This window comes from Microbacterium sp. (assembly GCF_026393345.1).
Taxonomy (GTDB): Bacteria; Actinomycetota; Actinomycetes; order Actinomycetales; family Microbacteriaceae; genus Microbacterium.
In genome coordinates, this window is record NZ_JAPLAI010000032.1 from 1 (window position 1) to 57671 (window position 57671).

The window sequence follows — 57671 nt, forward strand, 5'->3', positions numbered from 1 at the left end:
ATGTCGTCGTAGTCGGGCAGTTGCATGTCCTCGTCGCCGCGCGCGTGCAGATATGCCTGTGCGGTCGACGCGAACGCGACCGGTGACGAGAAGAAACGCTTCTTCAGAATGATCGTCGCGAGGTCCGACGCACGCTTGCCCCGTTCCTGCTTGATGGCGGTGCTCCTCCGCCTGGTGAACGCGATGAGTTTGTCGTATGCGTCCGACTCATCATGCGTCGGGTCGAACCACAACGCCTTCACGGATCTGGGAAGGAAGCCCTCGTCGGGTAGGTCGCGCTTCAGGCGACGAACCGCGACCTGCTGCAGTGCCTTCTCGTCGAGGTCGGCGCCACGCGCGAACCGCTGCGGGTCGACCATCTCAAGAAGTGCCGTGAACGACTCGGTGTACCCGTTGTGCGGAGTCGCACTCAGGAACAGACGGTGCTCGCAGAGTTCCGCGAGCCGGCGCACCGCCGTCGTGCGCTGGCTGTCGATCGCGTACCGTGGTCTATCCGACGAGGAACGGGTCGGGGCCGAAGGTGCGACATGGTGCGCCTCGTCGACGACGAGGATGTCGAATGCGCGGCGCTCTGCGGTGCGGGCATCCTTCACGCTCGCGTAGAGCTCTTCGAGCATCCGCTCGGCGCGCGGGGAGGGCAGCCACGACATCGAGACGATGACGCGGGGGTACACGCGGAACGGGTTGGCGTGCACGCCGAAGGTGCGGCGGAACGCCTTCATCGTCTCGGAGTTGACGATCTCGAAGTGGAGGCCGAACTTGTCGCGCATTTCCTCCTGCCACTTGATCACGAGGCCCGCGGGGCAGACGACGATGACCGAGCGTGCGCGATGCCGCAGAAGGAGCTCCTGGATGACCAGGCCCGCCTCGATCGTCTTTCCGAGGCCGACGTCGTCTGCGAGGAGCATGTTCGCCCGCGGGGAGTCGATCGCGCGACGAAGCGGCTCGAGCTGGTAGGCCTCGACGGACGCGCTGCTGCGGAACGGGGCCTGAAGCGTCCTCGGGTCGGCGCTCGTGAGTGCTCCCCATCGGAGCGCGTCGACGTATGCGGCGAAGGTCGTCGGGTCGTCGAACTGGTCAGGCTGGACCGTGGTCGGCAGACCCTGCTCATGAACGACGCTCCGGCCGGGCTCGAGCTCCCAGATGACCGTGAGCTCGCGGCCGTAGTGATCTTCTTCGATCGACTGCATCGTCACGGCGTGCTGGAGCTCTGCGCGCCCGTCGTCTGCACTGCTACGCGGGAGCGACTGCGCGGTCACGTCGGTAACCGACCATCGCGCTCCACGCACATTCACCAGGCTGCCGATCTCCGGCACCTCTGCGCTCCCCGTCGCTGTGTCGTCAACCACGCTAAAGCTCATCCTCAAGTCCCCATTCGCATAAACCCAGAGCAAAGCCTTCCAGTATGGCGCGCCGGTCCGACACATCAAGCCGATTGCGGCGCTTCGGCGCGCACCGATTCTTCTGACTGCGCCGAGAGCGCCAGGAACGCGGTCAAGACGGCGGCGCCCAGCTGCGGCGGGACGGCATTGCCGATCATCGTAGCCAGGGCGCTCCGAGTGCGACATGCGGAGAAGTCGAAGTAGTCCGGAAAGCCCTGGATCCGCGCGGCTTCGTGTGCCGTGAGTGCTCGGGTGCGGTCCGGATGCATGTAGCGACCTTGACCGATGCTGCCGAAGCCGCTGGTGATCGTCTGCGCCGGCTCATCCCATCGCAAACGGCCGTACATCGATTTGTAAGAGTGCGAGCCCTGCTGGCAGTTCGGACGCAGCGCGTTCGGAAGATCGTAGAGGCCGTTGTCCAGGAGGAACTGCATCCGCTCAACGTTCTTCGCCATGGCCTGCGGCTCGCGGTCGAGCATCGAGGCCGACGTCGTGTCGGTCAAGTCGCCGATCGCCCAGCGCAGGTCATGCAGAGTGGCCGAAGCTTCGATCGCATCGAAGAGGCGCGCAGGGGCCGGCTCGCCCGGAGCGGTCGCCAGCATGACGTGTCTCTGTCGGGTCTGCGCCACTCCCAAGCGGGCGAGGACGACGACTCGGTGCTCGGTTCGATAGCCGATTCCCTCAAGGTGCTCGACTGCCCGCGCGACGACGCCTACACCGTTGTGACGGTCGCGAAGGACCGATGGCACGTTCTCGATCAGCAGCAGGCGCGGACGGAGGATCTCCGCCGCTCGAACCATCCGCAGATACAGAGCGTTCTTCTCATCGACTCGACGGGTGTGGTTGTTCAGGTTGCTGTGTCCCTGGCAGGGTGGTCCGCCCACCAGAACATCGACATCCGCCACCGATACCGCGATGCGCTGCTCCACGAATGTCGGCGCATCGCCCAGCACTCCGTCGAAGAACGCCTCGACCGGAGCGGTCTCGATGCGCTCTGCGAACGCGAAGTTCTGCTGGTAGACGGAGGTCGTGAGGGGCTCAGAGTCCACGGCGAGCGCGATCTCGAGCGCGCGACCGGCAGCCCGAGACGCCTGAGCGAGGCCGAGTGTGATACCGCCGCAGCCAGCGAACAAGTCGACGATCCTCACTGCTCCCCCACCCGAGTCAAACGCGGGTCGAGTTCGGGCACGGAGCGGGTGGTCAGACGGTCGCACCCGAATGCTCCTCGGTCGTGACGTCGTGGGTAGGAGTGTCTGCGTGCAACAAAGGGCTGGGAGATCCGCTCCACGTCACGGCGAGCGCATCTCGCGCACGGCTGGCCGCCACGTAGAGGAGGGATCGCTCATGGAGCATGACCTCGCCGCGCTCCTCGGGGGCTGCGCTATCCAGCATCCATGTGCTCGGGACCACTCCCTCGCTGACGTTGAAGAGAACGACCCGGCTGAATTCCATCCCCTTCGCCGTGTGCATCGTCAGCGTCAGGACACGGTCGCTGGTCCCCTGCGCGCTCTTGACGTGGTTCGCGGGGATGCCGTGACCGACGAGAGCGTCGCGCACGGCGAGTGCCCGATCGTTCGTACGAGCGAGGACAGCCACCGTTCCGGCATCGACGGTTTCATCGCCGACCCAGCTCTCGATGAGATCGCAGACACAGGCGAGTTGCTCTTGCTCGCTCCGCGCCCCGAAGACGACCGGAGTCGGGCCGCGACGTGCTGAGTGGTAACCCGCGATCTCGGTCGTGCCGCCTTCCGCATTGATGAAGTTGCCTTCCTCGAGCGAACGGATAGCGAATGCGAGATTCTCAGCGGTCGTTCGGTAGTTGAGCGTGAGCCGACGGGAGCGCCCGACGATCGCGATGCCGCAGCGCGAGAGGACGACGGGATGTCCGTAAATGCGCTGGTGCGCGTCCTCGGCGATGAACATGTCATTCCGTGCCGGGCGAGCGAGCGCGCGCAGCAGCTTCCATTGCGGGGGCGAGAGATCCTGCCCCTCGTCGATGAGCACGTGATCCGCGAGGACGCCTGCTTCCTCCCCATACAGGTCGAGCCAGGCGGCGCTGATCTCCGCGACTTCGGCGTAGGACAGCGAAGACGTGGACCGCGCGTTCTCCCGATAGCGCTCGATGATCGACCACACGGAGTCGCGCTTCTTGCGATCGAGCGCGACTCCGCGCCCCGGTCGTCGAATGGCGAAGTACTCCTCGCGCGACGTCACGCGGGCTGGTAGAACGACGTGGAGATACTCGCCCTCCAGGAATGTGTCCGTCGTCACTGCGGCAGGGAGGTCGTCGGTGGAGCCGACGGCGGCAGACGACCAGCGCTCGCGGCTGCCAGTGATCTGCCCGACGCGGCCGCGAACCTCCCCGAGGATGATGCCCGCGGTCTGCCCGAACGATTGGCCAGCCTTCTGCCTCACCGCCGCACCCAGCTGGTCGACCCCTCGGATCAGCACGCCAGGCTCGCCGAGTGCGGACGCGATGCGGATCTCGGGGTCCAGTTCGAGGAGGTCTCGTTTGAGGTTCTCGGCGAGCGCGCGTGTGTAGGTTGTGAGGACGACCCGGGCATTCGGGTTGTGCATCATAAGGTGCCGGGCGCGGTGCAGGAGGACCACCGTCTTACCGGTGCCGGCACCACCGCTGAGCCGGAACGGTCCTGCGTAGTCGCCTTTCGAGTACCGTGCCTGCTCGGGGTGGAGGAACACCCGCCACGCCGCGAAGTCGCCTTCCTCGATGATCTTCCGCAGTTCCACGTTGTCATCGACGAAGGTGAACTGCATCTTCGACACGTCGCTTTCGAGTGCTCGAAGGATCTTCTCGTCCTCACTTGCGTCAGCGTCGAGAACCGGGGCCTGGAGGCGGAGCTCATCCTTGATGGCCTCTATCGATGCTCCCGTCGCGAGACTGACCGCCGCATCCTGCTCCCACGCGTTCTCCAGACTCTGCGCGAGAGTAAGGATCTCGTCTTCGGTGGCGGCATCCAGGAGCCTATGTGCGACGGACCGCGCGAAGCCCAGCTCGTCGACGAGATCGGACAGCGAGTAATTGAACTGATGAAGGTGCCCCGGTGCGGTCGGCGCGCTCGTGGTGGGAGCCGCACCGGCGACGAATGGCGGATAGGTGGGAGGCATGGTTTCAGCGATGAGCTCCACCGCGCCGTTGATCTCGTTGAGGTTCACCTTGAGAGTCCGCGCACGCTCGATCGCAACGTCGTGTTCCCACGCGCCGGCGAACACCCAGGTGTGCTCCTGATACTTGTCCTCAAGGAGGTAGAGCACAGCGCGCCAGCTCTTGTCGATCCGGGCCGTGCGCGCACGCGGGTCCACAGACTGGTTCATCTTCTTCACGCGCAGGCCGTACGTGGAGTCGTCCTCGGCCAGCTTCTCCAGGAAGTCGAAGATCTTCAGGCGGACGGTCTTGTCCTTCGGCTGATTCTTCAGCTTCGTCATCACGATGTTTGGCATGCACGTCTCCGAGGTTCGGGGTACAGGCTACCGGCGGCTTCGGCGCGAACGACGGCACGACATTTGACTGGGTTTCGCTGCCAGTGGCGCCACCACGGTTCTCCGTACAAGGTCATCGGCCTAACGACGCAGCGCGTCCGGCAACTGCTTCGTGTGGATGATGGAGAGCTCACGGTTGGCCCGAGTTAGTGAGGTGTACAGCGGGCCTTGACGCCCAAGGTTCCTCGGAAACTCGGTCGGCTCAACGACCACTACCGCGTCGTACTCAAGACCGCGTGCTGCATTCGGTCCCACAACGCGAACCACCCGGCCGTTGAACTCCCACAGCTCGACGTTCCGGTCATGCATCGCCCAACCGAGACGGCGAAGCCACTGTCGCACGTCACTGAATCGAGGCGTGATCACCGCGTGGGTTCCGGACGGATACTCCCGCAGGAGCCGACGGACTTCAGCATCGACCGTCGAACCAAGTTCGGAGTCTCGAACCCGCGTGACACGTGGCGTCGGCCCACTGTCTTGGAACGCGAGTACAGCACGCTCGGCCCGCGGTAGGAGGCGGTTGGCGTACTCGAGAATCGGTCGGGTCGACCGGTAGCCGCGTTCGAGGCGACGTATCGGCATGTCCACTTCAGTGAGATCGAGCACCTCCAAGACCTGTTGCCAGCTGAAGAGGTTGTGATCGGACCGCCGCTGATTGAGGTCGCCGAGAAGCGTCCACGTGCCGTCATTTATCGCCTCAAGGAGGAACCACTCAAGTGGGGTGACGTCCTGTGCTTCGTCGATGATGACATGGGAGATGTCGCTCAGGGATCGGTGTCGTGCGAGCGTCGTTCCGATAACCGAGAGGAGTGCCGCGTGCGCGCGAAGTCCTCGCGCCTTCTCGAAGTCTGGTAGTTGTCGGAGGTAAGAGACCCAGTCAGAATCTCTGGTGAGGGGCGCATCAGAGCCGCCATTCGATCGCAAGTACTCATATACGGATTGGGCCGACGGTGATCTGTAGTTGGATTTCTTCAGTCGAGCTACTGCGGCGCGCGCGAAACTTCCCAGTTGCCAGTCTGCATCTTCCCACCTTGTCGACACGACTCCGCGAGGCGGTTCACTCGCACCGAGGATGAGCACCATGAGCTCGGGCAGGGACAAGACGTGAATCCGCTCGAAGTCATCCGTGAGGTCGTTTACCACGTCCCTGATGTGCTGCGAAGCGGGACCGCCGCGCCAGGTCGTGAACGGCGCGCGACAGCAGCTGGACGTCACTCGGAGATCCGGAGTGCACCACGATGCGCCTACCTACTTCCGGGGGTGACGGCGTCTTCGCCGCCTTCGTAGCGTCGAGGATAACACCGCCTGATCAGGCAGTGGCGTTCATCCCCTCGGGCGCGACGAAGCGTCCGAGGCATGAGGCGAGGAGGCCGCATGACTCACGTGAACCAGGATTCCGCTCCAACAGACGGGATCGACTACATCGCGGTGGAGCAATCTCCGCCTTTCCAGCAGCTCAAACGATCGCAGCGCAGTTTCGTCTTCCCCATGGCCGTGGCGTTCCTCGTCTGGTACTTCGCCTACGTGCTGCTGTCGTCGTTCGCCGTCGAGTTCATGTCGCAGAAGGTGTGGGGTGACATCACGGTGGGCCTGCTGTTCGGGCTCGGGCAGTTCGTGACCACCTTCGTCATCACGATGACCTACGTCTCCTATGCGAACCGCCGCCTCGACCCGCAGTCGAAGGCGATCCGTGACCAGCTCGAGCAGAAGCACGGGGTGCAGCCGTGAACGACGTCTTCGGTGCCATCCACGCCGCCGTGCAGACGGTCGAGAACAACCCCATCCTGAACATCTCCATCTTCGCGGCGTTCGTCGCGGTGACCCTCTTCATCGTCATCCGGGCCAGCCGCAACAACAAGACCGCCGCCGACTACTACGCGGCCGGTCGCTCGTTCACAGGGCCGCAGAACGGCTTCGCGATCGCGGGCGACTACCTCTCGGCTGCATCCTTCCTCGGCATCTGCGGTGCCATCGCGATCAACGGTTACGACGGGTTCCTCTATTCGATCGGGTTCCTCGTGGCATGGCTGGTCGCCCTGCTGCTGGTGGCGGAGCTCATGCGCAACACCGGCCGGTTCACCATGGCAGATGTGCTCTCGTTCCGGCTGAAGCAGGCTCCGGTGCGGATGGCTGCGGCCATCACGACACTCGCAGTGTGCTTCTTCTACCTGCTGGCTCAGATGGCGGGCGCCGGCGGGCTCGTGTCGCTGCTCCTCGGAATCGGCGACCAGATCGGGCAGTCGATCGTGGTGGCGGTGGTCGGCGTCCTCATGATCGTTTACGTGCTGATCGGCGGGATGAAGGGCACCACCTGGGTGCAGATCGTCAAGGCTGGCCTGCTCATCGCGGGGGCGATCGTCATGACGATCTGGGTGCTCGTCATCAACGGGTTTAGCCTGAACACGCTGCTCGAAGGCGCCGTCGCCGCGTCGCCCCAGGGCGACAAGGTGCTCGGTCCGGGTCTGCAGTACGGCAAGAACCCGTGGGACTTCATCTCCCTCGCCATCGCGCTGGTGCTCGGTACCGCGGGACTCCCGCATGTGCTGATGCGCTTCTACACGGTGCCGACGGCGAAGGAAGCCCGCCGGTCGGTGGTCTGGGCCATCTGGCTCATCGGCCTCTTCTATCTGCTCACCCTCGTGCTCGGCTACGGTGCCGGTGCGCTGGTCGGGCCGGAGACGATCGCTGCCGCCCCCGGCGGGGTGAACTCCGCGGCACCGCTGCTGGCGCTGACGCTGGGCGGGCCCATCCTGCTCGGCTTCATCTCGGCTGTCGCGTTCGCCACGATCCTCGCCGTGGTGGCGGGGCTCACGATCACGGCAGCCGCGTCGTTCGCGCACGACATCTACGCGAACGTGGTGAAGAAGGGACAGGTGCCGCCGGACGGCGAGGTGAAGGTCGCCCGCCGCACGGTCGTGGTGATCGGCATCCTCGCGATCATCGGCGGTATCGGGGTGCAGGGTCAGAACGTGGCGTTCCTCGTGGCGCTCGCGTTCGCGGTCGCTGCCTCGGCGAATCTGCCGACCATCCTGTACTCGCTGTTCTGGCGCGGATTCACCACCCGCGGTGCGGTGTGGAGCATGTACGGCGGGCTCGCCGCCGCGGTGATCCTGATCGTGCTGTCACCGGTCTTCTGGGGAACCGAGACGAGCGTGTTCAAGAACACCGGCGTCGCGATCTGGCCGCTGAACAATCCCGGCATCGTGTCGATCCCGCTCGGGTTCCTGCTCGGCTGGCTCGGTTCGATCACGTCCCGCACACAGGAGGACCCGCGGAAGGCGGCCGAGATGGAGGTGCGCTCCCTCACCGGCTTCGGCGCCGAGAAGGCCACGGAGCACTGACCGCACCGTCTGCATGAACAGGACGGAGCCGCCCCGGATCCGGGTTGTCCGGGGCGGCTCCGTCGGTCGCCGGCGGCCTACTCGCCGGCGACCGTTTCGGCCTCGAGGTCGAGCAGGAACCGCTTGACCTCGGGATGTCCGCCGTATTCGCCCATCGACCCGTCGGCGCGCACCACACGGTGCACCGGCACCACAAGCGAGAACGGCGTGGTGGCGCAGGCGGTGCCGACCGCCCGCGATGCCCGGGGGCTGCCGGCGTGCAGGGCCACCTCGCCGTAGCTCGCCGTCTCGCCGTAGGGGATGTCGGCCACGGCCTGCAGCGCGGCGCGGGTGAACCCATGCACGAGCTGCCAGTCCAGGGTGTCGGCGAAGGGCGTGCGCTCGCCGGTGAAGTAGCCGTCGAGCCATCTGATCACCGGCTCGAATCCCTCGTCGTCGGGTTCGGATGCGGCCTGCAGCCGCCGCGCCCATCGCTCCAGCGCCGCACCGAAGGGCTCATGGAGCAGGTCGAGGGCGAGCAGGCCCTGGTCGGAGTGGAGGAGGAGAGCGTCGCCCACCGGCGTGGGGTGGACGGCGAAGCGGGTTCGGATCATGGTCCCCATCTTGGCGGGCGGGTGTGCGGGGGCCTCCCTGCCGGCGACGACCTGTGTACGGGAGGGGGTGTTCGGAGGCTTGGGGAGGAACAGCCGATCACGCAGCGTGTCGGCCGATCCCGCGAAACTCGGCTCGTGTTGCCGGGATTGCGGCCTACCCGCGCCTAGGGTGACTGGTGTGTGGCGTGGAGAGGGAACGGCGGTGGCCGGAGCGGACGAGGCGGAGACGGCCGTGCGCCCCGGTGATCTGAGCGTCGCCGAGCCCGGACTCGACGTCGGGCACATCGCCGACACCGAGCGGACCCGCATCCGTGCGCAGGCCGCCCTGCTCGGCGGCCGGTCGACGCTCCTCTCTTATGAGGACACCCCCGAGCGCGGCATCGACATCAACAAGGCGCACCCGGGAAGCCTGCCGCAGTTCCTGACGGGCCGCTCCACGCTGCTGTCGAACCTGTACCGCGACGAGGTGGCCCTGCGCACCGCCCGCATCGCGGCGGAGCGCATCACCGCGAAGAATGTCGAGCTGCGCACCGCGCGCGGTCTCGAATCCGTCAACCTGGCCGTGGGCATGGCGTCGTGGAAGATCGGCGGCGTGCCGTTCACCGCGCCGGTGCTGCTGCGCCCGCTCGGCATCCGCCGTCACCACACCGACTTCGAGCTGAAGCTGCATGGCGGTTTCCGGGTCAACCCGGAACTCCTTCGCGCCCTCGGCACCCACTTCGGCATCAGCCTGGACAGTTCCGCTCTCGCGGGCCTCGCCTACGACGGCAATGTCTTCAAACCGCAGCCGGTCATCGATCACCTCCGCGCCCTGACCACGCACATCCCGACTTTCACCGTGGTGCCGCGGCTCGTCGTCTCGACCTTCGTCGACGTCGGCTCCGGCATGACACGCGACACCCAAGACCTCGACCGGCCGTTCCTCAACGCGCTCGCCGGTCACCCCGCCGACCGTGAGCGTGTCTCGCTCCGCCCCGCGCTTCCCACCGTCACGAGCCCCGACGACCGTACGCCCGCCGCCGACACGCTGCTGCTCGACGCGGATGCTGAGCAGGAGGCGGTGCTCGCGCGCATCGCCGCCGGGCACTCGCTCGCCGTGCAGACCCTTCCGGGTACCGGCGGCACGCAGACCGTGATCAACGCCGTCGGCGCCCTCGTCGGTGCCGGCAAGCGGGTGCTCGTGGTCAGCGCCCGACGCTCCACCCTCGACGGCATCCGGCACCGCCTCGCCGGCATCGGCCTCGATTCGCTCGCCGTGTCGCCCCGCCACCTGCGACGCGACCTCATCCGCGCGATCGGCCGCAACGAGAAGGCCACCGCGCCCAAGGTGTCCGACATCGACGATGCGCTCGTGCGCCTGCGTACGGTGCTCCGCGACTACCGCGGCGCACTCACCGTGCAGCATCCCACCCTCGGTGCCTCCGCGCTCGACGTGGTGCGCAAGCTCACGGAACTGAGCTCCCACACCCCGGCTCCCTCGACCAGCGCACGCTTCGACATCGCCACCCTCGAGGTGCTGCGCGATCGCCGCCCCGCCGCCGCCCGCCGGCTCGTGGATGCGGCCCGCCTGGGCGAATTCCGCTTCGGCCCGGACGACTCGCCCTGGTACGGCGTCGCCTTCGACACCACGGATGCGGCCCGAGAGGCGCACGCGCGCGCCGGCCGTCTCAACGGCCAGGACGTGCCGAGCCTTCTCGAGCGCGGCTACGAGCTGATCGCCCAGACCCGGATGCGGCCCTTCCGCACCATCGACGAACTGGGGGAGTACCTGCGCCTGCTGCAGGGCATCCGCGAAACGCTCGACAAGTTCAGCCCCACCGTCTTCGAGCGTCCCCTGGTGGAACTGATCCAGGCTCATGCGCCCAAGCGCGACGCCGGCACCATGTCGAGCGCGAACCGCCGTCGCCTCAAGCGCCTGTCGCGCGAGTACGTCCGCCCGGGCGTCCACGTCGCCGACATGTACGAGTCGCTCGTGCGCATCCACCAGCAGCGCGCCGACTGGCAGCGGCTGGTCGACGTGGGCGTCATCCCCGAACTCCCGGTCGGGCTCGCCGACGTGCTCGTCGCCTGGCAGCGCGTGCACGCGCAGCTCGGTGAGCTGACCACGATCCTGCGTCGCAGCGACAGCGCGCGCCTGTCGGCCATGCCGATCCAGCACCTGGTGCGGACGCTCGCCGCGCTCGCGGCGGAGTCCTCCTACTTCGACAACCTCGTCGAGCGCACGGCCCTCCGAGCGGAACTCGCCGGCCTCGGTCTGGAATCTCTCCTCACCGAGCTGTCGGTGCGGCACGTGCCGGAGTCGCAGGTCGCCGACGAGCTCGAATTCGCCTGGTGGCAGTCCGCGCTCGAGCATCTGCTGCGCACCGACCGGGCCCTGCTCGGCGCGAACACCGCCGTCCTTGACCGGCTGGAACGCGACTACCGACTCGTCGACGAGGCGCACGCTGCCGCATCCGGTCCCCTCCTCGCGCACCAGCTCGCCACTCGCTGGCGCATCGGCATCGTCGACCACGCCGACGAGTCAGACGCGCTGAAGCAGGCCATCCGCGGAGGGGTCGACAACCCCGAGCAGCTGCTGCGCGCCGCCCCGACGCTCCTCGGTGTGCTGGCCCCGGTGTGGATCGCGTCACCGTACGAGGTGCCCGACATCCCGGACTGGCCCGAATTCGACGTCGTCATCATCGCGGATGCGGGTTCCCTTTGCGTCGCCGAGGCCGCTCCCGCGCTCCGTCGTGCCCGCCAGATCGTGCTGTTCGGCGACCCCGTCACCCAGCGCCCCACGCCCTTCGCGGTCGCTGCGGGCGCCACGGCGGAGCACGACGAGTTCGACGAGCCGTTCGACCAGACGAGCGTCTTCGAGCGCGCCGGTGACCCCATCGACGTCGCCACCCTCCCCCGCAGCTACCGGGCCGGCGGCGAAGACTTGGCCGAACTCGTGAACGACGCGTTCTACGGCGGCGAGATCGTGTCGCTGCCGTGGGCCGGCTCGTATCTCGGGCGCGGCAGCCTCAGCGTCGACTACGTCGAGGGCGGCACCGGCAACCCCGATCCGGTCACCGGTGCGGTGGAGAGCCCGGATGCGGAGCTCGCCCGCGTCGTGACGCTCGTCATCGAGCACGCCGTGAACCGCGGCTCCGAATCCTTGATGGTGGTCACCGCGAGCCGCCGCCACGCCGAGCGCATCCGCGCGGCCGTCGGCGCCGCGTTCGCAGGCCGCTCGGACGTCGCCGACTTCGTGGCGCGCGACACCGCCGAGCCCTTCGCGGTGCTCACGCTGGAAGAGTCGGTCGCGGAGAGCCGCGACCGGGTCATCTTCTCCCTCGGTTTCGGCCTCACCAAGCACGGCCGCGTGCTCAGCGACTTCGGCGACCTGTCGACGCCCGACGGGGAGCGGCTGCTGACCGTGGGCATGACCCGGGCGCGCCGCTCCATGGTGATCGTCTCGTCGATCCGCCCCACGGCGTTCGAGGACGGCCGGCTAGAGCACGGCGCCGCGACCCTCATGGGCATCCTCGGCGGCGTGGCCGCCCGGAACCGTCACGCGCACCTGGAAGACCTGTCCGATCCGCTCACCCGCGCTCTCGCCCGGGAGCTGCGCCGCCACGGCGTCAGCGTCGAGCTCGACTACCGGGGCCTTCTCCCGCTCGTCGCCCGCCACGAGGGCAAGGCGATCGTCGTGGAGAGCGACCCCGAGACCCGTCACGAGTCGCTGCGGGAATCACTGCGGCTCCGCCCGCAGATTCTGCGACGCCTCGGCTGGCACTACCTGCGGGTGCACGCCTTCGACCTGTACAGCGACCCGGCGGCCGTCGCCGCCCGCGTGGCGGGGATGCTCGGTGTGGCCGGTGCCGCTCCGGGCGTCGACGCGACGACGCAGCCCCTCGATGTCGGCTGACCGCCAGCGGATCGAGAAGGTGCCGGGGTCGCGCCGGGCTCGGCTGACACCGGCTCCCGGCACGGCCGCGGAGCCTGATCCGCCCGCAGACGACGAACCCCCCGCATCCGTCTCGCCGGGCGCCGGGCCGAACGATGACCGCATGCAGCAGGACGTGCCGCCGCACTATTGAGGCGCGGTCAGACCCGCGGCGGAGTGGTCTGCGTCGGGGTAGCGGCGTTCTGCTGTTCGAGCAGGTCGCGGATCTGGATGAGCAGCTCGGCCTCGGTCGGGAGCTTCTCCTCCTTCTCCTCGGTGACGCCGGCCTTCGCGGCCTGACGCGCCTTCCAGGTGTTCATCGGCAGGACGAAGACGAAGTACACGACCACGGCGACCGCGAGGAAGCTGATGAGTGCACTGACGAGACCGCCGATGGGGAAGGTCACGGTGCCGCCGTACAGGTCGGGGACCGTGACACCGGGGATGCCGTTGGCATCGGCCTTCCAGAAGATCGCGATGAGCGGCGTGATGATGCTCTCCACCACGGCGGTGACGATCGCGGTGAACGCCGCGCCGATGACCACCGCGACGGCAAGGTCGATGACGTTGCCGCGCATGATGAAATCTTTGAAACCCTTGAGCATGTCTTTGTTTCCTGTTCTCATCGCGCGTCGGTCAGGAAGCGGCCGGCGTCGTCGAGCTCTTCGACTCTGACGTCAATGATGTCGAAGTCGTCGTCGCACCGCCACCACTTGACGAGTCGCTCGAGCCCGCCGCGGCCGTGCTCTTCGCGCCGCCGGAGCGCGAATCGGTGCGGTAGAAACCGGAGCCGTTGAAGGTCACGCCGATGGAGCCGTACTCCTTGCGGAGCGGGCCGCCGCACTCCGGGCACACCGTGAGGGTGGGGTCGGAGAAGGACTGCACCGTCTCGAAGCGGTGGTCGCACTGCTTGCAGGCATAGGCATAGGTGGGCATTGCTCTCCCGGGTGGTCAGCGCTTCGCGGAGGCGAGCGGAATCGTCTGGGTGGGGGTCACGACGCCGGACACCGGCTGGTCGTGCGGTTCGGAGGGGACTCGGTCCAGCAGTTCGCTGTCGAAGATCACGGCGTACACCGGCGGGCAGTTCTCCATGGATCCGATCGTCTTGTCGAAGTATCCGCGGCCCCAGCCGAGCCGCATCCCGTTCCGGTCGACGGCGGCGGCGGGGATGATCATGAGGTCGACGTCGTTGACGGCGATCGGGCCGAGCAGCTCGCCGGTCGGCTCGGGCAGACCGAAGAGACCCTCTTCGATGTCGCCGTCTTCGGTCGCCACCGACCAGTCGAGCAGGCCGTCGACCCGGGTCACCGGGAGGAGGACCCGGATGCCGCGGGCGACCGCCGCGCGGACGAAGTCGCGGGTGTTCGGCTCGCTCGAGGTGGAGAGGTAGCAGGACACCGCTCGGGCTCCGATCGAGGTGATCAGCGCGTCGAGCTGGGCGGTGATCCCGGCCGTCGCGGTTTCCCGTGCGGAACCGGACATCGTCGCGCGTCGTTCGCGCAGGTCGGCGCGCAGGGCGCGCTTCGCGTCATCTACGGGGTCCGGCATATGCATGATTGTAGTTTCCGCGCCGGATAAGATCGGCGCATGTCGCACAAGCCCTTTAAGGCCGTGATCCCTGCTGCGGGCCTCGGTACCAGATTCCTGCCCGCTACCAAGGCCATGCCGAAGGAAATGCTGCCGGTGGTCGACAAGCCCGCGATCCAGTATGTGGTCGAAGAGGCGGCCAAAGCGGGCATCCAGGACGTGCTGATCATCCTCGGGCGCAACAAGAACAACATCGCCAATCACTTCGACGCCATGCCCGAGCTGGAGCAGAAGCTGCGCGAGAAGGGCGACACCGACAAGCTGGCCAAGGTCGAGCAGGCCTCCGACCTCGCGGACGTGCACATGGTGCGTCAGGGCGAGCCGAAGGGCCTCGGGCATGCGGTGCTGCGTGCCAAAGCGCACGTCGGTGACCACCCCTTCGCGGTGCTCCTCGGTGACGACCTCATCGACGAGCGCGACCCGCTGCTGCCGCAGATGCTCGCCGAGTACGACAAGCGCGGCGCGGCGGTCATCGCGCTGATGGAGGTCGACCCGGAGCACATCCACCTCTACGGCGTCGCTGCCGTCGAAGCCACGGACACCGATGGGGTCGTGAAGGTCACCGGTCTCGTCGAGAAGCCGAGCAAAGAAGACGCGCCCTCGAACCTCGCCATCATCGGGCGCTACGTGCTCGGACCGGACGTGTTCGAGGTGCTCGAGCACACCGAGCCCGGCAAGGGCGGCGAGATCCAGCTCACGGATGCGCTGCAGGAGCTCGCGGCCGACCCGGAGAAGGGCGTCTACGGCGTCGTCTTCCGCGGCCGCCGTTACGACACCGGCGACAAGCTCGACTACATCAAGGCCATCGTGCAGCTCGCGAGCGACCGCGACGACCTCGGTCCGGACCTCCGGCCGTGGCTGAAGGACTTCGCCGCAGGCCTCTGAGCCGTCCCATCATGGATCTGAGCGTGCCGCGCGAGCACGGACCCGTCGGCATCCGGCTGGTCCGTAACCGCGACGCGCGTCCGCTGCAGGACCACCTGATGTCGAATCGGGCGTGGCTGGAGCCATGGGAGGCGACGAGTCCGGACGGCCCCGTCTCGCTCGACATGCGCCTCGGCATCCGTCGCCTGCTGCAGCAGTATCGTGACGGCGGCGGCGTGCCGCTCGTGATGGAGTACCAGGGCCTCGTCGTCGGGCAGCTGAACGTGTGGGGGATCGCGCGCGGCTCGTTGTCGTCCGCCACGATCGGCTACTGGATCTCGCGGGAGTTCGCGGGCCGTGACATCACGCCCACGGCCGTGGCCCTCGCCACGGACCTGTGCTTCACCGAGCTGCGGCTGCACCGGATGGAGATCTGCATCCGGCCGGAGAACCAGGCGAGCCTGCGGGTCGTGCAGAAGCTCGGCTTCCAGTACGAGGGACTGCGGCGCAAGTACATCCACATCGACGGCGACTGGCGTGACCACTACGCCTTCGCGCTCGTGAAGGAGGACGTGCCGCACGGCGTGCTCGACCGGTGGGTGAGCGGGCAGGCGCCGCGCCACGCCGCCGACATCCCCGAGGCCGACTGGCCGACCGCCGACTGAGGTCAGGCCGCTCGGACTTCGGGGCGGATTCGGGGTTCGGGCTTCGTCGGCGGGACTGGGTCGGCGGGGCGGGGTGGTGGCGGGCCTTCGTTCGGACCTCGGGCGCCGTGACTTGGAACGCCGGCGGGCCTTCGTTCGGAGTTTGCGGGCGTTGACCCGGGGCGCTGCGGGCCTTCGTTCGGACTTTGCGGGCGTTGAGCGTCCCGCGAGCACGCGATCACGGCGTGTCGGCGCGGAAGTCCGAACGACGGCGCGGGGCGCGGATGCGGGCACCTTCCCGGATCCGAACGACGGCGCGGCGCCGGGATGCGGGTCCGGTCCCGGATCCGAACGACGGCGCGGGGCGCGGATGCGGGTACCTTCCCGGATCCGAACGACGGCGCGGGATGTGGCGCGACGGCGCGGTCCCATCCTGCCTCGGAGGCGGTTTCGGGGTCCTTTACGCTGCATCCGTTCAGATCCACCCGCGACACGCGGGCGCCGGTGAGGGTGATCGCCCGCACGTCGCCTACCGTGGTCGACATGGGTGGGCAGATCTGGGGCGGCGGTGTGATCGTTCTGGTCGCCGTCGCGCTGTGGATGCTGTATCTGCTGCCGTCGTGGCACAGCCGTCACCTGTACAACTCCGCGGAACGCAACGCCGTCCGTCTCAACCAGGCGCTGCGCGTGCTGGCCGAGACCAGCGAGACGCCGGAAGAGGTGCGGCTCGAACTCAATGCCCGCACCGCCATGGCGCAGCAGCGGCTCGCCCGCCAGAGCCTCGCCGAACGCGAGCAGGTCGAACTGGCCGAAGCGCGTGCCGAACTGGCCGCCGCACGGGCCAAGGCCGCCGCAGACCGCGAGGCGGCCGAGCGCGCCGCCGCCGCCTCCCGCGCCGAACCGGCCGCCCGCCGCGCCCGCGTGCGCCGCCGGGTACGGCTCACGGCGACGACCGTCGTCGCCCTCGGACTCGCCACCGCCGGCGGAGGAACCTGGATGCTGCTCGTCACGGGCGCGCAGGCACTCGTGTGGATCGGCGGTTCGGTGACGCTCGCCGGGCTCGTCGTGCTCCACCGGATGTCGCGCGTCGCCGCACGCGCCGGCACCGTCGCCGTGGCGCAGGCCGCTCGCGTCGCCGAACTGCAGGACGTCGCGCTGCCCGCGACACCCGCTCCCGCAACCTGGCAGCCGCGCCGCCTGCCGCGCCCGCTGACGGCCTCGGCCGGGTCCCGCGCAGCCGCGGTGCTGGACGCCGCCGCAGCGCGTCAGGCGCTGCGTGAGGTGGCTTTGGAAGAGGCCATGCGCGAGCGTGTCGCCCAGACCGCACCGCCCTCGATCGCGGTCGCTCGCGCCGAGCGGGAGAGCGAGCAGCGGCCCGCCGCATCCGCTTCGCCGTTCGCCGCCATGGGGTACGTGGACGACGCCGAGATCGAGGCGCACGTGCGCCAGTTGCTCACGCAGCGCCGGGCCGCCGGGTGACAAAACCGCCTCAGCGAGCGTGCTAATCTAGCTGAGGTTCTTGGGCCTGTGGCGCAGTTGGTAGCGCGCTTCGTTCGCAATGAAGAGGTCAGGGGTTCGAATCCCCTCAGGTCCACCAAACGCTGAAAGCCCCCGCTTGTCGGGGGCTTTCCGCGTTTATCGGGTGCGGTGATTTGAAGCCCTGGGTGGGCCCAGGCGGCCGAGGCTCCGCACGCCGCGGAGCGGCGGGTGGAGGGGCGGTGGGGACGAATCCCCTCAGGTCCACCAAACGCTGAAAGCCCCCGCTTGTCGGGGGCTTTCAGCGTCTATCGGGGAGAGGGATTCGAAGCCCTAGGTGGGCCCAGGCGGCAGGATCGGCGGCGTCGACGCGCCCGGGTCCTAGGCCTGCGCGTTCAGCCCCCGGATGGCACCGTGTAGCTCGATGGTGTCGTCAGTGAGAGCGGCGGCGTTGCGCCGTACGCACGCAGAACGCCCCCGACGAATCGGGGGCGTTCTGTTTCACCGGCGTGTGCCGGCCGGTCCGGCCGGAGCCGGGAGCGACGTTCGGGCGAACCCGGTCGTCAGAAGCTTCAGAGCGGGCGAATGTTCGCAGCCTGCATGCCCTTGGGGCCACGCTCAGCGTCGAATTCGACCTTCTGCTCCTCGCGGAGCTCCTTGAAGCCCGAGCCGGTGATCGCGCTGAAGTGCGCGAACAGGTCGGCGGAGCCGTCGTCCGGGGCGATGAAGCCGTAGCCCTTTTCGGAGTTGAACCATTTCACGGTGCCAGTAGCCATCGTGGTTTTCCTTCTATCTTTCGGGCCGCGTGAGCGGCCAGGTGATCCGCCACGCAACGTGCGAGGCGGACGTAGGGGGAGACCGCGCGGGGCGCGGTCAAGGGCGGCCAGGGCGGCCGGGAGCGCGGTCGGTGCGGCGACAGCATCCTGGGCGAGGTCGAGCGCCGTGAAGACGCCGAGATCCTGGCCGGTGGCGCTGTGCGCGACGTAACCGTCGACGCTGCCGTGCACGAAGCCCGCGTACTCGCCGGAGCGGGTGGCGACGAGGACGTCGTCATCCGCCTGGCGCCAGTCGAGGGCCGGTCGCGCACAGGTGTGAGCGGAGGAGAGGTAAGACAAAACAACTTTCAGTGGACGAGATGTCCTGGGGGAAACGGTCCGGGATTCGGACGGGGGCCTATCGATACGCTCCGACGTTGGAGAATCGGTTGCCTGGGACGAAGGGACTCAGAACGAGTCGCAGATCACACTAGCAGCATCCGGCGGAAAAGGCACATCGAGTCTCGGCGTCATGTGACGACGGGCTGTTTCCGAGGCCCCGCAGACCTGTGGGATGTCACATTTCGGTGTGTGCGGACACCGATGCCTACAGTCATGGGTATGGCCGACAGCTACACCCACGGACACCATGCGAGCGTGCTGCGCACGCACAGTTGGCGCACCGTCGAGAACTCTGCCGCGTACCTTCTTCCGGAGCTCGTGCCGGGCTGTTCGGTGCTCGACGTGGGTGCAGGGCCGGGCACGATCACCGTCGACATCGCGCGGCTCGTGGCCCCTGCCCCGGTAATCGGCATCGACGCGTCCGACGACGCCGTCGCGGCCGCGGAGGCCGCCGCCCTCGGCATCGACAACGTTTCGTTCCAGGTGGGGGACGCCTATGCGCTCGCCTTCCCCGACGACGCGTTCGACGTGGTGCACGCCCATCAGGTGCTGCAGCACCTCGCGCGGCCGGTGGACGCGCTGCGGGAGTTCCGGCGCGTGTCGGCCGGGGTGGTCGCCGCCCGTGACGTCGATTACGAGGGCGCCATCTGGTACCCACAGGTCCCGGGTCTCGACGAGTGGCGCGACGTCTACCTGCGCGTGCACCGAGCGGTCGCGGGGGACCCCGCAGCGGGGCGACGCCTGAAAGCGTGGGCGCAGCAGGCCGGATTCGCCGAGGTGACCGCATCCGCGTCCGTCTGGCTCTTCGAGTCCGCCGAGGACCGGGTCTGGTGGGGCGGGGCGTGGGCAGAGCGTGCCGTCGCCTCGTCGTTCGCGACGCACGCGCTCGAGCACGGCTTCACCGACCGTGACGGTCTGCAGCGGATCGCCGCGGGCTGGGAGGAGTGGGCCGCCGCAGACGACGGTTGGCTGCTCATGCCGCACGCGGAGATTCTCGCCCGGGGGTGAGTGGCCGGATGAGTGTCGGAATTCAGGCTGTGAGGTCGAAATCTTCGCCTCTCAGGGCGTGAGCGCACGCTCAGCCTGAATTCCGACACGCGACCCGGGGTGCGGCTCTGGCGTCGCTTCACCTCGCCTCCCCAGCCGGTCTGAGAACGTCCGCCGTGCACAACCCGTCGGCTGTCGCGTGTGGCCTGGGTGGTGGCGCGTAGGACAGGCGCATGGCTCAGAACAGTCCGCACTCATCCATCCCGCGCATCTACCGGCGCACCGAGTTGCTCGCCGCCGGGTGGCACGGCTCCATGTTTACTGCCGCGGTGCGAAGTGGTCAGCTGGTCAGGGCGCGGGGTGGTTGCTATCTCGCTCCAGACACAGCCGCCGACGTCGTCACCGCCGTCCGGATCGGCGGGCGGCTGGCATGCGTGTCCGCGCTCGCAGCCCGTGGCGCCTTCGTCCGTGCCGTGGACATGCCGCATGTGCACCTCGAGCGATCGCAGTCGCGCCTTCGCTCCACCGCGGTTCCTGTCCGGATGCACTGGCGTGGGCTGGCGCGGCGGCCTCACCCCGCCGCGGCGTGTGTCGAGGCCTTCGACGCGGTCATCCAGGCCATCGAGTGTCAGGCACCGCGGGATGCGGTTGCGACCGTCGACTCCGCACTCCACCTCGGGCTGATCCGCGAGGACGAGCTGGACGAGCTCTTCGCTCACGTCAGCCAGCGCAAGAAGAGCCTGCGGAGCCTGGTGGACGGACGCGCCGAGGCAGGCACCGAAACTCTGGTGCGACTGATGCTCCGCGGGCTCGGTGCCGACACGGATATTCAGGTGAAGATCGGCGGTGTGGGGCGAGTGGACCTGGTCGTGAACGGATGGTTGGTCATCGAGTGCGACAGCCGCGAGTTCCACTCGTCGTGGGAGGCGCAGCGCGCCGACCGACGACGGGATCAGAAGCTCGCCGCGCTGGGATACGTCGTCTACCGGCCCATCGCCGAAGACATCCTGTTCCACCCAGAGGACGTCGTCGCCGCGCTCAAGGGCCTGCTGGGCTGCGCGAAGCGTCGGAATTCAGGCTCAGCGGCACTTTAAAGGTGCGGGAGGGTGGTTTCGACACTCTCAGCCTGAATTTCGACATGAAAGTCATCGGCAGAGACCCTTCCGCGGCCTCAGCGCGTGGGCAGACGCGCGCCGCCGAGGCGACGCAGCAGGGACATGGCCGAACCGCCGGGAAACCCGGGCTCGCTAGGCTGGCGCTGTGAGCGACGCCCCCGAGAACCTACGCACCCGAAGCCGCCTCGTGCACGATGCGATCCGCGCCGCAGGGATCACCGGTGACATCGTCGTGCTCCCGGATGCGGCTCACACCGCCGCGCTCGCCGCCGCGGCACTGGGGGTCGAGGTCGGGGCGATCGCCAACAGCCTCGTGTTCGACTGCGACGGCAGCCCGCTGCTCGTGATGACGAGCGGCGCACATCGGGTCGACACCGTCGCGCTCGCCGAGCGGCTCGGCCGCGGCAAGATCAGCCGCGCGAGCGCCGATGCGGTACGTGCCGCCACGGGCCAGGTCATCGGCGGGGTCGCGCCCACCGGGCATCCGGCGCCCCTTGAGACCATCGTCGACGAGGCGCTCGCCGCCTACCCGGAGATCTGGGCGGCCGGGGGCACACCTGACACCGTGTTCCCGATGACCTTCGACCAGCTCGTGGCCCTCACCGGCGGCACCGTCCAAAAAGTCGACTGAGCCGGAACGTCAACGGCGCCACAAGGTCGACTGAGTCGAAAGGTCAACGGCGCCCCAAGCTCGACGAGCACACAAGGCTCACGAGCCCACAAGGTCGGCGAGCCCACAAGGTCGTCGAGCCCACAAGGTCGTCGAGCCCACAAGGTCGTCGAGCCCACAAGGTCGTCGAGCCCACAAGGTCGGCGAGCCCACAGGCCCGCTAGACGGCACCGCCGCCGGCCACCTCCAGGCACACGATGGCGGCGGCCGCCGACCATGCCTGCGGGCGGCACGCGGCGGGATACGGCACCGGCCGCGAGGCCCAGGCCGCCGGGTCGCCGGCATGGAGCTCCGGCATCCGGTAGTCGAACGCGGATGCGGCGGCCAGGAGCCCCTCCACGAGCGGCCCCGCATCGAAACCCTCGGCCGCGAGACCGTGGATCGCAATGGCGGTGTCGTGCGTCCACACCGATCCCCGGTGGTAGCCGAGCGGCCAGTAGCCCGCCGCGTCGGTGGAGAGGGTGCGGAGGCCGAAGCCCGAGTCGAGTTCGGGGGACAGCAGGCGCCGGGCGACGAGCTCGGCCTGCGACGCATCGAGCAGGCCGGTGCCCAGCAGATGACCGAGGTTCGAGGTCACGCTGTCAACGGGGCGCTTGTCGGCGTCGAGCGCGATCGCCGGGTACGCGCCGGCCGGGTCGTCGATCCAGAATCGCGCATGGAATCGTTCGCGCAGCCGTGCCGCCCAGGAGCGCCAGGGCGTGCCGTCGCGACCGAAATGCTCCAGCAGATCGGCGCCGTGCATCGCCGCCTCGTACGCGTACGCCTGCACCTCGCACAGCGCGATCGGGCCGGTCGCGAGCGTCCCGTCGCGCCACTGCACGCTGTCGCCGGAATCCTTCCAGCCCTGGTTCGACAGCCCGTGCCCGGTCTCATCGACGTACTCGAGCAGCCCGTCGCCGTCGCTGTCGCCGAAGTCCCGCATCCACGCGAGCGCCGCCTCCAGGTTCGGCAGGAGCGCCGCGACCTCACCCTCCGGCATGCCCGCCCGCCATGCGTCGTGCAGCAGGCACGCCCACAACGGGGTCGCATCGACCGTGCCGTAGTACAGCGGCGGCAGCGCGATGGCCTCCCCGGGGATCTCCAGGGTGTCCCGCCGCAGCTCGTGCATGATCTTGCCCGGCTGCTCCGCCGTCTCGGGAACGGATGCGGTGCCCTGCAGGCGTGCGAGCACCCGCAGCGTCGACCCCGCCAGCTCGGGCCCGAGGGGGAGGAGCATCCGCGCCGCCCAGATCGAGTCGCGGCCGAACAGGGTGAAGAACCAGGGGCTGCCCGCGGCGAGGAACTGTTCGCCCGGCACCGCGGTGCTCTCGAGCCGCAGCGCGTCGAGGTCGTCGAGCGCGCGGGTGACCCAGCGGCGCATCCGGTCGTCGCCCGCCACCGCGGGCACCCGCCACGGCGCCGAGCCGGCGGCCGCACCCACGACCGCGAGGCTGTCGGACATCGACACCGCCCAGCCGACCTCGACCTCGCCGCCCGCCGGCACCGTGACCTCCCACGTAAGCACGAGCGCGTCCGAGTCGACGCTCACCCGCGCCTCGTCGGCCACCAGTCGCGCCTGCACCAACCCACGACCCCAGGTCGCGCTCCCGCCGTCGAGGGTGAAGGATGCGGCCTCACCGCGGCGGCCGGATTTCACCAGGTCCATCGCGGCGAGGTCGCTGCGCAGCAGCACCGTGATCGTCGTCACCAAGTTGGACCGAAGCGCGGAGGCCACCCGGACGCGCTCCCATGCGCCGTCGGCCGTGACCGCGCGGGTGTGCACCGCGCGCAGGTGTGGGTCGGCGTCGGTGTCATCGAGGTGTCGCAGCAGGTGGACGAAGCTCGCCCGGTCGACCGCATCCTCGAGCATCGCGACGTGCTCGCCGGGCGCCCCGCCGATCTCGACCTGCACCTCCGACAGCACCCGCGTGTCGCCGAGGTACAGCCCGTGGATCGGGGCCGTGCCGATGGTGCCATCGGGCGCCTGCCACGCCTGGACCGGGGCGCGGAGGATGACGTGCTGATCGTGGAGCAGGGGTTGCAGGTGCATGGATTCCCAGAGGCTCGGGGAGGGCCCGGTCACTCCTTGACCGCCCCCTCACTGGTGTTCATGATGCGGCGCTGGAAGATGAAGAACATCACCGCGACCGGGATGGTCATGATGAGCGCCGCCGCCAGCTTCAGCGGGTATTGGCGTCCCTGACTGAGCTGCCCGTTCGCGAGCTGCGCGACGCCCTTAGTGAGGGTCGTCAGCTCGGGCGACTGCGTCGACACGATGAAGTGCGCGAGTTCGTTCCAGGAGCCCTGGAACGACAGGATCACGATCGTCACGAGCGCGGGCCGGGCCATGGGCAGCACGACCGACCAGAACAGCCGGAAGGTTCCGGCGCCGTCGATACGAGCCTGCTCTTCGACGGCGACAGGGATCGACTCGAAGAAGTTCTTCATGATGAACACGCCGGCGGCGTCGACGAGCAGCGGCAGGATCATGCCGGCGTAGGAGTCGTAGATACCGAGAGTGTTGATGACGAGGAACTTCGGGATGAGCAGCACCACGGTGGGAACGCTCATGACCGCCACGAGCCCCGCGAACACCACGCCGCGCCCGCGGAAGTGCAGGCGCGCGAGCGCGTAACCCGCGAGGGAGACGAAGAACACGCGCCCGAGCGTCACGACGACCGTCACGATCACCGAGTTGGTGAACCAGGTCGGGAAGTCCGAGCGCAGGAACAGCTGCGTGTACGCCGCCGTGCTGAAGGTCTGCGGGATGAGCGAGAGCGGGCTGGATGCGGCATCCGGATCGGTCTTGAAGCTCGTGGCGACCTGCACCAGGAACGGATAGATGTAGACGATCGCGAGCGCCACCAGGAGCGCGTAGAACACCGAGGTGGTCGCGACGCGGGCGTTGCTGCGTCGGCGCGGGCGCGGCGGCGCGGTGGTCGCGGACTCGGTGGGCACCGTCTCGACGCTCATCGTGCGCCTCCCTGCTGGCCCGCGCGTTCCACGGCGAGCAGATACGGTCGCATCCGCCGGGCGGAGACCTTGCGATCACGCAGCACCCAGCGCTGGATCAGCGTGAACACGATGATGATGACGAAGAGAAGAAAGGCGATTGCGGCGCCCTGTCCCCACTCCTGGTTGACGAACGAGGACTGGTACGACTGGTACGCCGGGGTCAGCGTGGTCTTCGCTGGCTGACCGCGGGTGCCGGTATAGATCTGATCGAACACCTGCCAGCATCCGATGAGTCCCAGCGTCAGCACCGTGAACAGGGTGGGGCGCAGCTGCGGGAGGGTGATGCTCCAGAACCGCTGCCACCCGTTCGCGCCATCGACCATGGCGGCCTCCTGCACCTCGGCGGAGATGTTCTGCAGCGCCGCCACGAACAGGAGCATGAACGTTCCGCTCGTGGTGAAGATCGCCATGATGATGTACACGCACATCGCGACGGACGGTCCGCCGATCCAGTCCCAGAGCGGCACGCCCAGGATGCTGCCCTGCTCCAGAGCCGCCGGACCGCTCGTGGCACCGAAGTGGAAGATACCGCTCGGGTCGTTCAGCCAGTTGGGGCCGTTGATGCCGAACCAGCCGAGCGCCGCGTTGACGGCGCCGGTGGTGGAGAAGAGGAACAGGAAGAGGACGGTGATGGCCACCGAGCTCGTCACCGAGGGGAAGTAGAACGCGGTGCGGAAGAACCCCCGGCCCTTCAGGATCTGCCGGTTGACCAGCACCGCGAGGAACAGCGACAGCGCGGTCTGGCAGGGGACGACGAGGATCACGTACCAGGCGTTGTTCTTCAGGCTCATGCCGAAGTCCTGCTCGGCGAGGCCGCCGCCGAACAGGAGCGCGCCGTAGTTCTTCAGCCCCACGAAGTCGACGGAGCTGCCGAAGGGGGAGCCGCGGCCGCCCCAGTCGCTCACGCTCACCCACAGCGCCATGAACACCGGCACGACGAGGAAGAGGCCGAGGAGGATCAGCATCGGGGCGGTGAACAACCACCCCGATGCGGCCTCGCCGCGATGAAGACCGCGGCGAGGCCGATCGGTGACGGTCGACATGATTACTGCAGCAGCGCTTCGAGGTTCTTCTGCGCGGTGGCGAGGATCGCGGCCGGGTCCTCGGTGGCGAGCGAGCCGATCTTGCCGTTGAGGTCGGTCACGACGTCTGCCGCGCCCTTCGCGGTGGGGACGCCCTTCGCATACGAGGCGCCGTTCAGGAACGGCACGAGGTCGGGGTTGGCGCTGCTCCACTGGTCAGCGGCGGACTGGATCGACGGCATGACGCCGAAGGCCTCCGAGAAGGCGAGCTGCTGGTCGGTGCCGGTCAGGTACTGCACCAGATCGAGCGCGGCCTCCTGGTTGGGGCTGTCGGCAGCGATGCCCCAGCAGTTGGTGAACTGCAGCGTGCCCTGACCGGCGGGGCCGGCGGGCAGCTCCGCGACGCGGTAGTTCACGCCGGGGTAGTCGTTCTGCAGCGCGCCGGTGATCCAGTTGCCCTCGACCGTCATCGCGGCCTTGCCGGTGCCGAACGCCTCGCCGCCCCAGCCGGCGCCGAGATCGGCGGCGAACTGCAGCTGCCCGCCCTGCAGGAGGCCCTGCAGGTAGGTGAGGGCTTCGACGTTGGCCTCGCTGTCGGCCGTGGCCTCGGTGGAGTCGTCGTTCATGAGATTGCCGCCGGCGGCGACCATGAACGCGCCGACCCGGGCGTACTCGCCGCTCATGGTCAGCCCGACCTGGCCGCCGGTGGTGAGCGTCGTCGCCACCGCGGTCAGCTCGTCCCAGGTGGTGGGGATGTCGTCGTCGGTGAGACCGGCCGCCGCCCACATGTCGGTGTTGATGATGAGCTGGAGCGTCGAGAAGTCCTTGGGGGCGCAGTAGAAATCGCCCTCGTAGGTGAAGTTCGTGACGAGGCTCGGGTAGAAGTCGTCCTTGTTCTCGAGTCGGTCGCCGTAGGCGAGCAGCGACCCGTTCGAGGCGTAGCCGGCTAGCGCGTCGGTGGACAGGTAGAACACGTCGGCGGGCTCGCCGGAGGCAAAGCCCTGCGACAGCTGCTGGCCAAGGTCGCTCGCCGCGGTGACGGAGGCGTCGGTGCCGGACTCGTCCGACCAGGCGGCGACCGCATCCTCGACGGCGGTGGTCTCGGCCTCGCCGGAGGAGCCGATCATGACGGTGAGGGCGTCGTCGGACGAGGTCAGCTCGCCGGACGAACCGCCGGAGCCGCCATCGTCGAATCCGGAGCCGCAGGCGGTGAGGGTGAGCGCTCCGACCGCCAGGAGCGCTGTCGCCCCGAGCGTCGTGCGCGTGGTGCGCGTGGTCATGTCTCTTCTCCTTTGATGAGGCGGGACGGAGTTCGAGGGAATTTGAACGATCAAACTCTGGTGCTGAATCGACGTTACGGAGGTGGGCACGACCGTGTCAACCGCTTGTGTGCGCTCTAGGATGGCGGTTCGACCGTTGCGAGGAGACCGGGATGCCGAAGGCGCCGACCGTCGAAGACGTCGCCCGCGTCGCCGGGGTGTCGCGTCAGACGGTGTCGAATGTGCTGAACACCCCCGGCATTGTGAAGCCCGCCACGCGCGAGCGGGTGGAGCGGGCGATCGCGGACCTCGGCTACCGGCCCCACACCGCGGCGCGGGCACTGCGGACCCGCCGGAGTTCCACCATCGGCATCCATCTCGACCCCTATGCCGGGGGGATCTCCGGCGTCGTTCTCGACCGGTTCGTGCATGCGCTCACCGATCGTGCGGGGGAGCGGCGGATGCGGGTGCTGATCTACGCCGCGAGGAGCGCGGACGAGGAGATCGAACGGATGCGGGACCTCCTCGACGGTGGCGAGGTCGATGCGTTCGTCATCACCGGGACGTTCCGCGGCGACCCGCGGACGCGCTGGCTCGACGATCGCGGCGTTCCCTTCGTCGCCTTCGGCCGCCCGTGGGGCGCGGAGGAGACGGGGACACCGGACCACTGCTGGGTCGACGTCGACGGTGCGGCCGGGGTCGAGGCGGCCACCCGGCACGCGCGCGCCGTCGCCGGCGACGCCGTCGCCTTCCTCGGCTGGCCGGCGGGCTCGGGTACCGGCGATGACCGGGAGCGCGGCTGGCGGGCGGTGGTGGGCGCGTCAGCGCTCCGCCTCACCGCGCCGGAGGGGGTGCAGCCGGCCCGCGCCGTGGTGGCCGAGGCGCTCGCCGCCGGCGCCCGGATCGATGCTGTCGTGTGCGCGAGCGACACGCTCGCGATCGGCGCGCGGCTCGCGGTCGCCGCGGCGGGCCGGGACGACGTGCTCGTCATCGGTTTCGACAACACTCCGGCCGCCGAGGCGCTCGGCCTGTCGAGCGTGGAGCAGCTGCCGGAGGAGGTGGCGGACGGCGTCCTCGCCCTCCTCCTCGGCCCCACCGGCAACATCGTGGTCCCGCACGAGGGCGACGCGCACGTGCTGGTCGAGCCGCGCCTGATCCTCCGCTGAGCTCAGTCGCCGACGGCGGGCGGGGTGAGAGGGACGAACACCCAGGCGTCGACGCCGCTCTCCAGGGTGGCGCGGATCCGCCGGTACCCAGGCGCGGCATACTCGTCGGCCGCGTCGAGTTCGGCGAGGGTGAGTTCGAGCACATCGCCGACGAGCTTGTCCAGCGGATCGTCGGTCTCGTGCGCCACCGGATGCCGCCGCATCCCCGTCAGCCCCGCCACCAGCGGCATGTCGAACTCGGCGTAGCCCAGCCGATACCCGGGAAGGACATCCGGGGTGGTCTCGATCCGGCGACCGAAGGTGTCCAGCTGCAGGTCGGTGCGGGTCAGCAGCCCGTAGACGAACAGCAGCTCGGTCGCATCCTCAGCCATGGCCACACAGTAGCCGGGGTCAGCGGCCGAACAGCAGGTGCGCCACGGTGAAGATCGCAAGCCCGGCGAGTGAACCGACGATGGTGCCGTTCAGGCGGATGTACTGCAGGTCGCGGCCGACCATCAGCTCGATCTTCTGCGTGGTCTCCTCCGGGTCCCATCGCTCCACCGTGTCGGTGATGATCGAGGCGATGTCGTGGCGGTAGCGGTCGACGAGGAACACGGCCGCATCCGTCACCCACTCATCCACCCGATTGCGGAGGACCGGGTCGGTGCCGAAGCGCTCGCCGACCTGCACCAGCGCGTCGACGGCGCGGACGCGGAGCGGGCTCGCGGGATCTTCGAGCGCGCGGACGAGCCCGTTCTTCGCCGTGTTCCAGGCCTCGCCCGCGAGCTCACGCACCCGTGGTGAGTCGAACACGTTCGCCTTCGCGTCCTCGAAGCGTCCGATCATCGCCGGGTCGTGCTGCAGGTTGCCCGCGAGCTTCTCCAGATACGCGTCGATGGCCTTCCGGGCCGGATGCTGCGGGTCGGCGCGGACGGCCTCGACGAACTTCACGGCCTCGTGGTACGCGGCCTCGTCGATGAGTCCGCTGACCATGGACGGCACCCAGGAGGGCAGCCGGCCGGAGACGAGACCGGCGAACGAGGCGCGGTTCGCGGCCAACCAGTGCGACAGGTTGTCCGCGGCGAGGTCGACCGCCTCATGATGGGCACCGGTGCCGACCAGGCGCTCCAGCCAGCCGCCCAGCGGCGGACCCCACTCCGGCACGATGAGGTGCTCGCGGGCGAGGTCGGCGATGAGTTCCTGCACCTCGTCGTCGCTGAGGGCGCGAAGCACCCCGGCGGCCATGGCGGCGCCCTCCGTCGCGACGCGTTCCGCGTGCTCGGGGGTGCGCAGCCATTCACCCAGGCGCGCGGCGATGGGGGTAGACGCGAGCTTCGTGCGCACCACCTCGGCGGAGAGGAAGTTCGTCTCCACGAATTCGCCGAGCGTACGGCCGATCTCGTCCTTCCGCTGCGGGATGATCGCGGTGTGCGGGATCGGCAGGCCGAGCGGCCGGCGGAACAGCGCGGTGACGGCGAACCAGTCCGCGAGAGCGCCGACCATGCCGCCCTCCGCGGCGGCACGCACATAGGCGAGCCACGGGTACCGCTCCTGCAGGGCGAACGCGACGAGGAAGACGAGGGCGAGGAGCACCAGGGCGCCGAGCGCGATCGCCTTCATGACGCGCAGGCTCCGCAGCCGCTCCCGGTCCGCGTCGGAGAGGAAAGCCGACGGAGTGCGGGACATGCGCTCATCCTCGCACGGTGGCGGCGGCGTACGCTGATCCGGTGATCGACGACATCAAGAAGCGTTCGCTGCACCGCGCCCGCATCCTCGAGGGTCAGATGCGAGGGCTCACCAAGGCCATCGAGTCCGAGGACTACTGCATGGACATCATCACGCAGTCGCGTGCCATCCAGCGCTCACTCGAGTCGCTCAACCGACTGCTGCTGGAGAACCACCTGCGCACCCACGTCACCGACATGTTCGAGCACGGCGGCGCCGAGCGCGATCAGGCCGTCGGCGAGCTCCTGAAAGCGTTCGACTTCGACGGCAAGTAACCCCGCGCGAGACGTGCAGGCGGGCGCGGGCTAGGCTGCGGCGTCGCCGCGCTGGCTGGTCCAGTTGCGATCGAAGCTGCGGTCGCCGCGGATGCGGGCGGCGAACGGCTCCAGGAGCGCCAGGGTCGCCGCATCCAGCCGCGTCGTGACCGCCGGCAGCCACTCGTCGACGTGTGCGGGGAACCGCGACCCCGGGATCGGTGCGATCCGGATGCCGATCACATCCGCCCGCGTGTAGAGCCACGCCAGCGCGAGCTGGGCGCCGGTGAGGCCCGCGCCCTCGGCGATGTCGAGGAACTCGGCGCGCAGGCCCGCGTTGGCGGTGAGGTTCTCGGGCGCGAAGCGCGGGAATTTCGGCCGTCCGTCGCCATCGCCGATCTGCTCCGGCGCGAAGGCGTCGGTGAGCCACGCGCGGCTGAGCGGCGAGTAGGGCACGAAGCCCACGCCGAGTTCGGCGGCGGTGGGGACGACGGATGATTCGACATCGCGGCTGACGACGCTCCACTCGGTCTGCACCGCGGCGATGGGGTGCACGGCGTGGGCACGACGCAGCTCGTCGGCGGTGGCCTCCGACAGGCCGAGGTGGCGGACCTTGCCGGCCTGCACCAGCTCCGCCATCGCCCCGACGGTCTCTTCGATCGGCACATCCGGGTCGACGCGGTGCTGGTAGTAGAGGTCGACGTGGTCCGTGCCGAGCCGGCCGAGGCTGAGGTCGATCTGCTCACGCACGTAGTCGGGCCGGCCGCACACGGCGCGCGCGCCGATGGCGCCGCCGGCGATGCCGAACTTCGTCGCGAGCGTGATCTCGTCCCGGCGGGTCGCGAGGAGCTTCGAGATGGTCCGCTCGCTCCGCCCGGCTCCGTAGATGTTCGCGGTGTCGACGAAGGTGAGCCCGGAATCGACCGCGTGGGTCAGGGTGGCGAGCGCGGTCTCGTCGTCGACCGGCCCATACACGTCGGAGAGGCTCATGCCGCCGTATCCGAGCGCGCTGACGTGGAGGTCGTCGCCGAGGGCGACGGAGGGGAGAGCGGTCACAAGTGTCCTTCAGTTCTCGATCGGGCCGAGCCAGGCACTCGCGACGGTGGCGTGCGCGGACTCCGGGTCGGAAGGGTGGAAGAGGCCGGCGATCACGTCGCGGTACAGCCGGCCGAGTTCGCCGGTGGCGCCGTACGACGAGCCGCCGGCGACGAGCATGGCGTCATCGACCACCTGCTTCGCGGTCGTGACGGCGCGATGCTTCACGCCGGCGAGGAGCGAGAACCAGCGCGGGCCGTGATTGGCCAAGGTGTCCACGTCGTCGCACAGCTGCGCGAGCTGCGGCCCGAGGGCATCGTAGGCGAGCGCCATGTCGGCGATGCGCCAGCGGATGTCGGGGTCCTGGCTGTACGCGGCGCCGGTCTTCTTGGAGCGCCGCCGGTGCGCGGTCTCGACGGCGAGGTCGAGCGCGCGGCGGGCGATGCCGGTGTAGACCGAGGCGAGGAGCAGCTCGAAGACGCTGAAGATGCCGAACACGATCGGGTCGGGGTTGGGCCCCGGGTCGACGCGGCGGACGACCCGGTCGGCGGGGGCGAGCGCCCCGTGCAGCTCGGTGGTGCGGGACTGGGTGGCCCGCATCCCGACCGTGTTCCAGTCGTCGCGGGTGGTGACCGCATCCGTCCGGGAGACGAACGCGTAGACGAGCTTCGGGGCATCCGGCGAGGTGGTGTCGAGCCCGTGGAGGCCGAGCTGCGTCCACGCCGGCGCGAGCGAGGTGAAGATCTTCGTGCCGGTGAAGGCGTAGCCGCCGTCGGGCTGGGGCACCGCTTCGGTGTCGCTCGCGAACAGCACCAGGTCGTTGCCCGCTTCGCTGATCCCGAAGGCGAAGAGCTCGCCGGCGGCGGCCCCGGTCTGCACGAACGCGAGGTCGTCGATGCCGCGATCCTGCAGCACCTTCGCGACACCGGTCCACACCAGGTGCATGTTGACGGCGAGGGCGGTCGCGGGCGCGGCGGTCGCGAGGCGCTGCTGCAGCACCGAAACCTCGGCGAGGCTCAGCCCGGCGCCTCCCCGGTCCGTGGGCACGAGCACCGACAGGTAGCCGGCGTCACGGAGCTCCGCGAGGTCCTCGTCCGGGAAACGGTTCTCGGCGTCATAGGTCGCCGCACGGTCCCGGAGGCGGGTGAGGAGGTCATCGGGCAGGTAGGCGTTCGCGTCGAAAGTCATCGCAGCACCTCCCGCAGGATCCGGACGGTGTCCTCCGGACGGTCGCGATGGGGGGAGTGCCCCGCCCCGACCACCACGGACTGCGTGATCGCCGGGTTGGCGGCGCGGACGGCGTCATCGATCTTGCCGGTGTAGATGCTGTACACGGCCGGGTCGGAGGCGATGACGTGGGTGGGGACGGTGAGGCGGGCGACAGCGTCGAGCACATTCCACTCCGGGTTCTGCGTGTTCGTCTGCTCGACCGCCCACGTCGATGCCTGCTGCGCCGACAGCGCCTTCAGCTCCACGTCGTTCGGATGCCAGGTGGGGTGCGCGCGCCGCACGGCCTCGACCGAGGTGTCGGCGAACGCCTCCTCCTGACTGCGACGCACCACCTCGCGGTCGTGGGCGAGGAGGTGCAGGGCCGGGTCGACGAGGATGAGCCGTCGCGTCCAGCTCGGGTCGTCGGCGGCGGCCTGCGTGGTGGCGGCACCGCCGAGGGAGTGCCCGATCACCAGGTCCCAGCTGCCGGATGCGGCGCGGACTTCGGCGACGTCGGCGGCGTAGGCCGCGATCGAGTAGTCGAGGGTGCGGGGGGCCGTGCCGTGGCCGCGGAGGTCCACGGCGACGGCGTGCCAGCCGTCCTCGGCCAGTGCCGTGCCGTAGCTCCACATGAGGGCGCCGGTGGAGCCGAGGCCGTGCACGAGCAGGGCGTGCCGGTCGGCGTCGGGGGAGCCCCAGGCGAGCCGGGGCAGGGTGACGGAGGTGACCATGCGCTTAGCCTACGAGCGGTCTGCACGAGATGCCCGACGACGGTCACACACGGTCTCAGGTGATGATCGGCACCGGTTCCGTGTCGGGGATGGGGCTCGGGTCGCGGTGGCGGAGGTCGGGGAACGCTCGGACGAACACGAGGGCGATGACGAAGCCGATGATCGCCATGCCGGCCGCCGCCACGTAGGCGCCCTGCGGCCCGACGCCATCGATGAGGAAACCCGCCACGGCGGAACCGAGGGCGGCGCCGATGAGCTGACCGGTGCCGATCCAGCCGTAGGCCTCGGCGGTGTCGGAGAACTTCACGCTCACCGACGTCATCGCGAACAGCACGGCCAGAGCCGGGGCGATGCCGATGCCCGCGATGATGAGCGTGCCGCCGAGCCACCAGACGTTGAGCGAGACGACCGTCAGGCAGAGTCCCGCCGCGACGATGCCCATGCGCCGTGCCATGGCCCAGCGGCCGATGGGGATGTGGCCGAACGCCAGGCCGCCAGCGAGGCTGCCGACGGAGAAGACCGCGAGGACGAGACCCGCCTCGAGTCCGCCGTGACCGAAAGTCGCCACCACCCCTGCCTCGACGGCGGAGCAGGCGCCGATGAGGAGGAAGCCGATGACGGTGGCCAGGAGGACGGTCGGGCGGGTGAGGACCTTGCCGAAGCGGCGCTTGCTCCGCGGGATGCGGACGCGCCCGACCTCGGGAGAGAAGATGAACCACGCCCCGCCGCCCACGAGGATCACGACGATCACGATGAGGGCTTCCCACGTGCCGATCTGTGTCGCGACGAACGTGATCAGCACCGGCGCCAGAATCCAGATGATCTCCTGCAGCGAGGCATCGAGCGAGTACAACGGGGTCAGCTGGCGGGAGTTGACGAGCTTCGGATAGATCGTGCGGGCGGCGGACTGCACCGGGGGGGTCGACAACCCGGCGATCGCGCCCAGCGCCAGATACGCAGGCAGGGTCATCGGCACGAGCGCAATCGTGAAAATCGCGAGCGCGCAGACCGCGGTCGTGAGGGCCAGCACTTTGCGCATGCCCCAGCGGCCCATCCACCGGCTCGTGATCGGCCCGGCGACGGCCTGCCCGATGGAGGTGGCGGCCAGCACGAGTCCCGCCGCACCGTAAGAGCCGGTGATGTACTCGATGTGCAGCAGCAGCGCGAGGCTCGTCATGCCGTTCGGGAAACGGGCGGTGAGCTGTGCAGCGATGATCCGGAGCACCCCCGGGGTGCGCATCAGATCGCCGTAAGCCGCCACGGTAGTCCATCGTATGTCCCTCCCCGCGGGGCTCACGAGGGCACCGACGGGCGGGGATGCAGACACGCTGACGACACGCCGGAGCCCGAAACAGTCGGCGGATGCGGCCCGAATCGTCGGACCTGTGGGAACTCGATCGCCACCGGCGGCGAAAACCGCGTCTTCCAGCCGTTTTCCAGGCTTCCAGAATGTCGGCGGCTTGTGGATGAATCGGTGGACAACCTGTGTTGTATCTGGGGAGGACGGGGGAAAAATCACATGGATGTAACTACTACCCCTTGTGGTGCTTCCTGATGTCCATCCCCATATGTAGTATTGAGGTCCCGGCAGTCGTAACGCCGGGAAAGACGACCGAAAGAGGGGAGAGGGCCCGAATCATGGCGATCACCGTTTACACCAAGCCTTCCTGCGTGCAGTGCACCGCGACATACCGTGCGCTGGATTCCAAGGGGATCGAATACGAGGTCCACGACCTCTCCGAAGACCCCACCGCCCTGGCCCAGGTCAAGTCGCTGGGCTACCTGCAGGCGCCCGTCGTCGTCACCGACGAGGACCACTGGTCGGGCTTCCGCCCCGACAAGATCGACGAGCTCGCCGCCCGTCTGGCCTGATCCCGTGACGACCGCGACGTCTTACGGCAGCGCGGTCCACGAGAACGAGACCGCCGCTCCGCTGCTGGTCTATTTCTCCAGCGTGTCCGGCAACACGGCACGCTTCATCGAGAAGCTCGGGATGCGCAGCATCCGCATCCCGCTTCTCGCCACCGACGCCCCCCTCCTCGTGCAGGAGCCGTACGTCCTGGTCACCCCCACCTATGGGGGAGGCCAGGGCCGCGGCGAGGAGAAGGGCGCGGTGCCCAAGCAAGTCATCCGGTTCCTCAACGACGAGCGAAACCGGCGAGGAATCCGCGGAGTCATCTCCGCGGGGAACACCAACTTCGGCGCTGCGTTCTGCGTCGCCGGAGATGTCATCAGCCGCAAGTGCCGCGTACCGCACTTGGATCGGATCGAACTGTTCGGTACGCCGGAGGACGTCGAACGCATCGGCGTCGGATTGGAAAGATGGTGGACGCAGCACTGACCGATACGGGGTTCAAGCTGGACTCCCGATTCGATGGGCTCGACTATCACGAGCTGAATGCGATGCTCAACCTGTACGACGAGCAGGGTCGCATCCAGTTCGAGGCCGACAAGCGTGCCGCGCGGGAGTACTTCCTGCAGCACGTCAACCAGAACACCGTCTTCTTCCACTCCCTCAAGGAGAAGCTCGACTACCTGGTCGAGAAGGAGTACTACGAAGGCGCGGTGATCGAGAAGTACCGCTTCGAGTTCGTCGAGCAGCTGCACCAGCGCGCCTACGACAAGAAGTTCCGCTTCGCGACCTTCCTCGGCGCGTTCAAGTACTACACGAGCTACACGCTGAAGACCTTCGACGGCAAGCGGTACCTGGAGCGCTTCGAGGACCGCGTCGTCATGACCGCCCTCGGCCTCGCCGACGGTGACGAGAAGCTCGCGAACGACCTGGTCGATGAGATCATCGCCGGCCGCTTCCAGCCCGCCACTCCCACGTTCCTCAACACCGGTAAGGCGCAACGCGGCGAACTCGTCTCCTGCTTCCTGCTGCGCATCGAGGACAACATGGAGTCGATCGCCCGTGGCATCAACTCCGCGCTGCAGCTCTCCAAGCGCGGCGGCGGCGTCGCCCTGCTGCTGTCGAACATCCGCGAGGCGGGGGCCCCGATCAAGCAGATCGAGAACCAGTCCTCCGGCATCATCCCCGTGATGAAGCTCCTCGAAGACAGCTTCAGCTACGCCAACCAGCTCGGTGCCCGTCAGGGCGCGGGGGCCGTGTACCTGTCGGCGCACCACCCCGACATCATGCGCTTCCTCGACACCAAGCGCGAGAACGCGGACGAGAAGATCCGCATCAAGACACTCTCGCTCGGCGTCGTGGTGCCCGACATCACGTTCGAGCTCGCCAAGAACGATGAGGACATGTACCTGTTCTCGCCGTACGACGTCGAGCGCGTCTACGGTGTGCCCTTCGGCGACATCTCGGTAACCGAGAAGTACCGCGAGATGGTCGACGACCCGCGCATCAAGAAGACGAAGATCAACGCGCGGCAGTTCTTCCAGACGCTCGCCGAGATCCAGTTCGAGTCGGGCTACCCGTACATCATGTTCGAGGACACCGTGAACCGGGCCAACCCCATCAAGGGCCGGATCAACATGTCCAACCTCTGCAGCGAGATCCTGCAGGTGAACACGCCCACCACCTACAACGAGGACCTGTCCTACAGCCAGATCGGCAAGGACATCTCCTGCAACCTGGGTTCGCTCAACATCGCCCTGGCGATGGACGGCGGCGACCTCGGCCGGACGGTGGAGACCAGCATCCGTGCCCTCACGGCGGTCAGCGACCAGAGCCACATCCGCTCCGTCCGCTCGATCGAGGACGGCAACGACCGTTCGCACGCGATCGGTCTCGGCCAGATGAACCTGCACGGGTTCCTGGCGCGTGAGCACATTCACTATGGCTCCGAAGAGGGCCTGGACTTCACGAACATCTACTTCTACACGGTGCTGTACCACGCGCTGCGCGCGTCGAACAACATCTCGATCGAGCGAGGCGAGAGCTTCGAGGGCTTTGCTGACTCGACCTACGCGTCGGGGGAGTTCTTCGACAAGTACCTCGAGCAGGAGTGGGTGCCGCAGACCGATCGCGTGAAGGAGCTCTTCGCCGGGCACCACATCCCCACGCAGGAGGACTGGCGCGCGCTGAAGGCGTCGATCCAGCAGTACGGCATCTACAACCAGAACCTGCAGGCGGTCCCGCCGACCGGGTCGATCTCGTACATCAACAACTCGACGTCGTCGATCCACCCGATCGCGTCGAAGATCGAGATCCGCAAGGAAGGCAAGCTCGGTCGCGTCTACTACCCGGCGCCGTTCATGACGAACGAGAACCTGGAGTACTACCAGGATGCGTACGAGATCGGCTACGAGAAGGTCATCGACACGTACGCCGCTGCGACCCAGCACGTGGACCAGGGCCTGTCGCTGACGCTGTTCTTCAAGGACACCGCCACCACCCGCGACATCAACAAGGCTCAGATCTACGCCTGGCGCAAGGGCATCAAGACGATCTACTACATCCGCCTGCGCCAGATGGCGCTCGAGGGCACCGAGGTCGACGGCTGCGTCAGCTGCACGCTGTGACCCGTCGCACGTTTTGAGGAAAGAACGATGACCGAGAAGCTCAAGCTCCTGGACAAAGTCCAGGCCATCAACTGGAACCGCATCGAGGACGACAAAGACCTCGAGGTGTGGAACCGTCTCACCGGCAACTTCTGGCTGCCCGAGAAGGTGCCGCTGTCGAACGATGTGCAGTCCTGGAACACGCTCACGCCCGATGAGCAGCAGCTCACCATGCGCGTGTTCACCGGCCTCACACTGCTCGACACCATCCAGGGCACGGTCGGCGCGGTGTCGCTGATCCCGGACGCCATCACGCCGCACGAAGAGGCGGTGTACACGAACATCGCGTTCATGGAGTCGGTGCACGCCAAGAGCTACTCGTCGATCTTCTCGACGCTGTGCTCGACGGTGGAGATCGACGACGCGTTCCGGTGGTCGACCGACAACGTGAACCTGCAGCGCAAGGCGCAGATCGTCATGGAGTACTACCGCGGCGACTCGCCCCTCAAGCGCAAGGTCGCCTCCACCCTGCTGGAGTCGTTCCTGTTCTACTCCGGGTTCTACCTGCCGATGTACTGGTCCAGCAAGGCGAAGCTGACCAACACCGCCGACATCATCCGCCTCATCATTCGTGACGAGGCCGTGCACGGCTACTACATCGGGTACAAGTTCCAGAAGGGCCTGGAGAAGGTCTCCCAGGCGGAGCGCGACGACATCAAGGACTACACGTTCTCGCTGATGTACGAGCTCTACGACAACGAGGTGCAGTACACGCAGGACCTCTACGACGGCGTCGGCCTGACCGAGGACGTCAAGAAGTTCCTGCACTACAACGCCAACAAGGCGCTCATGAACCTCGGCTACGAGGCCATGTTCCCCGCCTCGGTCACCAACGTGAACCCGGCGATCCTGTCGGCGCTCTCGCCGAACGCTGACGAAAACCACGACTTCTTCTCGGGGTCGGGTTCGTCGTACGTCATCGGCAAGGCCGTCTCGACCGAAGACGACGACTGGGACTTCTAAAGTCCCTGCGCGCTCGCGTCGACCGGTAGTTACAGGAGCGATCCTGTGGCTACCGGCGGCGCGAGTCGTTGTTTGAGCTGACGGAGTCGTGGTCGGACGCTCCGCGATCCGATCCAGCGGGCGAGACGTGGCGATCGCCGGAGGCACGATTCGGCATCTGCTGTCCGGGGGCGGCACAGCCGGACCTGCACACCATCTCGAGCGGCTCCCGGACGGTGCTCGTACCTGGTCTGAGTGGATCGGGGCAGACCCTGCGGACGAAACACTTCGTCGATCGTCCTCGCTGTCCGAGCCGCCCGTTTGAGGTCACCTCTCCGGGCATAAGCCCGGGCGGGTCGTTTGCGAACGGATGCGGCTGTCAGCGAAGCCGGTAGGAGCCGGCTGGGCGCGCCGCGAACACGCCATGACCCCGACGCTGTTGTGCCCAATTTATAGGACGGCTTGAGCCCGACCCTGCCCGAGTTTCTTGTACATCAGTGCGCGACCGCTCAGGGAGCGGCGCGGTAACTGGTCTCCCAATAGTGGAACGTGATGGTGACGTCGGGCAGCGCGCGCCGAACCTCGTCGTACAAACGCTCTCCTTCAGCCCGATGTTCGTCCGCGGTGGCCTGGTCCGGCCAGCCCTGCTGCCAATCGAAGAGCTGCTCGAACTGGTCCACCCAATCCCTCACATCGCGCTCGAGCTGTGGCGGAAGCGCGGGGTCCCCGTCCGCGCACCGCCCATGAGCAGCCCAGAACGGCCAGCGAGTACCGTAGTCATTGGCGAATCGGTAGTGCATTTGGTGATTCTCCTCGATGGAGCCGTTTGGCGCGCGGACAACGACCGGTCTCCGCACGGCGACCTACCCACAACCGAGCGCACTCTGGCCGGCGCGCCAAGGGTCAGCGCGCACGGCTCTCGCCCGACCGTCGGTGCTCTCGACGGTTGGTTGCCGCGTCGTCCGCCACTCAGCGCCGCTTCGTCGCGGACTGATCCTCATGGTGGCGCTGTGGCGGAGCGGGCGTGGAACGTACGGGATGCGTGGGAACTCTGCTTCGAGATTGCATCTCCATCGAGAGCTGCCTTAGGATGAAGTCAACATTCGGACCCACTCGGCGCAAGCTGGGTGGGTTCTTCGTTTCGGGGAGCAGCAGGTGAAGAGCTGGATTGACCTCAACGCGCAGGTGCAGAAGCATCTAGAGCGGGGGCTCGACCTGGCCGACGTTCCACGTCAGCGGTTCGCCATGTTCCTCTACTCAAGCAACTACTACCGCGTAAGCGGATACGCGCGTTGCTTCTACGAGGCCGACGTAGATCGATACCGCAGGGGGACAACGGCAAGCCGACTCATGGATGTCTACGACCTCGACCGTGCAGTTCGAACCTCAGTGCTCGACGGAGTTGGTGTCCTCGAACCAACGCTTCGAAGCAGGGTTGCCTTCCACGTCGCGAAGGTAGTCGGAGGCGGCGACGGCTACCTTGATGAGAGCCTTTATCTGCCGGATAGGGATGCGCCGGATCCTCAGGACAAGCCCGCTATGCGGCGCTGGCAGGCTCAGGTCAAGAATCGCGACAAGGTGCTGGCGAGCTTTCTTGAAATTCAAAAGCGTGACGAAATCTTCATCCAACACCACGTCAAGAACGGCGACCCTGTTCCGTTCTGGGCAGCAATCGAAGTCGTCTCGATCGGAACCTTCTCGCGCTTTCTGCGTGCGCTCCGCGACAAGAGCCTCCTAGCACCGGTAACTAAGTCACTCTCGCTCGAAGATGAGCCAAAGCTGCTGCAGGCGGTTCAGAACATCGCGTTCCTGCGAAACATCGCCGCGCACCATGGCCGGCTCTGGAACCGCAGATTCGATGGCCATGTCACCTTGCCGCAGATAGCCCTAAGCGTGAAACGCCAGTACATCTCGACCACGACTCCCGCCGCCGCCCTGACACTGCTTGCCGGGATGGTGGATCAGATCGAGGGGCGCAGCTCCTACTCAACAAGCGTGCTCGACCTGGTCCACTCGGTGCCAGATCTCGTGGATGGGTACTACCAACCGATGCTCTAGCCACGAGGGCCTCCAGCAGTCGGGCGACGTCGGCTTGGTCAACGCCGATCAGATGTGGTGTCTCAGGGGCCGCTCAACGACCGCGATATGGATGGTTGCTCGCTGAGAGACTGCCGCCACATCCTCGATGCACCATACGGCGTAGTTACTTGGCAACTCGTAGACGCTCGAACAACCTGCGCAATTCGATGTCATCGGCGTCGGCGAGAACACTCTGTTGCGCGGGGGGCCGAGTCACCTCCTCGGACTCATCAGGCCTGTTACGAACCGCTTCGTAGGCGTCCAGCCACATGGAGTCCAACGTCGAAAGGCCTACCCGCTCTGCGACCCGCTCCAGTTCGGCAAGTTCCTCCTCGTCTGCGACTTCCTCCAGCGAATAGGTTAAGAGCGTCGAAACCCACTCATCGAATCGTTGCTCCAATTGGTCCGAGCCGATATCGAGGGCATCGGGGGCATCGTCGAGGACGTTCACGACGGCGTCCCATTGTTCGCGGGTGTGCGCCTCCAGCGCGATCCGCGTCGCGCCGGCCCGCGTATCGGGAGACAGGTGGCCCCGCTCGAAGAGCTCGACAACGAGGTCGATCGCCGTTTCGAGGTCGCTCGTCACGCCACGGTTCCAAGCAGTGGAGAGGCGGCTAATCTCTACGCGCATCCACTCGTGATAGCGGCTCGTAGATCTCGACGGCGGACCCGCGTCCGCGAGACCCATCGCGAATAGCAGGCGACCTTCCGGGCCGCGGGCCGCTCGATGCGCAGAGAACCATCGGGCAGTAATCGGTCCCCCGGGGCGACTAAGCGGTGGGGTGCTGAACGTACGCATGACGGCCTCCCGGAGCTCTTCGAGTAGTAGCCGTTCGTTGCGCGGGCTTGACCGCGCCAACTGAGTCGATAGCCAATCCAGCTGCTCGAAGTAGATGGCCGAGCTCCCCAGGCGGACAGCTTCGCTGGGGTTCGAGGCAATCCAGTTGCCCACGAAATCCGCCACGGACGGATCGGCAATCGAAACCTCGGTTGATCTGCGGTATCGGTGCGTCGACCGAGTGAAGGAGTCGTCAAGTGTGGCGAGGGCTGATAGCACCGCCCCTGCTCGCTGTTGGCGCTCCCGACTCGCTGCAAGCATGTCGAATGCTGGCTCAAGCTCTTCAAGGGAAATTGCAGCGGGCATAGTGCTCAGCAAGAGCACGATGTCTCGCGCGTCATCGTCGAGCTGATTCCGAAAGGCGTGGTTCCACACTCGGTCGGGATTGTCCAAGTTGTCCAGCACGTTGGACAACAGCGTTTGGTCTTGAGAGAAGTTCGCCAGGGCGCCAGTAGCGTGCTCGATGATTCGCGGGTTGTAGTTCGGATGATCGATGATCTTCAGGTAGCCACCATCCCGCAGTATCGACTGCTTCTCTCGACTGGATAGCGCACCGGAATGGTACAAGTGGTTGTAGAGGATTAAGCCTCGCTCACGCCGAGAGTAGGACTTGAGCTCGACGAGCAATCGTCTGATTGGCAGGTCGACTCGATCCAGTTCGTCGTACCAGGCCGTTGCTTGTCTGAGAATGTGTTCGCGGGTGGTTAGCACAAACAGTGTGTTCTTCGACGCGCGGCAACGCCGAATGAACGATGCCAACCGCTTGTCTTCGTTCTTGATGAGTCTGTCCTGGAGGAAGGTTGCCCCGAGGAAGTCGTCGTAGAGGAAGATCTGACGCACCTGGCTATCAACAACGGCGTACGCTTCTTCGATGTCCGTAGACACTTCGATTGGTTCGAATCCCTCTGCGACTGCCTCAGCCACGAGCATTCGAGCAACGGTTGTCTTGCCGATACCCGGAGCGCCGGACAGCACCAGCGCCTTTTCGTCGTAGAGGCGACGGCTGGCGGTCTCAAAGACACCGGTATCCACGAACCGAGGGAGTGCATCGGTCAGTTCATCGAGCATTTGGCGGCTTCGCTTCCAGATTGCAGTGTTGACCGCCTGGTCGAGTTGCGCGGCGCTCGTGAGCCACAGCTTGACGTGTCTTCGCTCGACCTCTGGATGCGCATTCAACAGAATCTCCAGATCCTCTGCGCCGATGACGTCACCGTCGGCCGCGATCCAGGGAGTGAGAACCGAACGGAGCTCCCCCTTGTTCGCGGCGGTCAGCGACTTGGAGGTGACGAATAGGTAGCGAGTCGGCGCGGGGTTAAGTGACGATAGCTTTTTCGCTTCCCCCCGCGCGGCTGCCCGCAGTTGCGCGAAGGTGCTTCCTTCCATGTGTTTGCACTGCGCAACCTCGAGAACGCGGGCCGTGCCGCGCGTCCTATCCGCGGGAACGGTAGCGCGGATGTCCACACCAGCATCTGCTCCGCGAGCAAACACTTCGAAGCGAGTTTTCCGCTCAACTCCGAGGAGATCAGCGACAAAGAGTTCAAAGTCGTGATCTGACAGGTTCTTGTAACTTCTCAACCGAGAGACACTCCTCGACTATCGGGCTTTACCACAATCATGGCGGGAGGTTTGGAGAACTCCGCGCGAGTAGGTGACATGTCTGACCGACAATGCGCCGGGCGGGACCGGCATACGCGCGGTCGTCCAAGGTGTTCCGGCGGCGCTTGTCGGGCGTGTCGGGGCTTCCCTCTACTTTGCTGGCATGCCGAGTGGAACCGAATTCCTGCAGATGACGATTGCCATCTTGTCATGACCAGCTGTCGCAGCAGCCACCTGGTTGGCGCGCCAATTCAGCAAAGAGTCGCGTCTGCTGCGGCTCGAACGGTTGGCCGCGATCTACCCCCAACCTTCCGGAGGGCACGATGCAAGAAGAGTTCGCGAAGAGAGTGGGTGGCGCTGGTGCGGAGTTGAACGCGCGACTGGGTCCACTCTTCAAGCAGCAGCGCAGGAGAAAGCGGAAGGTCATCGTTTGGCTCGTCGTTGGGTCTGCGTTCGCTGCCCTGGTCTGGCCAGGCCATGCGGCGCTGGGGCCGGGGGCAGCAACTTCGTAAGTTGGCGCTGGGAGGCATCGGCGTGGCCGCCTCCCTCTTCATCGAGCGTGACACTCGCCGCCAACGTGCTGCCATCAGAGTTGAGCAGGGGGCGAACTCAGCGCGCTCTAGTCAACCCGCTGCCGCTCGTGTCCGTCGAGGCGCCGGGCCCGCGCCCGTCAGCCGAAACTAGCGCGCTCCGGGGCGAACCCCATACGTACATTGCCCGCAAGAGGATCGCGTTGCGTGAGGGGGGCGAGAGGGGGAGTGGCCTCGTCTTTCACGCCACATACCACCGGCACGAATCCGCTGGAGGAAGCTAAAGCCGATCAAATAGAGCAACCGGTCATCGCGTGTCTGCCCTTCGGCTCACTGCTAGCTTGGCCTCGTGCCGCCCACACCCACCCCAACCCCGCTGCTGATTCAGATGGTTGGTGGCAGTGAGAGAGCTCTGTGGTGGGGAGTGCCGGTGATCGCCGGGGGCTTCCTCGTCCTCGGTGCCGTGCTTGGTTATTGGTTCAACCGCCTCCAAGATGAGCGGAAGTTCAAGCGCGACAGCAACCACCGTTGGGACGAGGACGTACTGCAGCATACGTCCGAGGTGATTGCCCTGAGCGACGCGTTTAAGGACGAAGCTGTGGGCTGCATCATCAAGCTGACACTGAGGAGGAAAGAAGTCGGGTCCGACGACCCAATGAGATTGACGTTGCCCTGGGAGGAACGCAAGGTGCTGTTCCCGAAGTACGAACCGCTCACTGCCGAGTGCACCGCCTTGCGACTCGTAGCACCCGAACAAGTTCGCGTTGCAGTGGTCACCCTCGCAACTGAAGCCCGAACACTTCTCTCTAGCTTCTCTACGGTCGGCGCCTGGCCAGATACCGATCGGCTTAGCGACGCCGTGGAGGAACTTGAGAGTGCGGTGCGTAGGCATTTCGATATCAAATGAAGGAGCGCCCATCTTGGAGCGCTCACCGTCTGATGAGTTGCGTCAGCTACTTCTTCGGTGCTGCGTTCGGCGCTCCCACCACTTCAGCTCCTTGAACTCGTGCGGGTTCTTCTGGAGCGGGGATAGCCTCCACCGTTTGAGAGTTGCCGGCGCCGACGACCGCGTGCGCGCATCTGAGCAGGGGGTTCGACGCACGCGCACATGTCTCGCCCCGCGCGCGCAGGAGCACCCTTCTACGCGAACGATCCAGCGCTTGCCGGCCTCGTAGCATATGAGAGTGACTGACCCATTCATCATCGCGGGCGGAATCGCTTCCGCTCCTCTGGTACTCGACGCGGCGAAGCGTCTTCTGGGCCCGAGCCTCGACATGCTTGGGGATGGAATCAAGAGCGGTCTCGTCAACCGTAAGAGCAATGTTCATAAGGTGGCAGAGCGCGCTGACGCGAAGGCCGACACGTCGCAGCCGGGCGCGATACCGCCGCGCGTGGCCTCGGAAGTCTTCGACAAGGCGCAGTGGGCTGAAGACGAATTCGTGGCCGAGTACCTGAGCGGGATGCTGGCGTCTGCTCGAACCCTTGCCGGAATCGACGACAGCGCCGTTTCGTGGACTGCTCTGGTCGGTCGCCTATCGTCGGACCAGCTGCGCCTCCATTACGCGCTGTACTCCGCGGTCCGAGGGAAGGTGGTTGGACAGAAGGTCGAGAATCTAAGCGACTGGGAGAGCAAGCCTGTCTTCGTTGGCTACATGGATCTGATCACCAAGGTTCTGGCTTGGGACGGAGACACGTTTCAGGCACGGGTCATCGAGGCCGGAGTTGGGTTGGAGCGAGAAGGGCTCATCGACACTTTGGCGCACGGTTCGACCGGCTTCTGGGAGAAGCATTGGTCTCCTCGCTCGGGCAAGGCTCTCCCCGACGATCAGTTCGGTTTTCTCATGTTCCAGCCGACTTCCGCCGGCGCGATGTTGTTCTTACGTGCGCACGGTCACAAGCTCGACGCCGGGAAGCTTACCGACGTTGACCTCACCCTGGAGTTCGCGGGTGACCCCAATCAGGCGCCGCTTCCTGTTCCGGGGTATTGGGCCGATGACCTGCCAGTTCTCCAGCAACCGTCGCCGGTTCACGAACAGGAAGATCCGCCTCCAGCGAAAGGCTAGGACTCGTCGTCTCAGCTAGAGGTTGGTCCTGGGTGTCCAGCGCGCTGCGGATGCACGATCGGGAACCTGTGCGACGGCCCGGCAAATGCCAGCGCCATCTGGCATCAACGATCGCAGCGCGCAGCTCACCCTCGATCGCCCGCCGCAGGTGCCGCTATCGTTCACCGCACGCAAGCGGATCCGCAACGAGCGCGGCATTTTGACTTCGGCGAGATGCTGAGCCGATGGATGGAATACAGATTGGGTATGCCAGGGTCTCGACCACCGATCAAGACCTCACGTCTCAGCGCGACGCTCTGTTGCGGATGGGAGTTCGCGAAGCGAACATCTACGTCGATCACGGGCTGACCGGCACGAACCGCGCCAGGCCCGGACTGCGGGAGGCCCTCGCCGCTGTGCGCGAAGGCGACACGCTCGTCGTTACAAAGCTCGACCGGCTTGCCCGATCGTTGCATGACGCCCGCGACATCGCCGACGAGCTGACCGCGAAGGGTGTCGCTCTTAGCTTAGGCGGCAGCAGGCATGACCCGACGGACCCTATCGGTCGGCTGCTCTTCAACGTGCTTGCCATGGTTGCCGAGTCCGAGCGCGACTTGATCAGCATGCGCACGCGAGAGGGGATGGCGGTTGCTCGAGCGAAAGGGAGACTGAAGGGAAAGCAGCCCAAGCTGTCGATGGCTCAGAGAAAGCTGCTGTTCGAGGTGCAGGACCGAGGCGAGTACACCCAAACGGAGATCGCCGAACTCTTCAGCGTCTCTCGCGCCACCGTGTATCGGGAACTCCAGAAGCGCCGGACGGCGTTCCTCGCCACCTGTGAGGCGCACATCTTCTGAATCGACAGTCGGCTCCACTCGTCCGTCGACGAACCCAGGGCGGTCACTGAGCTCGAACTGATCCTCCTCAGCTTGAGACGGCTTGCGACCACCTGGATGCGGACGGTCGGCGTCAACGGCGGAATCACCGACGACTTGGAGAATTCATCTTCTGACAAGGCGACCACCCCGCCCGGATGGAGAAGGATACTTTCATGAAGATTGCTCTCACTGGCTCGTCCGGAAAACTGGGATCTGTGGTCGCACGCGAGCTGCGTAGTGCGGGTCACGACGTCATCGGCCTGGATCTCCACGGCTCCCGCGGCCCCGGGTTCGTGCAGGTCGACCTCACCGACTACGGCCAGGTCATCGACGCCCTCGCAGGCGTGAACGATCAGCATGACGGCGTCGACGCACTCGTGCATCTTGCCGCCATCCCGGCCCCCGGCATCCGCTCCGACGTGGCCACGTTCCACAACAACATGATGAGCACGTTCAACGTGTTCTGGGCTGCCGCGCGGCTCGGCATCACCAAGATCGTGTACGCGTCGAGCGAGACGGTTCTGGGTCTTCCCTTCGATGTGCCGCCGCCGTACATCCCCGTGGATGAGCAATACGCGCCGCGTCCAGAGTCGGTGTACTCACTGGTGAAGACCCTCGAGGAGCATCTCGCGAGGGAGCTCGTGCGGTGGCACCCCTCACTGTCGATCACCGCGCTTCGGTTCTCGAACGTCATGGTCCCCGAGGACTACGCCGAGTTCCCGTTCGACGCGGACGCGCGCACCCGAAAGTGGAATCTGTGGGGCTACATCGACGCGCGAGACGGGGCGCAGGCCGTTCAACGCGCACTTGAGAACGCGCCTGCGGGCTTCGACAACTTCATCATCGCGGCGGCCGACACCGTCATGACCCGCCCCAACGCCGAGCTGGTGGCCGAAGTCTTCCCCGGCGTCGAGACACGCGGCGAGCTGGGCGAGAACACGACGCTGCTCTCCATCGACAAGGCGCGCCGATTGCTCGGCTACGAGCCGCAGTACTCGTGGCGCTCTGGCGCCGGCGCATCCGCTTAGGCCGCGTCCGCACCGGCCTTCACGACGACACGTCAGAACGGTCGCACCCTCGAGGGTGAAGCGCAGGAACAGGTGGCCGTCCGCGACTACGGGCACAGGTAGATGAGACTTCTCACGTCCTGCCCGAACACACATTTCGTGCCCTCTCTCAAGAGACCGGAGAGCCCCAGGCATCGCCGCGGTCGCGGATGCCGACCCCTGCCTTCGACCCCACGGGTGTACGTTGCGGAGATGGAGCCGATCCGTGTCGGACTCGTGGCCGACCCGGCGTCGCCCACTGCGGTGGCCCGCCGGATGACGAACCTCGTCCCGCCGGGCGCCGCGGGTCGAGGAGGCTGGGACATCCAGCTCTTGAGCGAGCCATTCACGCTGGGGAATGAGGACGTTGACACCGCGTTGTCGCGACTGCGGACGGAGCGCAGCAGGCGACAGTGGGAACTCGTCATCGGGGTGACCGAGCTTCCGCTTCGCGATGACGACGGCGGGTACCTGCTGGCTGCAATCGATCCGCAGCGACAGTCGGCGGTGCTCTCGCTCCCCGCTCTCGGCGGGTTCCGCGTTCAGACTCGCGCTCGCGACGCGGTGCGGGGGCTCATCAGCGGGATGACCGAACCTAGATCGAGTGAGGAGCAGCGCGTTCCTCTTCCCGGTCTCAGTGGTCGTGGGCGGGTGCTGATGGGTATGGTGCTCGCCAATCGTCCGTGGCTGCTGGCGGCGGGACTCAAATCCGCACTCGTGGCGGCCCTGGCGACCGGCGCGGTCGCGACAATCCAGCCCACGGTCTGGCAGCTCGCCGCTTCCCTTTCGGGCTGGCGCCTCGTCGTCGCGACCATCGCCTCGATCATGATCGTGGTCGCATGGATCGTGATCGACGGTGAACTGTGGGACCGCCCCGAGAACGGCTCCGCACAGGCGCGGGAACGGTCCCGTCTCTACAACACCTCGACGCTGTTGACTCTGACGGCCGGAGTCGTCATCTGCTACGCGGTGCTGTACGTCGTAAATCTCGCCTGGGCGCTGTTCGTCCTGAACCCCGACGTGCTGGGCGGCTCGCTCGGCGAGTCGGCCGGCTATGGCGATCTGTTCGTGCTCACGTGGTTCGTCGCGTCCGTGGCGACTCTCGGGGGCGCGCTGGGCACGGGGCTGGAGTCGGATGAAGCGATCCGCGCGGCGGCGTACTCGAAGCGTGAAGAGGTGCGACGGGCGCGCTTGGCGGCCGAGCCGGCATAGCGCGTCGCATCAGCGTGGGACGGCGCTTCCCGGCGTCCCACGCGGCGTTCCCGCACGCAGTGACCGGTGCGCGCGCTGCGCGACGCGGCTGTCGGTCGGGAGCGGGTCATCGTCATCATGGAAGAGGTGGTCGTCCGCGACAAGCGGCGGCGGTGAGCCATGAGACTTCTCTCATAGTGCCGCGACCCGGCCGTTTGGGGGACGCGGGGGCACCGCGGTCGTGATGGGATCGAAGAGCGACGGAACCCCCCGGACCGCCCCCAGCTTCTTCCCCGTGAAGCGGTTGGGGGCGGTTTCGTTTCCGGATGCGGGTCAGCCGCGCCGCACGGATGCGGTCACGGTGAACTTCGCGTCACGGGCGACCTGTCGCGTCGGGCCGACCAGGCGCTCGAGCGACTGCCGATACTGCAGCGGCGAGTTCCACACTGTCCACAGCTCGCCGCCCGGCCGCAGCGCCCGCGCCACATCCGCGAACATCCGCGGGGCCAGCGCGTCGGTCACGGCGGCGCCGGAGTGGAAGGGCGGGTTCAGTGCGATGAACGACGCGCTTCCGTCCGGCAGGCTCCGAAGCAGGTCGTCGCGGGCGATGGTTACCCGGTCGGCGACGCCGTTCGCGGCGGCCGTCGCGCGCGCCGACGCCACCGCGGCGGCGGACTGGTCAGACCCGTATACCGGGCGCTCCGGATGCCGTAGCGCCAGTGCGGCGGCGACCACGCCGGTGCCGCAGGCGAAGTCGATGAGCGCATCGTCACCCGGGATACTCTCCGGAAGGCGGGCGAGCAGCATCCGGGTACCGAGGTCGATCGAGGCCCCCGCGAATGTGCCGCCGAAGGCGCAGACGGTGATGCCGTCCACCTCTGCTCGTCGCGGCTGCGGGTCGGCGCCGTCGGGCGGGCCGCGCGAGACGAGCACCCGTGACTTCTGCCGGGCATGCGTGACGTCGACCCGGTCGAACCGCCGGCGCAGCACGTCGTTCATCGCCACCGTCATGTGCTTGATGCGTCCGCCGGCGTGGACGACGACATCCGGCGAGGCGTACGCGGCGATGAGACCCGCGATGTCGTCGAGCGCGTCGAGGGCGCGGGGGAGGCGCAGCAACACCACGGTCGCGCCGCGCACGAGGTCGGCATCGAAGCCGTGTGAGGTGAAGGTGCCGGACAGATCGAGTGCGTCGGCGTTCCGGGCGAGAGCCTGTTCGCCGACGAGCCCGTCCTGGTGGACGCGGATGCTGCGGGCGCCGTCGCGGGCGGCGGCGAGCGTGAGGGCGCCGTAGCCGTCGCCGATCACGACGAGACCGCCGTCGGCAACGCCCGCACGTGCTGCGGCGGACTCGTCCAGGATCAGCCGGTCCGCGGCATCGTGCGCGTCGAGCCCAGGACCTTCGATATCGGGGGCACGGCGCAAGCTCTCGAAGGGGAAGTCCACCTGCCCACGGTACCCGCCGCGCCGCGCTCAGCCCGCGGCGAGCTTCGCCTTCGCGTACGCCACGATCGCGTTGGCATGCCCGTGCCCCAGGCCGTGGTCGTCCTTGAGGACGCCGACGACTTCCATGTGCGGCCGACCGGCATCGAGCTCGGCGACCGCCAGATCGAGCCACTCCTGCACCGGGCGGCCGTACGTCTTCTCGATGCTCGGGAAGTAGGAGGCCGGACCCTTCGGCTTCTCGCCGGAGGACAGGTCGGGAGCGATCACGCGTGCCATGCCGCCAGCGTAGGGGCGCCCGCGGACACTGCGACAGCCGCATCCCGTCACAGTCCGTCACCCGTTTTTGCGCCGCCGGGACGGGCGCGGATGCTGGAACCACCCACCACGACCGGAAGTCCCATGAGTCACGACGACACCATCCGCAGCCTCCTCGACGAACGACGCAGCTTCCCGCCGCCCCCGGCGTTCGCTGCGCAGGCGAACGTGACGGAAGCCTGGCTGCAGCGCGAATGGGTCGAACGGGCGGGGGAGGACCCGGAGACCTTCTGGACCCACCGCGCCGAGGCGCTGGACTGGGCGGAGCCCTGGCACACCGCCCACACCTGGGCGCCCACCGACGGCGACAGCATCCCCGCGGCGACGTGGTTCGAGGGCGGCCGGCTCAACGCCGCCGTCAACGCCGTCGACCGGCACGTGGATGCGGGGCACGGCGACCGCGTCGCGTTCCACTTCGAGGGGGAGCCCGGTGACCGCCGCACCCTCACGTACGCCGAGCTGCAGCGTGAGGTGGCGAAGGCCGCGAACGCCCTCACCGATCTCGGGATCGTGCCGGGCGACCGCATCGTCGTCTACCTGCCGGTGCTGCTCGAGACGGTCATCATCCAGCTGGCCGCCGCCCGCATCGGCGCGGTCCACTCGCTCGTCTTCGGCGGCTTCTCCGCCGAGGCGGTCCGTTTCCGCGTCGAAGACACCGGAGCGAAGCTCCTCGTCACCACCGACGGGCAGTTCCGCCGCGGTGCCGCGGTGCCGGTGAAGGCGCAGGCGGATGCGGCCGTCGCGGGTGTCGACAGCATCGAGCACGTGCTCGTCATCCGGCGCACCGGTTCCGACATCGACTGGACCGAGGGGCGCGACCTCTGGTGGCACGAGACGGTCGGCACCGCATCCGACGTGCACGAACCGGAGTTCTTCGACGCCGAGACGCCGCTGTTCATCATCTACACCAGCGGCACCACCGGAAAACCCAAGGGTCTTGTGCACACCACCGGCGGCTGGCTCACCCATGTCGCGTGGAGCTACTGGGCCGTGTTCGACGCGAAACCCGAGACCGACGTGTACTGGTGCACCGCGGATCTCGCGTGGGTCACCGCGCACAGCTACGAGACCTACGGGCCGTTGTTGAACGGCATGACGAGCGTCCTCTACGAGGGCACCCCCGATACCCCCAGCTGGGAGCGGCACTTCGAGATCCTCGAGCGGTACGGCGTGACGACCTACTACACGGCGCCTACCCTCATCCGTTCGCTCATGAGCCGGTTCCCGGGCGGCCCGCCCGACCGCTTCGACCTGTCGGCGCTCCGCCTCCTCGGCACCGTGGGGGAGGCCATCAACCCGGAGGCGTGGGTGTGGTTCCACACGCACCTCGGCCGCGGTGAGACCCCCATCGTCGACACCTGGTGGCAGTCGGAGACGGGCGCCGCGATCGCCGCGCCGCTTCCCGGCGTGTCGACGCTCAAGCCCGGCTCGGCGCTCACCGCCCTTCCGGGACTGACGGTGCGGGTCGTGGATGCGGCGGGCGTCGAGGTCGGGCCGGGCGGCGGCGGGCTCCTCGTCGTCGACGGCACCTGGCCCGGGATGTCGCGCACCGTCTGGGGCAACCCCGAGCGGTACCGGGACTCGTACTGGAAGCGGTTCGCCGCTCAGGGCTACTTCCTCGCCGGCGACGGCGCCAAACGGGATGCGGACGGCGACCTCTGGGTGCTCGGTCGCATCGACGACGTGATCAACGTGTCCGGACACCGGCTGTCGACGATCGAGATCGAGTCCGCGCTCGTCGCGCACCCGTCGGTCGGGGAAGCGGCCGTGGTCGGCGTCGCCGACGCCGTCACCGGGCAGGCGATCGCCGCGTTCGTCACCGGCGACGGCGACCCGGCGGCGCTCCGCCGCCACGTCCGCGAGGCGATCGGACCGGTCGCGCAGCCGACACACGTGTTCCTCGTGCCGGATCTGCCGAAGACCCGGAGCGGCAAGATCATGCGGCGGCTGCTCGTCGATCTCGTCGACGGCCGTCCGCTCGGCGACACCACCTCGCTGCAGGACGAGACGGTGCCGCCGCGGATCGCCGAGGTCGTCGCCGCGGCGCAGCGGCGCTGACCTCACCGCTGGCTAGCATGGGGGGATGGACAGCCACGCGGTGCCGGCAGAGACCCCGCGGCGCCCGCCCTTCAGCCCGGTGGTGTCCCTCCTCACCATCTCGGCGGTCTGGGACGCACAGCTCGGCACCGCGCTGAAGCGCGTCGGCCTGACCACGCGCAAGTACGCGCTGCTCGCCCACATCCGCGCGACCCCCGGCATCTCGTTCTCGGAACTGGCACGCCGTTCGCAGATCACCGTGCAGACCGCGCACACCGCGGTGCGCTCTCTCGTCATGGACGGACTCGCGCAGGACGGCACGGCTCACGCCGGGTCCGCATCCGATCTCACGATCACGGAGAAGGGTTCGCGCGCGCTCGACGAGGCCGACGCGCAGCTGGCGCGGCTCGATGGGATCTTTGCGACCGGCATCCCGGAGCTGGCCGACGCCTTGCGTGGCCTGCACGAAGAACCGTTCGGGGAGAACCTTCAGCACGACTGAAGGTTGCGTGACTCCGAAAGGAGTCTCCCGGGCTCGGGGAAGAGCGGCTACTTCGCCTTCATGTGCATTGGGAGCGCCATGGCGGCCGTGATCAGCAGGATCCCCGCAACGAACGAGATCGCGGGGAGCAGCTCCCAGATCGTGTCGAGGGAGAACGCGATGCCCATGGCGGCCATTCCGAGCAGGAACAGCAGCAGGGAGACGACGAACAGCATGGCACTCCTTCGGCGAAGACTTCTCCCAGGATACCGGTCGCCGGCGGTTCGTCGAGCCAGTCAGTCTTCCGCCGCGCCGACGGGGATCAGATCTCCGGCCAGCAGGGTGGCACCGACGACCGCCGCGGGCATCGTGATGACAGCGCCGAGCGGGACGAGGAAGCACACCTGCGTGGCGACGCCGAAGCCGAGGGCTCGGGCACGGCGGGTGCGCAGCAGCGCACGTCGAGCGCGCCGGTCGTAGCCGCGCGCGGCGAGGGCTCGGGAACTGAGCTCGTCGGCGAGGAGTCGCCCGGTGAGGACGACCCCGATCACGGTGCCCGCGATCCCGCCGACGACCGGCACCAGACCGAGGAGGAAGGCGAGGATGCCGACGCCGGCGCCGCGGACGATGAGATCGACGCCGTCGCCCACGGATCGCCAGAATCCGGGCCCCGCCTCGGGCACCGTTCCCCCCTCGGCTTCGACGGCACGCCAGATCCGGTCGTAGAAGGGTTCGCCCACGATCAGGGTGAGTGCGGTGAACGTCACGGCGGTGAGGGCCAGGGCGCCCCCGAACACCGCGGCCCCGAGCGCGACGCGCAGCAGCACCGACCACACCCCGGGCCACGCGTCCGCGAACGGGGTGACCGCATCCGTCAGCCACGGCAGCTGCGTCGCGAGGGCGATGAGCGCTGCGCCGAGCACGAGGCTCACGATCGCGGCGGGGAGGAGCCCCCACAGCATGAGCCCGGGGCGGCGCCGCCACCAGCCGAACCCCTGCACGAGCAACCGGACGCCCTGTCCGAACTCGCGGGCCGACCCCGCCGCGGTCACCATCCGCACTCCAGGACGTGGGCGAGTTGATCGACGAAGGTGTCCGCGCTGGCGCGGGAGAAACACATCGGCGGCTTGATCTTCAGCACGTTCTGGTGGTCGCCCGTCGGCTGCGCGAGGATGCCGCGCTCCCGGAGGCGCGCGCAGATCGCGGATGTCTCACGCGTCGCCGGCGCCCACGTCTCCCGGTCCGAGACGAACTCGGGTCCGAGGTACAGGCCGGAGCCGTGCACGGTGCCGAGGATCGGGTACCGCGCGCCGAGCGCGGTGAGCCGGTCGATGAGGTACGCGCCGACCTCGGCGGCATTCTCCTGCAGCCGCTCGTCACGGATCACATCCAGCACGGCCAGGCCCACGGCGGAGGAGACCGGGCTGCCGCCCGCGGAGGAGAAGAAGTAGCCGCCGGCCCGGTAGGCGTCTGCGATCGCCCGGGTGGTGACGACGGCGCCGAGCGGATGCCCGTTGCCCGCGGCCTTCGCCACCGCCACGATGTCGGGCACCACGCCCTGCTGCTCGAATCCCCAGAACGTCGTGCCGAGACGCCCCAGACCCACCTGCACCTCGTCGGCCACCGTGAGGCCCCCCGCCGCGTGGACGGCGTCGTAGACATGGGACAGGTAGCCGGCGGGGAGGGGGATGCCGCCGGCGTTGCCGAACACGGCTTCGGCGATGAAGGCGGCCGGCGCCGCGCCCGCGGCGGCGAGGCGCGCGATCTCCGCCGCCGCATCCTCGGCGTACCGGCCGACGTCGCCGCCCCGATACCGGCCGCGGAATGGGTTTGGCATTTCAACGGTGTGCACCCAGTCCGGCCGCGTGTGCAGTGCGTCGGGGTTGTCGGCGACGGAGGTGGACACCGCATCCGAGAGGAAGGTCCAGCCGTGGTATGCCTCCCGCATCGCCACGACGTCGCGCCGCCCGGTCGCCGCCTGCGCGAGCCGGAGGGAGAGATCCACCGCCTCCGAGCCGCTGTTCACGAGGAACACGGTGTCCAGTGGCTCGGGCAGCAGGGACGCCAGTCGCTCCGCATACTCGACGACGGCGGGGTAGTGGAAGCGGGAGTTCGTGTTCAGCATCCGCCACTGCGCGGAGCTGGCCGCAATCACCCGGGGGTGCGCGTGCCCCACCGCCGTGACGTTGTTGAGCGTGTCGAGGTACACCCGGCCGTGCTGATCGACGAGGTATTCGCGCCAGCCGCGCACCATGACGGGCGGCTCGGCGAAGTAGTGCTCCTGCACGGTCGCGAAGACCGCGTTCCGACGCCGCAGCAGATCGTCGGCGTCGAGGGGCTCGGGAGCGACCGGCACGTCGGCGATGAGCGCCGTCGGATCCGCGGTGACGTGCCGCCAGGCCGCGAGCAGCGACCGTGCCACGAAGGGCGGCGCCAGCACGCCCGCCTGCACCCACGCGGTGCCGGTCACCCTGGCGAGCAGTGCGCCCGCGGTGACCGGGCCGGATGCGGAGGTCGGAACAATCCCGCGGATGCGGAGTTCCACCGGGCCGCCGAGGAGGGTGATGCTGTCGTCGTCGATCCTGGCTTCGCCGTCCCAGGGGGCGTGCAGGTCGAGCGGCTCGGCGACCGTGATGGAAACGCCCAGGGCGGTGTTCACCGGCTCGGCGGTCGACGGCGCATCGGAGCGGGTCAGCCGGCTCTCGCCGAACCGGGTCAGGACGAGGCCGGCGCCTTCGCTCAGCGCCTCGGCCGCGAGACCTCCCTCGATGTCGGCGTCGAGCCAGCGGCCTTCGTCGAGCGCGGGGGAGGAAGTCGACAGGTCGAGCACGTGCGTCGGGCGGGAGTCGGCGATGAGACGGCGCGGCGCGTCGAGCGTCAGCGGCGCCACCCGGCGGCCGGTCGCCGCGGCCACGAGGGCGGTACCGACCTCGATCGGCACCGAGAGTGCCTGGAACAGGATGCGGCGCTCGCCGTCCAGGTTCCCCGCGGCGTAGGCATTACCGGGGTCGCTCGCGATGACGTGGTGTGCGCTGGCGACCAGCGTGGCGCCGCGGAGGACCAGGAGGGGCCAGAATGCCGCGACCTCGGCGTCGGTGAGCGGGCGCACCTCGGCGTAGGCGCGGACGGCCTCGAGTGCGGCGGGCAGCGTGAGACCGTCGTGGTGGAGGAGGGCCGAGAACGTGATGACGATCTCGGCGACGGTCCAGCTGCGGGTGAGGTCCCCGAGATCGATGAGACCGTCCGGGGCGCCGTCCGGCCCCGCCACGACGTTGTCGTCGGTGAGATCGCCGTGGATGGGCTGCATCGGCAGGTGGGCGGCGACCGCATCCAGTCGCCGTTGGGCGTCCGCGGCTGCGTCCGTGAGGAGCGCACGCAGGTCTTGGTCCGCCACCGAGGGCAGCATCACGCGGAGCGCGGCGGCCGCGTGGCGCAGGTCCCACTGCTGCACCCGGTCGACCCCGGGGTGGGCGAAGTCCGCCAGCGCGGCATCCGTCTCGGCGGCGAGCCGGCCGAGCGTCCGGACGGTGTCTGGCCGCAGGTAACGGTCGCCCGAGAGGGTGTCTCCTTCGAGGAAGTCCAGCAGCCGTGCCGAGACCTCCACCCCGGCGACCGCCATGCGGCGCACGGTCGATCCGTCGGGGGCGCGCCGAGCGAGCGGAACCCGGATCCCGCCGGACGCGCGGATGTGCTCCGCCGCCTGCGACTGCGCCTCGAGCTCGACCACGCGGGACGCGGGGTTGGCGATCTTCAGCAGCATCCGGGGCGAGCCGTCGACCGGGGTCAGCAGAACGTTCCGGTCCTGGTGGCTGCCGAGAGAGCGGGCGGATGCGGTGACGCCGAAGTGCTCCGCCGCCAGCCGGGCTGCCGTCTCGTCGTCGAGGGCGGGCGGGGCGTCGGGAACGAGCGGGGCGTCGGGCGCGGTCATGACGGATCTCCGGAGGTCGGCTGGGTCGAGCGTAACGGTTGCCGCTGCCGGGAATACGCCGGGAGGTGGCGCGTTTAGGTTGATACATGTCGCCTCAAGTTCCTAAACTTGAGGCCTATCGACTCAGATTCAGGAGAGTTCATGCCGGAAGACTTCACCCCCGACGCGGGGTCCGAAGGCCAGGGTGCCTTCGACGAATTCCTGGCCCGCTACCTCGAAGGCGAGCGGGCCCGGGAAGCGCGGTCGATCGACCTCAGCCGCTTCCTCGCCGCGCGGACGCAGGAGGTCCTCCAGGCCGCCGGTCGCTACGCGCTGGATCGCGGTCAGCGCGAGCTCGACGCGCTCCACGTGCTGCACGAGCTCGTCGGTGCGTCGCCGGTCCGTGAGGCCGTGACCCGCATCGGTGCGGACCCCGCACGCATCGTCCGCGCCGTCGAGGAGCGGCTGCCCGCCGCGTCCGCCCGCGCCGACGTCGCCGGGGCGGTCATCACCCCCTCGGTGCAGCGCGCGCTGTTCCACGGATTCCAGGTGGCGCGTTCCTCCGGCTCGACCTATGTCGGCCCGGAGCACCTGTTCTTCGCGCTCGTGCTCGCGCAGGACGCCCCGGCCGGCCAGGTGCTGGCCGACGCCGGTGTCACCGCTGAGGCCCTCACCCAGGGCCTGCGCGAGACCGTGGGCGCGCCCGCATCCGCCCCGGAGTCCGCAGCGGACGCCGCATCCGAGACGCCGATGCTCGATAAGTTCGGCACCGATCTCACGGCGCTCGCCGAGGACGGCCGGCTCGATCCGGTCATCGGTCGTGCCGACGAGATCGAGCAGGTCATCGAGATTCTCAGCCGTCGCACCAAGAACAACCCGGTGCTGATCGGCGAGGCCGGTGTCGGCAAGACCGCGATCGTGGAGGGTCTCGCCCGCGCGATCGTCGCCGACGCCGTGCCGGAGCAGCTGCGCGGCCGCCGCGTCATCTCGCTCGACCTGCCCGCGATGCTCGCCGGAGCCCGCTACCGCGGCGACTTCGAGGAGCGCCTCACCGACACCATGAACGAGATCTCCGCCCGGGCGGGCGAGGTCATCGTGTTCATCGACGAAGTACACACCGTGGTGGGCGCCGGTGCCGGCGGCGAAGGTGCGATGGATGCCGGCAACATCCTGAAGCCCCGTCTGGCGCGCGGTGAGCTGCACCTCGTGGGTGCGACCACGCTGTCC

Annotated in this window: 51 protein-coding genes, 1 tRNA gene and 1 pseudogene (1 of these 53 running past the window's edge); 27 read left to right on the top strand and 26 right to left on the bottom strand. The window is 67.9% G+C overall.

Features of this window, described 5'->3' with window-relative positions:
- From drmD to NT132_RS04330, 4 genes are all read right to left on the bottom strand, one after another.
- Positions 1-1349, bottom strand: a 1349-nt coding sequence (gene drmD, locus NT132_RS04315; protein WP_297785310.1) for a DISARM system SNF2-like helicase DrmD, incomplete at its 3' end; no start/stop codon positions are given.
- 77 nt (positions 1350-1426) lie between these two features.
- Positions 1427-2530 carry a DNA cytosine methyltransferase gene (locus NT132_RS04320; protein WP_297785313.1) on the bottom strand — a complete coding sequence of 368 codons (1104 nt, stop codon included), beginning with the start codon at positions 2528-2530 and terminating at the stop codon, positions 1427-1429.
- Positions 2531-2582: 52 nt separating this feature from the next.
- Positions 2583-4841, bottom strand: a complete 2259-nt coding sequence (locus tag NT132_RS04325) for a 3'-5' exonuclease (protein WP_297785316.1) — start codon at positions 4839-4841, stop codon at positions 2583-2585.
- A 120-nt stretch (positions 4842-4961) separates the two neighbouring features.
- On the bottom strand, positions 4962-6023 hold the full coding sequence (locus NT132_RS04330) for a hypothetical protein (protein WP_297785319.1): 1062 nt from the start codon (positions 6021-6023) through the stop codon (positions 4962-4964).
- Between the two features lie 231 nt (positions 6024-6254).
- On the opposite strand from NT132_RS04330, the gene NT132_RS04335 reads away from it, so the two are divergent.
- Together NT132_RS04335 and NT132_RS04340 are read left to right on the top strand one after the other, a co-directional pair.
- Positions 6255-6608, top strand: coding sequence for a DUF485 domain-containing protein (locus tag NT132_RS04335; RefSeq protein ID WP_297785322.1), 354 nt, complete (start codon positions 6255-6257; stop codon positions 6606-6608).
- The gene (locus NT132_RS04340) at positions 6605-8221 is read left to right on the top strand and encodes a cation acetate symporter (RefSeq protein WP_297785325.1); all 1617 of its coding nucleotides are present in this window, start codon (positions 6605-6607) and stop codon (positions 8219-8221) included. Before NT132_RS04335 ends, NT132_RS04340 begins: the two co-directional genes overlap by 4 nt.
- A 77-nt stretch (positions 8222-8298) precedes the next feature.
- On the opposite strand, the gene NT132_RS04345 is transcribed toward NT132_RS04340, so the two are convergent.
- Positions 8299-8814: a methylated-DNA--[protein]-cysteine S-methyltransferase gene (locus tag NT132_RS04345; protein WP_297785328.1), complete on the bottom strand. Its 516-nt coding sequence runs from the start codon at positions 8812-8814 to the stop codon at positions 8299-8301.
- Positions 8815-9016: 202 nt separating this feature from the next.
- Between NT132_RS04345 and NT132_RS04350 the strand changes: the two genes are divergently transcribed.
- Positions 9017-12709, top strand: coding sequence for an AAA family ATPase (locus NT132_RS04350; RefSeq protein WP_297785331.1), 3693 nt, complete (start codon positions 9017-9019; stop codon positions 12707-12709).
- Positions 12699-12881 (top strand): hypothetical protein, encoded by a 183-nt coding sequence (locus NT132_RS04355; protein WP_297785334.1) that lies wholly within the window; start codon positions 12699-12701, stop codon positions 12879-12881. The genes NT132_RS04350 and NT132_RS04355 overlap by 11 nt, the downstream gene beginning before the upstream one ends.
- A gap of 7 nt (positions 12882-12888) precedes the next feature.
- Here the strand turns inward: NT132_RS04355 and mscL are convergent, their stop codons facing one another.
- The 3 genes from mscL to NT132_RS04370 are packed head-to-tail and all read right to left on the bottom strand — an operon-like array spanning position 12889 to position 14275.
- Complete coding sequence (gene mscL / locus NT132_RS04360; RefSeq protein WP_297785337.1) at positions 12889-13332, bottom strand: large conductance mechanosensitive channel protein MscL; 444 nt, start codon at positions 13330-13332, stop codon at positions 12889-12891.
- 31 nt (positions 13333-13363) lie between these two features.
- Complete coding sequence (locus tag NT132_RS04365) at positions 13364-13663, bottom strand: FmdB family zinc ribbon protein (RefSeq protein WP_297785340.1); 300 nt, start codon at positions 13661-13663, stop codon at positions 13364-13366.
- Positions 13664-13678: 15 nt separating this feature from the next.
- Positions 13679-14275, bottom strand: a complete 597-nt coding sequence (locus NT132_RS04370) for a 5-formyltetrahydrofolate cyclo-ligase (RefSeq protein ID WP_297785343.1) — start codon at positions 14273-14275, stop codon at positions 13679-13681.
- Between the two features lie 39 nt (positions 14276-14314).
- Here NT132_RS04370 and galU point away from each other — a divergent pair, with 39 nt between their 5' ends.
- From galU to NT132_RS04390, 4 genes are all read left to right on the top strand, one after another.
- Complete coding sequence (gene galU / locus NT132_RS04375) at positions 14315-15199, top strand: UTP--glucose-1-phosphate uridylyltransferase GalU (protein ID WP_297785346.1); 885 nt, start codon at positions 14315-14317, stop codon at positions 15197-15199.
- Positions 15200-15210: 11 nt separating this feature from the next.
- Positions 15211-15843, top strand: coding sequence for a GNAT family protein (locus NT132_RS04380; protein ID WP_297785349.1), 633 nt, complete (start codon positions 15211-15213; stop codon positions 15841-15843).
- A gap of 522 nt (positions 15844-16365) precedes the next feature.
- A complete protein-coding gene (locus tag NT132_RS04385; RefSeq protein WP_297785352.1) occupies positions 16366-17301 on the top strand; it encodes a large exoprotein in 936 nt (311 codons plus the stop codon).
- Positions 17302-17343: 42 nt separating this feature from the next.
- Positions 17344-17419 (top strand) — tRNA-Ala (locus NT132_RS04390).
- Between the two features lie 451 nt (positions 17420-17870).
- On the opposite strand, the gene NT132_RS04395 is transcribed toward NT132_RS04390, so the two are convergent.
- Positions 17871-18074: a cold-shock protein gene (locus NT132_RS04395; RefSeq protein WP_297785495.1), complete on the bottom strand. Its 204-nt coding sequence runs from the start codon at positions 18072-18074 to the stop codon at positions 17871-17873.
- Between the two features lie 600 nt (positions 18075-18674).
- Between NT132_RS04395 and NT132_RS04400 the strand changes: the two genes are divergently transcribed.
- The 3 genes from NT132_RS04400 (at position 18675) to NT132_RS04410 (ending at position 21188) form a co-directional block, all read left to right on the top strand.
- Positions 18675-19463, top strand: coding sequence for a methyltransferase domain-containing protein (locus NT132_RS04400; protein WP_297785355.1), 789 nt, complete (start codon positions 18675-18677; stop codon positions 19461-19463).
- A gap of 212 nt (positions 19464-19675) precedes the next feature.
- Complete coding sequence (locus NT132_RS04405) at positions 19676-20536, top strand: hypothetical protein (RefSeq protein WP_297785358.1); 861 nt, start codon at positions 19676-19678, stop codon at positions 20534-20536.
- A gap of 166 nt (positions 20537-20702) precedes the next feature.
- The gene (locus NT132_RS04410) at positions 20703-21188 is read left to right on the top strand and encodes a YbaK/EbsC family protein (RefSeq protein WP_297785361.1); all 486 of its coding nucleotides are present in this window, start codon (positions 20703-20705) and stop codon (positions 21186-21188) included.
- Between the two features lie 199 nt (positions 21189-21387).
- Here the strand turns inward: NT132_RS04410 and NT132_RS04415 are convergent, their stop codons facing one another.
- From NT132_RS04415 to NT132_RS04430, 4 genes are read right to left on the bottom strand one after another with little or no spacing between them, the layout of a single operon-like run.
- Positions 21388-23256 (bottom strand): glycogen debranching N-terminal domain-containing protein, encoded by a 1869-nt coding sequence (locus tag NT132_RS04415; RefSeq protein WP_297785364.1) that lies wholly within the window; start codon positions 23254-23256, stop codon positions 21388-21390.
- Positions 23257-23285: 29 nt separating this feature from the next.
- Positions 23286-24179 carry a carbohydrate ABC transporter permease gene (locus NT132_RS04420; protein ID WP_297785367.1) on the bottom strand — a complete coding sequence of 298 codons (894 nt, stop codon included), beginning with the start codon at positions 24177-24179 and terminating at the stop codon, positions 23286-23288.
- Positions 24176-25264, bottom strand: a complete 1089-nt coding sequence (locus tag NT132_RS04425) for a carbohydrate ABC transporter permease (protein ID WP_297785370.1) — start codon at positions 25262-25264, stop codon at positions 24176-24178. Before NT132_RS04425 ends, NT132_RS04420 begins: the two co-directional genes overlap by 4 nt.
- A 2-nt stretch (positions 25265-25266) precedes the next feature.
- Positions 25267-26523, bottom strand: a complete 1257-nt coding sequence (locus tag NT132_RS04430; protein WP_297785372.1) for an extracellular solute-binding protein — start codon at positions 26521-26523, stop codon at positions 25267-25269.
- A gap of 152 nt (positions 26524-26675) precedes the next feature.
- Between NT132_RS04430 and NT132_RS04435 the strand changes: the two genes are divergently transcribed.
- Positions 26676-27668, top strand: coding sequence for a LacI family DNA-binding transcriptional regulator (locus tag NT132_RS04435; protein WP_297785375.1), 993 nt, complete (start codon positions 26676-26678; stop codon positions 27666-27668).
- Between the two features lie 2 nt (positions 27669-27670).
- Here the strand turns inward: NT132_RS04435 and NT132_RS04440 are convergent, their stop codons facing one another.
- Together NT132_RS04440 and NT132_RS04445 are read right to left on the bottom strand one after the other, a co-directional pair.
- Positions 27671-28039 (bottom strand): gamma-glutamylcyclotransferase family protein, encoded by a 369-nt coding sequence (locus NT132_RS04440; protein ID WP_297785378.1) that lies wholly within the window; start codon positions 28037-28039, stop codon positions 27671-27673.
- Positions 28040-28058: 19 nt separating this feature from the next.
- Positions 28059-29333: a DUF445 domain-containing protein gene (locus NT132_RS04445; RefSeq protein ID WP_297785383.1), complete on the bottom strand. Its 1275-nt coding sequence runs from the start codon at positions 29331-29333 to the stop codon at positions 28059-28061.
- A 41-nt stretch (positions 29334-29374) separates the two neighbouring features.
- On the opposite strand from NT132_RS04445, the gene NT132_RS04450 reads away from it, so the two are divergent.
- The gene (locus NT132_RS04450) at positions 29375-29647 is read left to right on the top strand and encodes a metal-sensitive transcriptional regulator (RefSeq protein WP_297785386.1); all 273 of its coding nucleotides are present in this window, start codon (positions 29375-29377) and stop codon (positions 29645-29647) included.
- A 30-nt stretch (positions 29648-29677) separates the two neighbouring features.
- Here NT132_RS04450 and NT132_RS04455 read toward each other — a convergent pair whose 3' ends face one another.
- The 4 genes from NT132_RS04455 to NT132_RS04470 are packed head-to-tail and all read right to left on the bottom strand — an operon-like array spanning position 29678 to position 33862.
- On the bottom strand, positions 29678-30682 hold the full coding sequence (locus NT132_RS04455) for an aldo/keto reductase (protein WP_297785389.1): 1005 nt from the start codon (positions 30680-30682) through the stop codon (positions 29678-29680).
- 9 nt (positions 30683-30691) lie between these two features.
- Complete coding sequence (locus NT132_RS04460; protein WP_297785392.1) at positions 30692-31849, bottom strand: acyl-CoA dehydrogenase family protein; 1158 nt, start codon at positions 31847-31849, stop codon at positions 30692-30694.
- The gene (locus tag NT132_RS04465) at positions 31846-32601 is read right to left on the bottom strand and encodes an alpha/beta hydrolase (protein ID WP_297785396.1); all 756 of its coding nucleotides are present in this window, start codon (positions 32599-32601) and stop codon (positions 31846-31848) included. The genes NT132_RS04460 and NT132_RS04465 overlap by 4 nt, the downstream gene beginning before the upstream one ends.
- 55 nt (positions 32602-32656) lie before the next feature.
- Positions 32657-33862, bottom strand: coding sequence for an MFS transporter (locus tag NT132_RS04470; RefSeq protein ID WP_297785399.1), 1206 nt, complete (start codon positions 33860-33862; stop codon positions 32657-32659).
- A gap of 377 nt (positions 33863-34239) precedes the next feature.
- On the opposite strand from NT132_RS04470, the gene nrdH reads away from it, so the two are divergent.
- Genes nrdH through nrdF form a run of 4 tightly spaced genes read left to right on the top strand, consistent with a single transcriptional unit; the run spans position 34240 to position 38082 of the window.
- The gene (gene nrdH / locus NT132_RS04475) at positions 34240-34473 is read left to right on the top strand and encodes a glutaredoxin-like protein NrdH (RefSeq protein ID WP_297785403.1); all 234 of its coding nucleotides are present in this window, start codon (positions 34240-34242) and stop codon (positions 34471-34473) included.
- A 4-nt stretch (positions 34474-34477) separates the two neighbouring features.
- Positions 34478-34942 (top strand): class Ib ribonucleoside-diphosphate reductase assembly flavoprotein NrdI, encoded by a 465-nt coding sequence (nrdI, locus tag NT132_RS04480; protein ID WP_297785406.1) that lies wholly within the window; start codon positions 34478-34480, stop codon positions 34940-34942.
- Positions 34924-37080, top strand: coding sequence for a class 1b ribonucleoside-diphosphate reductase subunit alpha (nrdE, locus tag NT132_RS04485; protein WP_297785410.1), 2157 nt, complete (start codon positions 34924-34926; stop codon positions 37078-37080). The genes nrdI and nrdE overlap by 19 nt, the downstream gene beginning before the upstream one ends.
- Before the next feature lie 27 nt (positions 37081-37107).
- Positions 37108-38082, top strand: a complete 975-nt coding sequence (gene nrdF, locus NT132_RS04490; protein ID WP_297785413.1) for a class 1b ribonucleoside-diphosphate reductase subunit beta — start codon at positions 37108-37110, stop codon at positions 38080-38082.
- A gap of 488 nt (positions 38083-38570) precedes the next feature.
- On the opposite strand, the gene NT132_RS04495 is transcribed toward nrdF, so the two are convergent.
- Complete coding sequence (locus NT132_RS04495; RefSeq protein ID WP_297785416.1) at positions 38571-38753, bottom strand: hypothetical protein; 183 nt, start codon at positions 38751-38753, stop codon at positions 38571-38573.
- Between the two features lie 463 nt (positions 38754-39216).
- On the opposite strand from NT132_RS04495, the gene NT132_RS04500 reads away from it, so the two are divergent.
- The gene (locus NT132_RS04500) at positions 39217-40119 is read left to right on the top strand and encodes an Abi family protein (protein WP_297785419.1); all 903 of its coding nucleotides are present in this window, start codon (positions 39217-39219) and stop codon (positions 40117-40119) included.
- 145 nt (positions 40120-40264) lie between these two features.
- On the opposite strand, the gene NT132_RS04505 is transcribed toward NT132_RS04500, so the two are convergent.
- Positions 40265-42361, bottom strand: coding sequence for a hypothetical protein (locus NT132_RS04505; RefSeq protein WP_297785422.1), 2097 nt, complete (start codon positions 42359-42361; stop codon positions 40265-40267).
- On the opposite strand from NT132_RS04505, the gene NT132_RS04510 reads away from it, so the two are divergent.
- The 6 genes from NT132_RS04510 to NT132_RS04535 all read left to right on the top strand — a co-directional run bounded on the left by NT132_RS04510 (position 42362) and on the right by NT132_RS04535 (position 48279).
- On the top strand, positions 42362-42532 hold the full coding sequence (locus NT132_RS04510; RefSeq protein ID WP_297785425.1) for a hypothetical protein: 171 nt from the start codon (positions 42362-42364) through the stop codon (positions 42530-42532).
- Between the two features lie 921 nt (positions 42533-43453).
- A complete protein-coding gene (locus tag NT132_RS04515; RefSeq protein ID WP_297785428.1) occupies positions 43454-44011 on the top strand; it encodes a hypothetical protein in 558 nt (185 codons plus the stop codon).
- Positions 44012-44288: 277 nt separating this feature from the next.
- Positions 44289-45167, top strand: coding sequence for a hypothetical protein (locus NT132_RS04520; protein WP_297785431.1), 879 nt, complete (start codon positions 44289-44291; stop codon positions 45165-45167).
- 224 nt (positions 45168-45391) lie between these two features.
- Positions 45392-46000, top strand: coding sequence for a recombinase family protein (locus tag NT132_RS04525; protein WP_297785434.1), 609 nt, complete (start codon positions 45392-45394; stop codon positions 45998-46000).
- Positions 46001-46194: 194 nt separating this feature from the next.
- On the top strand, positions 46195-47049 hold the full coding sequence (locus NT132_RS04530) for an NAD(P)-dependent oxidoreductase (protein WP_297785436.1): 855 nt from the start codon (positions 46195-46197) through the stop codon (positions 47047-47049).
- Between the two features lie 231 nt (positions 47050-47280).
- Entirely contained in the window at positions 47281-48279 is a 999-nt protein-coding gene (locus NT132_RS04535) for a hypothetical protein (RefSeq protein ID WP_297785439.1), read from the top strand.
- A 312-nt stretch (positions 48280-48591) separates the two neighbouring features.
- On the opposite strand, the gene NT132_RS04540 is transcribed toward NT132_RS04535, so the two are convergent.
- Together NT132_RS04540 and NT132_RS04545 are read right to left on the bottom strand one after the other, a co-directional pair.
- On the bottom strand, positions 48592-49704 hold the full coding sequence (locus NT132_RS04540) for a methyltransferase (RefSeq protein WP_297785442.1): 1113 nt from the start codon (positions 49702-49704) through the stop codon (positions 48592-48594).
- Positions 49705-49731: 27 nt separating this feature from the next.
- A complete protein-coding gene (locus NT132_RS04545) occupies positions 49732-49980 on the bottom strand; it encodes a DUF4287 domain-containing protein (protein ID WP_297785445.1) in 249 nt (82 codons plus the stop codon).
- Positions 49981-50103: 123 nt separating this feature from the next.
- Between NT132_RS04545 and acs the strand changes: the two genes are divergently transcribed.
- The gene (gene acs, locus NT132_RS04550; protein ID WP_297785449.1) at positions 50104-52077 is read left to right on the top strand and encodes an acetate--CoA ligase; all 1974 of its coding nucleotides are present in this window, start codon (positions 50104-50106) and stop codon (positions 52075-52077) included.
- Between the two features lie 25 nt (positions 52078-52102).
- Entirely contained in the window at positions 52103-52558 is a 456-nt protein-coding gene (locus tag NT132_RS04555) for a MarR family winged helix-turn-helix transcriptional regulator (protein ID WP_297785452.1), read from the top strand.
- Between the two features lie 47 nt (positions 52559-52605).
- On the opposite strand, the gene NT132_RS04560 is transcribed toward NT132_RS04555, so the two are convergent.
- From NT132_RS04560 to NT132_RS04570, 3 genes are read right to left on the bottom strand one after another with little or no spacing between them, the layout of a single operon-like run.
- Positions 52606-52773, bottom strand: coding sequence for a hypothetical protein (locus NT132_RS04560; RefSeq protein ID WP_297785455.1), 168 nt, complete (start codon positions 52771-52773; stop codon positions 52606-52608).
- Positions 52774-52833: 60 nt separating this feature from the next.
- Positions 52834-53592 carry an EI24 domain-containing protein gene (locus NT132_RS04565; protein ID WP_297785458.1) on the bottom strand — a complete coding sequence of 253 codons (759 nt, stop codon included), beginning with the start codon at positions 53590-53592 and terminating at the stop codon, positions 52834-52836.
- On the bottom strand, positions 53586-56465 hold the full coding sequence (locus NT132_RS04570; RefSeq protein ID WP_297785461.1) for an aminotransferase: 2880 nt from the start codon (positions 56463-56465) through the stop codon (positions 53586-53588). The genes NT132_RS04565 and NT132_RS04570 overlap by 7 nt, the downstream gene beginning before the upstream one ends.
- A 141-nt stretch (positions 56466-56606) precedes the next feature.
- Between NT132_RS04570 and NT132_RS04575 the strand changes: the two are divergent.
- Positions 56607-57671: pseudogene (locus NT132_RS04575) on the top strand (ATP-dependent Clp protease ATP-binding subunit); its annotated part runs 1455 nt beyond the window's last position; the annotation flags it as partial.

What these genes read in the sequence shown, in the direction of transcription:
- NT132_RS04325 (WP_297785316.1), bottom strand. Translation starts at nt 4,841, where the DNA reads ATGCCAAACATCGTGATGACGAAGCTGAAGAATCAGCCGAAGGACAAG.
- NT132_RS04335 (WP_297785322.1), top strand. Translation starts at nt 6,255, where the DNA reads ATGACTCACGTGAACCAGGATTCCGCTCCAACAGACGGGATCGACTAC.
- NT132_RS04345 (WP_297785328.1), bottom strand. Translation starts at nt 8,814, where the DNA reads ATGATCCGAACCCGCTTCGCCGTCCACCCCACGCCGGTGGGCGACGCT.
- NT132_RS04355 (WP_297785334.1), top strand. Translation starts at nt 12,699, where the DNA reads ATGTCGGCTGACCGCCAGCGGATCGAGAAGGTGCCGGGGTCGCGCCGG.
- mscL (WP_297785337.1), bottom strand. Translation starts at nt 13,332, where the DNA reads ATGCTCAAGGGTTTCAAAGATTTCATCATGCGCGGCAACGTCATCGAC.
- NT132_RS04365 (WP_297785340.1), bottom strand. Translation starts at nt 13,663, where the DNA reads ATGCCCACCTATGCCTATGCCTGCAAGCAGTGCGACCACCGCTTCGAG.
- NT132_RS04370 (WP_297785343.1), bottom strand. Translation starts at nt 14,275, where the DNA reads ATGCCGGACCCCGTAGATGACGCGAAGCGCGCCCTGCGCGCCGACCTG.
- galU (WP_297785346.1), top strand. Translation starts at nt 14,315, where the DNA reads ATGTCGCACAAGCCCTTTAAGGCCGTGATCCCTGCTGCGGGCCTCGGT.
- NT132_RS04380 (WP_297785349.1), top strand. Translation starts at nt 15,211, where the DNA reads ATGGATCTGAGCGTGCCGCGCGAGCACGGACCCGTCGGCATCCGGCTG.
- NT132_RS04385 (WP_297785352.1), top strand. Translation starts at nt 16,366, where the DNA reads ATGGGTGGGCAGATCTGGGGCGGCGGTGTGATCGTTCTGGTCGCCGTC.
- NT132_RS04395 (WP_297785495.1), bottom strand. Translation starts at nt 18,074, where the DNA reads ATGGCTACTGGCACCGTGAAATGGTTCAACTCCGAAAAGGGCTACGGC.
- NT132_RS04400 (WP_297785355.1), top strand. Translation starts at nt 18,675, where the DNA reads ATGGCCGACAGCTACACCCACGGACACCATGCGAGCGTGCTGCGCACG.
- NT132_RS04405 (WP_297785358.1), top strand. Translation starts at nt 19,676, where the DNA reads ATGGCTCAGAACAGTCCGCACTCATCCATCCCGCGCATCTACCGGCGC.
- NT132_RS04415 (WP_297785364.1), bottom strand. Translation starts at nt 23,256, where the DNA reads ATGCACCTGCAACCCCTGCTCCACGATCAGCACGTCATCCTCCGCGCC.
- NT132_RS04420 (WP_297785367.1), bottom strand. Translation starts at nt 24,179, where the DNA reads ATGAGCGTCGAGACGGTGCCCACCGAGTCCGCGACCACCGCGCCGCCG.
- NT132_RS04425 (WP_297785370.1), bottom strand. Translation starts at nt 25,264, where the DNA reads ATGTCGACCGTCACCGATCGGCCTCGCCGCGGTCTTCATCGCGGCGAG.
- NT132_RS04430 (WP_297785372.1), bottom strand. Translation starts at nt 26,523, where the DNA reads ATGACCACGCGCACCACGCGCACGACGCTCGGGGCGACAGCGCTCCTG.
- NT132_RS04435 (WP_297785375.1), top strand. Translation starts at nt 26,676, where the DNA reads ATGCCGAAGGCGCCGACCGTCGAAGACGTCGCCCGCGTCGCCGGGGTG.
- NT132_RS04440 (WP_297785378.1), bottom strand. Translation starts at nt 28,039, where the DNA reads ATGGCTGAGGATGCGACCGAGCTGCTGTTCGTCTACGGGCTGCTGACC.
- NT132_RS04445 (WP_297785383.1), bottom strand. Translation starts at nt 29,333, where the DNA reads ATGTCCCGCACTCCGTCGGCTTTCCTCTCCGACGCGGACCGGGAGCGG.
- NT132_RS04460 (WP_297785392.1), bottom strand. Translation starts at nt 31,849, where the DNA reads ATGACTTTCGACGCGAACGCCTACCTGCCCGATGACCTCCTCACCCGC.
- NT132_RS04465 (WP_297785396.1), bottom strand. Translation starts at nt 32,601, where the DNA reads ATGGTCACCTCCGTCACCCTGCCCCGGCTCGCCTGGGGCTCCCCCGAC.
- nrdH (WP_297785403.1), top strand. Translation starts at nt 34,240, where the DNA reads ATGGCGATCACCGTTTACACCAAGCCTTCCTGCGTGCAGTGCACCGCG.
- nrdE (WP_297785410.1), top strand. Translation starts at nt 34,924, where the DNA reads ATGGTGGACGCAGCACTGACCGATACGGGGTTCAAGCTGGACTCCCGA.
- nrdF (WP_297785413.1), top strand. Translation starts at nt 37,108, where the DNA reads ATGACCGAGAAGCTCAAGCTCCTGGACAAAGTCCAGGCCATCAACTGG.
- NT132_RS04505 (WP_297785422.1), bottom strand. Translation starts at nt 42,361, where the DNA reads ATGGAAGGAAGCACCTTCGCGCAACTGCGGGCAGCCGCGCGGGGGGAA.
- NT132_RS04525 (WP_297785434.1), top strand. Translation starts at nt 45,392, where the DNA reads ATGGATGGAATACAGATTGGGTATGCCAGGGTCTCGACCACCGATCAA.
- NT132_RS04530 (WP_297785436.1), top strand. Translation starts at nt 46,195, where the DNA reads ATGAAGATTGCTCTCACTGGCTCGTCCGGAAAACTGGGATCTGTGGTC.
- NT132_RS04535 (WP_297785439.1), top strand. Translation starts at nt 47,281, where the DNA reads ATGGAGCCGATCCGTGTCGGACTCGTGGCCGACCCGGCGTCGCCCACT.
- NT132_RS04545 (WP_297785445.1), bottom strand. Translation starts at nt 49,980, where the DNA reads ATGGCACGCGTGATCGCTCCCGACCTGTCCTCCGGCGAGAAGCCGAAG.
- acs (WP_297785449.1), top strand. Translation starts at nt 50,104, where the DNA reads ATGAGTCACGACGACACCATCCGCAGCCTCCTCGACGAACGACGCAGC.
- NT132_RS04555 (WP_297785452.1), top strand. Translation starts at nt 52,103, where the DNA reads ATGGACAGCCACGCGGTGCCGGCAGAGACCCCGCGGCGCCCGCCCTTC.
- NT132_RS04560 (WP_297785455.1), bottom strand. Translation starts at nt 52,773, where the DNA reads ATGCTGTTCGTCGTCTCCCTGCTGCTGTTCCTGCTCGGAATGGCCGCC.
- NT132_RS04565 (WP_297785458.1), bottom strand. Translation starts at nt 53,592, where the DNA reads ATGGTGACCGCGGCGGGGTCGGCCCGCGAGTTCGGACAGGGCGTCCGG.
- NT132_RS04570 (WP_297785461.1), bottom strand. Translation starts at nt 56,465, where the DNA reads ATGACCGCGCCCGACGCCCCGCTCGTTCCCGACGCCCCGCCCGCCCTC.